General features: G+C 37.5%; 61 protein-coding genes and 2 riboswitches (1 of these 63 running past the window's edge). Of the genes, 58 read left to right on the forward strand and 3 right to left on the reverse strand.

The genetic code is table 11. The annotated features are described in order from the left end of the window. A protein-coding gene (gene hisIE, locus BJL90_RS06405) for a bifunctional phosphoribosyl-AMP cyclohydrolase/phosphoribosyl-ATP diphosphatase HisIE (protein ID WP_070965516.1) crosses the window boundary here: on the forward strand, window positions 1-603 show its 3' portion. 21 nt of this gene lie to the left of the window's left edge; only the last 603 of its 624 coding nucleotides appear in the window; the start codon falls outside the window, past its left edge; its stop codon occupies window positions 601-603. 187 nt (window positions 604-790) lie between these two features. Here the strand turns inward: hisIE and BJL90_RS06410 are convergent, their stop codons facing one another. Beyond that, entirely contained in the window at window positions 791-2176 is a 1386-nt protein-coding gene (locus BJL90_RS06410) for a sodium-dependent transporter (protein ID WP_070965519.1), read from the reverse strand. A gap of 469 nt (window positions 2177-2645) precedes the next feature. Here BJL90_RS06410 and fsa point away from each other — a divergent pair, with 469 nt between their 5' ends. The 6 genes from fsa to BJL90_RS06440 all read left to right on the forward strand — a co-directional run bounded on the left by fsa (window position 2646) and on the right by BJL90_RS06440 (window position 8404). After that, entirely contained in the window at window positions 2646-3290 is a 645-nt protein-coding gene (gene fsa, locus BJL90_RS06415; RefSeq protein WP_070965521.1) for a fructose-6-phosphate aldolase, read from the forward strand. Between the two features lie 209 nt (window positions 3291-3499). Next, complete coding sequence (gene glpX / locus BJL90_RS06420; RefSeq protein WP_070965524.1) at window positions 3500-4510, forward strand: class II fructose-bisphosphatase; 1011 nt, start codon at window positions 3500-3502, stop codon at window positions 4508-4510. Between the two features lie 22 nt (window positions 4511-4532). Beyond that, window positions 4533-5501 (forward strand): class II fructose-bisphosphatase, encoded by a 969-nt coding sequence (glpX, locus tag BJL90_RS06425; protein WP_070965526.1) that lies wholly within the window; start codon window positions 4533-4535, stop codon window positions 5499-5501. 249 nt (window positions 5502-5750) lie between these two features. Then, the gene (rho, locus tag BJL90_RS06430; RefSeq protein ID WP_070965529.1) at window positions 5751-7046 is read left to right on the forward strand and encodes a transcription termination factor Rho; all 1296 of its coding nucleotides are present in this window, start codon (window positions 5751-5753) and stop codon (window positions 7044-7046) included. A 146-nt stretch (window positions 7047-7192) separates the two neighbouring features. Further along, window positions 7193-7390 carry a 50S ribosomal protein L31 gene (gene rpmE, locus BJL90_RS06435; protein WP_070965532.1) on the forward strand — a complete coding sequence of 66 codons (198 nt, stop codon included), beginning with the start codon at window positions 7193-7195 and terminating at the stop codon, window positions 7388-7390. A 426-nt stretch (window positions 7391-7816) separates the two neighbouring features. Then, complete coding sequence (locus BJL90_RS06440; protein ID WP_205684277.1) at window positions 7817-8404, forward strand: thymidine kinase; 588 nt, start codon at window positions 7817-7819, stop codon at window positions 8402-8404. A gap of 521 nt (window positions 8405-8925) precedes the next feature. Here BJL90_RS06440 and BJL90_RS06445 read toward each other — a convergent pair. Beyond that, window positions 8926-9471: a hypothetical protein gene (locus BJL90_RS06445; protein WP_070965537.1), complete on the reverse strand. Its 546-nt coding sequence runs from the start codon at window positions 9469-9471 to the stop codon at window positions 8926-8928. A 363-nt stretch (window positions 9472-9834) separates the two neighbouring features. Between BJL90_RS06445 and BJL90_RS06450 the strand changes: the two genes are divergently transcribed. The 25 genes from BJL90_RS06450 to BJL90_RS06570 all read left to right on the forward strand — a co-directional run bounded on the left by BJL90_RS06450 (window position 9835) and on the right by BJL90_RS06570 (window position 31365). After that, window positions 9835-10770, forward strand: a complete 936-nt coding sequence (locus tag BJL90_RS06450) for a DUF1385 domain-containing protein (RefSeq protein ID WP_070965540.1) — start codon at window positions 9835-9837, stop codon at window positions 10768-10770. Between the two features lie 63 nt (window positions 10771-10833). Continuing rightward, window positions 10834-11712 (forward strand): peptide chain release factor N(5)-glutamine methyltransferase, encoded by an 879-nt coding sequence (gene prmC / locus BJL90_RS06455; RefSeq protein ID WP_081561873.1) that lies wholly within the window; start codon window positions 10834-10836, stop codon window positions 11710-11712. A 108-nt stretch (window positions 11713-11820) separates the two neighbouring features. Then, a complete protein-coding gene (gene prfA / locus BJL90_RS06460) occupies window positions 11821-12894 on the forward strand; it encodes a peptide chain release factor 1 (protein WP_070965543.1) in 1074 nt (357 codons plus the stop codon). Window positions 12895-13064: 170 nt separating this feature from the next. Then, a complete protein-coding gene (locus BJL90_RS06465) occupies window positions 13065-13802 on the forward strand; it encodes a ZIP family metal transporter (protein WP_236905032.1) in 738 nt (245 codons plus the stop codon). A 93-nt stretch (window positions 13803-13895) separates the two neighbouring features. After that, on the forward strand, window positions 13896-14336 hold the full coding sequence (locus tag BJL90_RS06470) for an FHA domain-containing protein (protein WP_070965545.1): 441 nt from the start codon (window positions 13896-13898) through the stop codon (window positions 14334-14336). Then, window positions 14337-15545 carry an FtsW/RodA/SpoVE family cell cycle protein gene (locus BJL90_RS06475; protein WP_070965548.1) on the forward strand — a complete coding sequence of 403 codons (1209 nt, stop codon included), beginning with the start codon at window positions 14337-14339 and terminating at the stop codon, window positions 15543-15545. Further along, window positions 15532-16938, forward strand: coding sequence for a peptidoglycan D,D-transpeptidase FtsI family protein (locus tag BJL90_RS06480; protein WP_070965550.1), 1407 nt, complete (start codon window positions 15532-15534; stop codon window positions 16936-16938). The genes BJL90_RS06475 and BJL90_RS06480 overlap by 14 nt, the downstream gene beginning before the upstream one ends. Before the next feature lie 2 nt (window positions 16939-16940). Continuing rightward, window positions 16941-17987, forward strand: a complete 1047-nt coding sequence (locus tag BJL90_RS06485; protein ID WP_236905033.1) for an L-threonylcarbamoyladenylate synthase — start codon at window positions 16941-16943, stop codon at window positions 17985-17987. Window positions 17988-18002: 15 nt separating this feature from the next. Next, window positions 18003-18701, forward strand: coding sequence for an arsenate reductase/protein-tyrosine-phosphatase family protein (locus BJL90_RS06490; protein WP_236905034.1), 699 nt, complete (start codon window positions 18003-18005; stop codon window positions 18699-18701). A 96-nt stretch (window positions 18702-18797) separates the two neighbouring features. After that, window positions 18798-19247 (forward strand): ribose 5-phosphate isomerase B, encoded by a 450-nt coding sequence (gene rpiB, locus BJL90_RS06495; protein ID WP_070965553.1) that lies wholly within the window; start codon window positions 18798-18800, stop codon window positions 19245-19247. A gap of 156 nt (window positions 19248-19403) precedes the next feature. After that, window positions 19404-20033: a uracil phosphoribosyltransferase gene (gene upp, locus BJL90_RS06500; protein WP_070965556.1), complete on the forward strand. Its 630-nt coding sequence runs from the start codon at window positions 19404-19406 to the stop codon at window positions 20031-20033. A gap of 411 nt (window positions 20034-20444) precedes the next feature. Further along, a complete protein-coding gene (locus BJL90_RS06505) occupies window positions 20445-20900 on the forward strand; it encodes a deoxycytidylate deaminase (RefSeq protein ID WP_070965558.1) in 456 nt (151 codons plus the stop codon). 16 nt (window positions 20901-20916) lie between these two features. Then, entirely contained in the window at window positions 20917-21981 is a 1065-nt protein-coding gene (locus BJL90_RS06510) for a glycosyltransferase family 4 protein (RefSeq protein WP_070965561.1), read from the forward strand. Between the two features lie 183 nt (window positions 21982-22164). After that, window positions 22165-23316, forward strand: a complete 1152-nt coding sequence (wecB, locus tag BJL90_RS06515) for a non-hydrolyzing UDP-N-acetylglucosamine 2-epimerase (protein ID WP_070965564.1) — start codon at window positions 22165-22167, stop codon at window positions 23314-23316. Between the two features lie 276 nt (window positions 23317-23592). Next, the gene (locus tag BJL90_RS06520) at window positions 23593-23829 is read left to right on the forward strand and encodes an AtpZ/AtpI family protein (protein WP_070965567.1); all 237 of its coding nucleotides are present in this window, start codon (window positions 23593-23595) and stop codon (window positions 23827-23829) included. Then, window positions 23804-24241: an ATP synthase subunit I gene (locus BJL90_RS06525; protein ID WP_236905035.1), complete on the forward strand. Its 438-nt coding sequence runs from the start codon at window positions 23804-23806 to the stop codon at window positions 24239-24241. Before BJL90_RS06520 ends, BJL90_RS06525 begins: the two co-directional genes overlap by 26 nt. Beyond that, window positions 24242-24943, forward strand: a complete 702-nt coding sequence (atpB, locus tag BJL90_RS06530) for a F0F1 ATP synthase subunit A (protein WP_070965574.1) — start codon at window positions 24242-24244, stop codon at window positions 24941-24943. A 30-nt stretch (window positions 24944-24973) separates the two neighbouring features. Further along, window positions 24974-25528: an ATP synthase F0 subunit C gene (gene atpE / locus BJL90_RS06535; protein WP_236905036.1), complete on the forward strand. Its 555-nt coding sequence runs from the start codon at window positions 24974-24976 to the stop codon at window positions 25526-25528. Between the two features lie 169 nt (window positions 25529-25697). Further along, the gene (gene atpE, locus BJL90_RS06540; protein ID WP_044826065.1) at window positions 25698-25964 is read left to right on the forward strand and encodes an ATP synthase F0 subunit C; all 267 of its coding nucleotides are present in this window, start codon (window positions 25698-25700) and stop codon (window positions 25962-25964) included. 50 nt (window positions 25965-26014) lie between these two features. Further along, window positions 26015-26521 carry a F0F1 ATP synthase subunit B gene (gene atpF / locus BJL90_RS06545; protein ID WP_070965576.1) on the forward strand — a complete coding sequence of 169 codons (507 nt, stop codon included), beginning with the start codon at window positions 26015-26017 and terminating at the stop codon, window positions 26519-26521. Next, window positions 26509-27051, forward strand: a complete 543-nt coding sequence (locus BJL90_RS06550; protein WP_070965579.1) for a F0F1 ATP synthase subunit delta — start codon at window positions 26509-26511, stop codon at window positions 27049-27051. Before atpF ends, BJL90_RS06550 begins: the two co-directional genes overlap by 13 nt. Before the next feature lie 19 nt (window positions 27052-27070). Further along, window positions 27071-28582, forward strand: coding sequence for a F0F1 ATP synthase subunit alpha (atpA, locus tag BJL90_RS06555; RefSeq protein WP_070965582.1), 1512 nt, complete (start codon window positions 27071-27073; stop codon window positions 28580-28582). A gap of 15 nt (window positions 28583-28597) precedes the next feature. After that, entirely contained in the window at window positions 28598-29470 is an 873-nt protein-coding gene (atpG, locus tag BJL90_RS06560; RefSeq protein WP_070965585.1) for an ATP synthase F1 subunit gamma, read from the forward strand. 66 nt (window positions 29471-29536) lie between these two features. After that, window positions 29537-30934, forward strand: coding sequence for a F0F1 ATP synthase subunit beta (gene atpD / locus BJL90_RS06565; protein ID WP_070965587.1), 1398 nt, complete (start codon window positions 29537-29539; stop codon window positions 30932-30934). Window positions 30935-30951: 17 nt separating this feature from the next. Further along, window positions 30952-31365: a F0F1 ATP synthase subunit epsilon gene (locus tag BJL90_RS06570; protein WP_070965589.1), complete on the forward strand. Its 414-nt coding sequence runs from the start codon at window positions 30952-30954 to the stop codon at window positions 31363-31365. Between the two features lie 32 nt (window positions 31366-31397). On the opposite strand, the gene BJL90_RS06575 is transcribed toward BJL90_RS06570, so the two are convergent. Beyond that, window positions 31398-31805: a NusG domain II-containing protein gene (locus tag BJL90_RS06575; protein WP_236905074.1), complete on the reverse strand. Its 408-nt coding sequence runs from the start codon at window positions 31803-31805 to the stop codon at window positions 31398-31400. 121 nt (window positions 31806-31926) lie between these two features. Here BJL90_RS06575 and BJL90_RS06580 point away from each other — a divergent pair, with 121 nt between their 5' ends. The 26 genes from BJL90_RS06580 to BJL90_RS06705 all read left to right on the forward strand — a co-directional run bounded on the left by BJL90_RS06580 (window position 31927) and on the right by BJL90_RS06705 (window position 57454). Further along, window positions 31927-32478, forward strand: a complete 552-nt coding sequence (locus tag BJL90_RS06580) for a YueI family protein (protein ID WP_070965592.1) — start codon at window positions 31927-31929, stop codon at window positions 32476-32478. Window positions 32479-32648: 170 nt separating this feature from the next. Continuing rightward, on the forward strand, window positions 32649-33473 hold the full coding sequence (locus BJL90_RS06585; RefSeq protein ID WP_070965595.1) for a YwmB family TATA-box binding protein: 825 nt from the start codon (window positions 32649-32651) through the stop codon (window positions 33471-33473). Window positions 33474-33514: 41 nt separating this feature from the next. Beyond that, window positions 33515-34780: a UDP-N-acetylglucosamine 1-carboxyvinyltransferase gene (gene murA, locus BJL90_RS06590; protein ID WP_070965598.1), complete on the forward strand. Its 1266-nt coding sequence runs from the start codon at window positions 33515-33517 to the stop codon at window positions 34778-34780. A gap of 87 nt (window positions 34781-34867) precedes the next feature. Beyond that, window positions 34868-35869, forward strand: a complete 1002-nt coding sequence (spoIID, locus tag BJL90_RS06595) for a stage II sporulation protein D (RefSeq protein ID WP_070965602.1) — start codon at window positions 34868-34870, stop codon at window positions 35867-35869. 238 nt (window positions 35870-36107) lie between these two features. Continuing rightward, window positions 36108-36971, forward strand: coding sequence for a M23 family metallopeptidase (locus BJL90_RS06600; RefSeq protein ID WP_070965605.1), 864 nt, complete (start codon window positions 36108-36110; stop codon window positions 36969-36971). A gap of 118 nt (window positions 36972-37089) precedes the next feature. Continuing rightward, entirely contained in the window at window positions 37090-37359 is a 270-nt protein-coding gene (gene spoIIID / locus BJL90_RS06605) for a sporulation transcriptional regulator SpoIIID (RefSeq protein WP_070965608.1), read from the forward strand. A gap of 155 nt (window positions 37360-37514) precedes the next feature. Continuing rightward, window positions 37515-38537, forward strand: coding sequence for a rod shape-determining protein (gene mreB / locus BJL90_RS06610; RefSeq protein ID WP_070965611.1), 1023 nt, complete (start codon window positions 37515-37517; stop codon window positions 38535-38537). A gap of 86 nt (window positions 38538-38623) precedes the next feature. Next, window positions 38624-39706, forward strand: a complete 1083-nt coding sequence (locus BJL90_RS06615; RefSeq protein WP_070965614.1) for a flagellar hook-basal body protein — start codon at window positions 38624-38626, stop codon at window positions 39704-39706. Between the two features lie 26 nt (window positions 39707-39732). Continuing rightward, window positions 39733-40527, forward strand: coding sequence for a flagellar basal-body rod protein FlgG (gene flgG / locus BJL90_RS06620; protein WP_081561875.1), 795 nt, complete (start codon window positions 39733-39735; stop codon window positions 40525-40527). A 33-nt stretch (window positions 40528-40560) separates the two neighbouring features. Further along, window positions 40561-40872 carry a rod-binding protein gene (locus BJL90_RS06625; RefSeq protein WP_070965617.1) on the forward strand — a complete coding sequence of 104 codons (312 nt, stop codon included), beginning with the start codon at window positions 40561-40563 and terminating at the stop codon, window positions 40870-40872. Between the two features lie 81 nt (window positions 40873-40953). Beyond that, a complete protein-coding gene (gene fabZ, locus BJL90_RS06630) occupies window positions 40954-41391 on the forward strand; it encodes a 3-hydroxyacyl-ACP dehydratase FabZ (protein WP_070965620.1) in 438 nt (145 codons plus the stop codon). 156 nt (window positions 41392-41547) lie between these two features. Continuing rightward, window positions 41548-41631: riboswitch (cyclic di-GMP riboswitch) on the forward strand. 119 nt (window positions 41632-41750) lie between these two features. Beyond that, window positions 41751-41834, forward strand: a riboswitch (cyclic di-GMP riboswitch). Between the two features lie 58 nt (window positions 41835-41892). Then, window positions 41893-42114, forward strand: coding sequence for a hypothetical protein (locus BJL90_RS06635; RefSeq protein ID WP_070965623.1), 222 nt, complete (start codon window positions 41893-41895; stop codon window positions 42112-42114). A gap of 165 nt (window positions 42115-42279) precedes the next feature. Further along, window positions 42280-42978 carry a YveK family protein gene (locus tag BJL90_RS06640; protein WP_205684278.1) on the forward strand — a complete coding sequence of 233 codons (699 nt, stop codon included), beginning with the start codon at window positions 42280-42282 and terminating at the stop codon, window positions 42976-42978. An 18-nt stretch (window positions 42979-42996) separates the two neighbouring features. Next, entirely contained in the window at window positions 42997-43734 is a 738-nt protein-coding gene (locus tag BJL90_RS06645) for a CpsD/CapB family tyrosine-protein kinase (RefSeq protein ID WP_070965624.1), read from the forward strand. Then, window positions 43727-44536, forward strand: a complete 810-nt coding sequence (locus tag BJL90_RS06650; protein ID WP_070965627.1) for a tyrosine-protein phosphatase — start codon at window positions 43727-43729, stop codon at window positions 44534-44536. Before BJL90_RS06645 ends, BJL90_RS06650 begins: the two co-directional genes overlap by 8 nt. 186 nt (window positions 44537-44722) lie before the next feature. Next, window positions 44723-46603 carry a polysaccharide biosynthesis protein gene (locus BJL90_RS06655; RefSeq protein WP_205684279.1) on the forward strand — a complete coding sequence of 627 codons (1881 nt, stop codon included), beginning with the start codon at window positions 44723-44725 and terminating at the stop codon, window positions 46601-46603. A 181-nt stretch (window positions 46604-46784) separates the two neighbouring features. Beyond that, window positions 46785-47381 (forward strand): sugar transferase, encoded by a 597-nt coding sequence (locus tag BJL90_RS06660; RefSeq protein ID WP_472235280.1) that lies wholly within the window; start codon window positions 46785-46787, stop codon window positions 47379-47381. A gap of 10 nt (window positions 47382-47391) precedes the next feature. Beyond that, window positions 47392-48291, forward strand: coding sequence for an SDR family oxidoreductase (locus BJL90_RS21390; protein WP_081561876.1), 900 nt, complete (start codon window positions 47392-47394; stop codon window positions 48289-48291). Next, on the forward strand, window positions 48291-49400 hold the full coding sequence (locus tag BJL90_RS06670) for a glycosyltransferase family 4 protein (protein WP_070965633.1): 1110 nt from the start codon (window positions 48291-48293) through the stop codon (window positions 49398-49400). The genes BJL90_RS21390 and BJL90_RS06670 overlap by 1 nt, the downstream gene beginning before the upstream one ends. A gap of 4 nt (window positions 49401-49404) precedes the next feature. Further along, window positions 49405-50724, forward strand: a complete 1320-nt coding sequence (locus BJL90_RS06675; protein WP_070965635.1) for a nucleotide sugar dehydrogenase — start codon at window positions 49405-49407, stop codon at window positions 50722-50724. Window positions 50725-50745: 21 nt separating this feature from the next. Beyond that, the gene (locus BJL90_RS06680; RefSeq protein ID WP_070965638.1) at window positions 50746-51888 is read left to right on the forward strand and encodes a glycosyltransferase; all 1143 of its coding nucleotides are present in this window, start codon (window positions 50746-50748) and stop codon (window positions 51886-51888) included. A 17-nt stretch (window positions 51889-51905) separates the two neighbouring features. After that, a complete protein-coding gene (locus tag BJL90_RS06685) occupies window positions 51906-52442 on the forward strand; it encodes an acyltransferase (protein WP_070965640.1) in 537 nt (178 codons plus the stop codon). Next, window positions 52432-53511, forward strand: coding sequence for a glycosyltransferase (locus tag BJL90_RS06690; protein WP_081561877.1), 1080 nt, complete (start codon window positions 52432-52434; stop codon window positions 53509-53511). The genes BJL90_RS06685 and BJL90_RS06690 overlap by 11 nt, the downstream gene beginning before the upstream one ends. A 140-nt stretch (window positions 53512-53651) precedes the next feature. After that, the gene (wzy, locus tag BJL90_RS06695) at window positions 53652-55136 is read left to right on the forward strand and encodes an O-antigen polysaccharide polymerase Wzy (RefSeq protein WP_070965646.1); all 1485 of its coding nucleotides are present in this window, start codon (window positions 53652-53654) and stop codon (window positions 55134-55136) included. 151 nt (window positions 55137-55287) lie between these two features. After that, the gene (locus BJL90_RS06700; RefSeq protein ID WP_070965648.1) at window positions 55288-56571 is read left to right on the forward strand and encodes a lipopolysaccharide biosynthesis protein; all 1284 of its coding nucleotides are present in this window, start codon (window positions 55288-55290) and stop codon (window positions 56569-56571) included. Beyond that, on the forward strand, window positions 56546-57454 hold the full coding sequence (locus tag BJL90_RS06705; RefSeq protein WP_070965652.1) for an ATP-grasp fold amidoligase family protein: 909 nt from the start codon (window positions 56546-56548) through the stop codon (window positions 57452-57454). The genes BJL90_RS06700 and BJL90_RS06705 overlap by 26 nt, the downstream gene beginning before the upstream one ends. The last annotated feature ends 217 nt before the right edge of the window (window positions 57455-57671 follow it).

Below are 57671 nucleotides of genomic sequence, written 5' to 3' on the forward strand. Positions count from 1 at the left end.
AAATTTGATGAAAAGGGACTGATTCCAGCCATTGTTCAGGAGGCCAAGACGAAGGAAGTATTAATGATGGCTTATATGAATGAAGAATCATTACAAAAAACCCTTGAAAGCGGGGAGACTTGGTTTTGGAGCCGTAGCCGTAGAGAATTATGGCATAAGGGGGCAACCTCAGGACATACCCAAAGAGTAAAAGAGATAAGCTATGATTGTGATGGGGATACGCTGATAATAAAGGTGGTCCAAAAAGGCTTTGCTTGTCATACTGGGGCCAAAAGTTGTTTTTACAACCCCCTCTATACTACAGAACCAGAAGAAGCTGAAGGACAGGAAATTTTACAAAAACTTTATGAGGTTATTTCTGATCGCAAGGAAAATCCCAAAGAAGGTTCCTACACCAATTACCTTTTCGAAAAAGGTATTGATAAGATATTAAAAAAGGTGGGAGAAGAAACGGCAGAAGTGATTATTGCCGCAAAAAATCCTGAGCAAGGGGAATTGGTATACGAAGCCAGCGATCTGATCTATCATTTATTGGTATTATTGAGGGAAAAAGAAGTTCCTTTAGAGGCTATTTTTGCAGAGCTAAAAAAACGCTCTAAATAACTACACCACGCAAATAAATAAAAAAAGACGCACCTAAAAAGGTACGTCTTTTTTTATTTGACTCCGGCACTCATTAGTCTTGGGGAGTTAAAAATGAGTTAGTTTTTATCCAGAGTCTATAACTCATATTATAGCATAAAATTTCAGAAAACTGTATAATAGCATAAATAAATTTTTATGACATTTATTACTTTGCCATATAGTTCTTGATGATGTCAACCCAACCCATCACCATAACAACTGCGATGCCAAGTGGAACAAGGTACTTAATTAAGCCATCAAACCATTCTCCAAGTTGAATCTTACTCTTGTTTCGTGCAACATCTTCTCTAAGTCTTTTAGCAGTATAGATATGACCTGCATAAATGGCTGTTAAAAGACCACCAAGAGGCAGTAAAATACTTTCTTGGAAGATATCTAATACATCAAAGAAAGGCATGCCAAACATTTGGAAGTTTACTTCATTCATACTGATGGTTGCAGGTATACCAACAATGAAAATTAGAACCCCGATGATGATAGAAGCCTTTTTTCGATTCCATCCTTTTTCATCCACTACCCATGCCACAACAACCTCCAATAGAGAGATGGCAGAGGTTAAAGCTGCCACTGCTAACAATAAGAAGAAGGCTGCACCAAAGATGGTACCTCCAGGCATAGCAGCAAAAACACCAGGCAGAGTAATAAAGGCTAATCCAGCACCAGATCCAGGGTCAAAACCAAGGGCAAATACTGCTGGGAAGATAGCAAAACCAGCTAATAAAGCAACGGCTGTGTCTAAACCAACAACCCAAGCTGCATTGTCAGAAATTTCTTCTTTATCGCCTAAGTAACTTCCATAGGTAATCATACAACCCATACCTAAACTTAGTGTAAAGAAGGCTTGACCTACAGCCCCTAAAATAGATTGGGGTGTAAGTTCTTTAAAGTTTGGTGTCAGATAGAAGGCGATTCCTGCTCCTGCGCCAGGTAATGTCATTGATCGAACCACTAAAGCTAATAATAAAATAAAAAGTGCGGGCATTAAAAATTTAACTGTTCTTTCAATACCTTTCACAACCCCAGCCGCAATAACACCAAGGGTAATAATCATAAAAATACCATGCCACATTACTGTAACACCAGGGTTTGTAATATGACCAACAAAAGTACCTACAAAATCTGTTCCAACGCCAAGAGAACCCCCAAGGGTTTTAAAGAAATAAGCCAATGCCCATCCTGCAACGACAGAATAGAAAGATAAAATAACAAAACCTGCTAATACCCCAAGGGCACCTGTAATCCACCAAGGTGTGCCTGGTGCTAAGTCTTTAAAAGCGCCAATGGCATTTTTATGGGTTTTTTGTCCTAAAGACATTTCAGTAATCATCATAGGATAACCAATTAAAAATATAACGACGAGATAAATAATTACAAAGGCTGCTCCACCGTTTGTACCAACAACATAAGGGAATCTCCAAATATTACCAAGTCCTACAGCCGATCCAGCAGCAGCTAAGATAAAAGCCACACGTGAACCCCACTGTTCTCTTTGCGGGACATCACTTAGTGTTTTACTTTCATTTGAATGCATACAAATTCCTCCTTCTTCTTAATTTTTTTTAACAAGTCCAATGCTTAGATCTATTTTACCACCTCCTAATAGCATTTTTTTATCATAATTTATAATGTCAAAAAATTTTGTTATGGAGATTTTTTGTAGATTTGCTAAGACTTGTTAAAATTTTTAGAAAATTTAAATTAATTATACTCACTAATTATACAATGATAAGGGGGTAGATGCAAGTGTTTTTTAAAAACTATAGGGGGCGAATGGCTTGAAATTTATGGGTTTTGCTGAAAAATTCACAGTTTTTTGGAGGAAGTCCAAAAAAGTAAGGTAGAGGATTTTTCAAATATATGTTATCATAAAAATATTGGAAAAAAGTATACAGAAGCGGGTAAAATCTAACAAAAGGATATGAATTGCCATCAACTACAATGGCTATACTATCAAGGAATCATCCGTGAGTAAAAATTTTCAGAATAGTGAGGGGATAAGAATGAAACTGTTTATTGATACTGCCAATGTCGAGGAGATAAGAGAAATTGCCAGCTGGGGGATATTAGAAGGGGTTACCACGAATCCTTCGCTGATCGCTAAAGAAGGTAGAGTTTTTAAAGAGGTTATAAAAGAAATCACAGAAATCGTAGATGGACCTATTAGTGCAGAGGTTATCAGCTTAAAATCAGAGGAAATGGTGCAAGAGGCAGAGGAATTAGTAAAAATCCATGAAAATATTGTTATTAAGATACCTATGACAGAAGAAGGCTTAAAGGCAGTAAGAATTTTAGCTCAAAAAGGTGTGAAAACCAATGTTACTTTGGTTTTTTCTGCGAATCAAGCCCTTATGGCAGCAAAGGCAGGAGCCACCTATGTGAGTCCTTTTTTAGGAAGGTTAGATGATATTGGACACACAGGTATTGATTTGGTAAAGGAAATTGTTGAAATCTTTGATCTCTATCTTATAGAAACAGAGGTCATAGCCGCTAGTATTCGACATACTACCCATGTTGTCCAGGCAGCCAAGGTAGGTTCCCATATCGCTACAATCCCCTACGGCGTTTTTAAACAGATGGCAAAGCATCCTCTAACGGATAGTGGGATAGAACGATTCTTAAAGGATTGGGAAAAAGCAGCAAAGTAAAAAGCAAAGTACAAAAGGGTGAAAAACCCTTTTTTCTTTGCTTTTTTTTAAATATGGTTGAGAATTTACCTTCATTAGTATATGATATTGATAGTATTACCTTATAAAGTATAACATAATGCTATACTTCAAAACATAATGATATACTTCAAAACATAATAGATGATATAAATGCATACTTTGAAATGATGAGGGAGGAAATAAACGAAATGGATAGGAGCTTATCCTTAGAACTAGTAAGAGTAACAGAAAGCGCAGCTTTAGCTTCTGCTTCCTATATGGGTAGAGGTGACAAGGAGGGGGCAGATCAAGCGGCAGTAGACGGTATGAGGAGTACTTTTGCGGGCCTTTCTATCAAAGGTACGGTTGTGATTGGTGAAGGAGAGCTGGACGAGGCGCCTATGCTGTACATAGGAGAAATCGTAGGTTGTGGAGAAGAGGAAGAAATGGAAGTGGATATTGCAGTAGACCCTTTAGAGGGAACAAATCTTATTGCTAAAGGTTTACCCAATGCCATTGCGGTAGTAGCAATGGCGCCAAAAGGATGCCTTCTTCATGCACCTGATACCTATATGGAAAAAATTGCAGTGGGGCCTAAAGCCAAGGGTGCTGTAAACATTAAGGCTTCTGTTGGAGAAAACCTAAAGGCAGTAGCAAAGGCATTAGACAAAAATGTTGAAGATGTCACTGTTATGATACAGGATCGTGAAAGACATGAAGCTATAATTAAGGAAGTCCGGGAGGCAGGGGCTCGCATTAAGCTCTTTACCGATGGAGATGTGGCGGCAGCCCTAGCTACAGGGTTTGAAGAAACTGGTGTGGATATTATGATGGGCATCGGTGGCGCGCCAGAGGGGGTTATCGCTGCGGTAGCACTAAAATGTCTTGGGGGAGATATGCAGGGTATCCTACATCCCATGAGTGAAGAAGAAACACAGCGATGTAGAGAGCTAGGATTGACGGAAGAAGATGTGAAAAAAGTTCTGACGTTAGAAGACTTAGTCAGCAGTGATGATTGTTTTTTTGCTGCTACGGGTATTACGCAAGGTGACCTATTGAAGGGCGTGCTATACTTAGGTAATAATAGGGCACAAACCCATTCTGTGGTGATGAGAGGGACAACAGGTACCATAAGATTCGTAGAGGCTATTCACCGACTAGACAAAAATGATACTATTGTTGAAATGATGAAAAAGCATGCCAATTTTATAAACAAGTAACAATAAAAAGGGAGGGGAAAGTATGGATCGTAACTTAGCCTTGGATTTAGTTAGAGTTACAGAAGCAGCAGCATTGGGGGCTGCAAAGCACATGGGTAGAGGCGATAAAATTGCGGCGGATCAAGCTGGTGTAGACGGTATGAGAAAGATGTTTGACAATTTAGATATTGATGGTGTGGTGGTGATAGGTGAAGGGGAAATGGATGAAGCTCCTATGCTTTATATCGGTGAGGAAGTAGGGAAGCGAGGCACAGGATGTATTAAGGTGGATATTGCAGTAGATCCGGTAGAGGGGACGAATTCTGTAGCAAAGGGTTTGCCTAATGCGATTGCAGTAGTAGCCATGGGACCAAGAGGCTCTTTGCTAAATGCACCTGATATGTATATGGATAAAATTGCTGTGGGACCTAAAGCTGCTGACAGAGTGCATATTGATGCGCCAATTCACGAAAACCTAAAGGCTACAGCGGAGGCCTTGAACAAAAGTATCACTGACTTAACCGTAACGATGCTGGATCGCCCGAGGCATGAAGAGATCATAAGACAATGCCGGGAAGCAGGGGCCCGTATCAAGCTTTTTCAAGACGGTGATGTGGCAGCTGCGCTGGCAACCTGTTTTGAATATACCGGGGTAGATATTATGCTAGGCAGTGGAGGAGCACCAGAGGGGGTTATTGCTGCTGCTGGAATAAAATGCTTAGGAGGACAGTTTCAAGGAAAACTGTTGGTCTATGAAGAGGAAGAAAGACAGCGATGTATAAAAATGGGTGTAGATGTTAATAAAGTACTATATATGGAGGATTTGGCTAAGGGTGATGAAGTATATTTTGCTGCCACAGGTATTTCCGATGGGGAACTGCTAAAAGGGGTTACCTATAAAGGAAACAATGTAGTAAAAACCCACTCTGTTGTGATGCGGTCAAAGACAGGAACAATACGTTTTATCGAGGCGATTCATAAACTTACGAAAAAACCTAAATATGCTTACTAATAAAAATTCCCGTAAAGTGGCATCCTGAGTACAGCGTAGGATCTTGCAATAACGAAGAATCTTGCTGTCTCTAAACTACGAAATCCTTCAACGATTTTTCACTCTGCTCAAAATCACAAATTATCGCTTAAGTTAACGGGAATCAATTGACAGTTGTCATAAAACGTGGTAGCATATTTTAGAAATGATATGGCATGGGGACAAGGCTTCAATATGTCCCCATTGCATTGATTGGTTGGAGGTGTTATATTGGACAGTACGGAACTACAAGAGATGAAGCTGTCGGAGCTTCGTGAAGAAGCCAAAAAGCTAGGAATAAAAAATTTTGTAAAATACAAAAAGGCGGAACTAATAGACTTGTTAATAGAAGAAAAAGCAAAAAACAAACCCACACAATTACCTCAACATCTTTCTGATGAAATCCCTGAGGGAGAAGAGATGAACATTGCAGAAGGCATACTGGAAATCCATCAAGATGGTTATGGATTTTTACGAAGGGAAAATTACCTCTCCAGTGATAGTGATATATACATATCACCCTCGCAAATTAGAAGATTTAACATGAGAACAGGAGATAAAATCTCTGGTATAACTAGGCCTCCTAAAAGTGGTGAAAAATTTAAAGCTCTTCTTTATGTGAAAAATATTAATGGATTAAATCCAGAATCTGCTATTCAAAGGCCAAACTTTGAAGATCTTACCCCTATTTATCCCCTAGAACGCATTAACTTAGAAAACGATACAAAGGAATTATCTACACGATTAATAGACTTAATTGCCCCCATTGGCAAGGGACAAAGAGGTATCATTGTAGCTCCTCCAAAAGTGGGAAAAACTATTTTGCTACAGAAAATTGCTAATAGCGTTTCTATCAACTATCCACAAATTGAAATTATTGTATTGCTTATTGATGAGCGACCTGAAGAGGTAACAGACATGCAGCGATCTATCAAAGGGGAGGTTGTTTACTCTACCTTTGATGAACTTCCGAGTCATCACATTAAAGTGGCAGAAATGGTATTAAATCGCGCCCAGAGGTTAGTAGAACATGGTAAAGATGTGTTGATTTTATTGGACAGCATTACTAGATTAGCAAGAGCCTATAATCTTACCATTCCTCCCACAGGCAGAACTCTATCAGGGGGCTTAGATCCAGGAGCCCTTCATAAACCCAAAAGGTTTTTTGGTGCGGCAAGGAATTTAGAAGAGGGAGGAAGTCTTACGATTATTGCCACGGCTTTGATCGAAACTGGTAGTAGGATGGATGATGTGATCTTTGAAGAATTCAAGGGAACAGGTAATATGGAACTTCATTTAGATCGTAAACTATCTGAGAAAAGAATATTCCCAGCTGTTGATATTAATAAGTCTGGTACCAGAAGGGAAGAATTACTATTGAGCCAAACAGAGATGGAGGCTATTTGGAGTATTCGACGAGCTATGAGTAATAATCCTGTGCAAGAGGTTACAGAAAAAATTGTAAGTTCTTTGATAGAAACAAAGAAAAACAATGACTTTGTTGAATTAATTCGAAGAAAGATCTAGGGAAATATATCTTGTCACGAAAAAGGTTATATGCTATAATGTAGTAGTTATATTGCTAAAAGTTATCAACCTATTGTTAACTACTTATAATAATAACAAGCTCATAATAATTTTAACATAAGTTTTAACGGAAAGAGGTGAAGGTAATGAAAAAGGATATTCATCCAGAGTACAATGAAGTAGATGTTTTCTGCGCATGTGGAAATACTTTTAAAACAAAATCAACAAAAAAAGAAATCAGAGTTGAAATTTGCTCAGAGTGCCATCCTTTCTACTCAGGAAAGCAAAAATCAGTAGAAAAAGGTGGACGTGTAGAAAAATTCAAGAAAAAATTTGGTATGTAAGTTTCCTAATAAAAGTAATACATCAAGGTTAGAAGAGACCCTTTCTGACCTTGATTTTTTTGCGGAATTTAGCGTAAAAGTTTTAAAAAGTCTCTCAAGTTGTCATTGTTGTTCTTAAATCAGACTGTAGAAGGGTTATTAAATATAGATAACCAATTTTATACCTTAACAAAATACGCCCTCCTGCGGTTTCAGAAATGAACAATGTTAGCAATTCACTCCAGTGAAAAATCCTAAAATTTACAAACTCGCTACCGCTCAAACATGCAAATTTCTTTACGGATTTTTCACTTACATGAATTGAACATTGTAGTCATTTCCTGCAAATGCATACGGTCTGCATTTTGTTAAGCTTTGTAGTTGGTTATCTATAACCTTATGATGGTTTAAGTTGACGCTAATGAAAGAGAATGAGGAGATGAGATGATGGTAGACATTGTAGAGTATTCCAATTGGGGTAGTATAGAAGTGATCGTAGGGCCAATGTATGCTGGAAAAACAGAAGAACTTATTCGAAGGGTTAATAGAGCCCGAATAGCAGACTTAAAGGTACTTGTATTCAAACCAACGATAGACAACCGTTACGCTAGCGATAAGGTTACCTCCCATAACGGTAAACAGTTGGAATGTAGCGTGATCGAAAGTCCTCAAGAAATTTTAGACTGCATCGCTAAGGAAGCGTTTGATGTTTTAGCCATAGACGAAGTGCAATTTTTTGGTGAAGAAATCATAAAGATCTGTCAAGAGGCTGCTCAGCAAGGAAAAAGAGTGATTGTTTCAGGGCTAGATATGGATTTTCGAGGCGAACCCTTTAGCGTCACCCCAAATCTCATGGCCATAGGAGAATATGTCACAAAACTAACGGCTATTTGCAAAGTGTGTAAAATGCCAGCCACCAGAACCCAAAGACTGGTCAATGGTCAACCAGCAAGATATAGTGACCCTATCATCATGGTAGGGGCAAAGGAAAGTTATGAAGCTAGGTGCAGAAAATGTCATGAAGTGATAGAGTAAGGAGGGGTTTTCTATGTCCAACGCTCTAATGATCATAGGGCTATGCGGTATTGTACTGGGATTTATTTCTCCAATATTCCGTGTCCTAAACAAAAAGCCAAGACGATCCAAAGGATGGGTAATCTTTTTTATTCTTTCTTTTTTTATTTTTATTTTAGGAGTTGTTTTGGGGTTATAGCCATTTGACTAGACTTGAATTTTAATAGTTCTTAAATTTAAAACGGGTGCTTGCAGTATATTACTGGAATGCACCCGTTTTATTGATAATAGAACCGGAAGTAACTATGCCAATCCCTCCATAGCTTTGGTGGATCGTTATTTGTCATTTTTCGGTTATCAGCGCCTCTCTACTTTAGTTTTTTAGGTTACCAATAAATTTCTCAATACACAGTAGGAAGAATAGGGTAAATCATTTTATGGACTGGTAGGGAGCTACCGGATTCTATTATATTCTATATATACGTAGAAGAGAGGAAGTTTAAACATATAATTTTAAAATTTTCTAAAAGATTTTATGGATGTTAAAGCATCATAAACTGATTAGCAAAGTTCAAGAAGGTTTCAGGATGTCTTAATTCGGACCTGACGCCGCTGTTTTTGTGGAAATCTGCTTCCCATTTTTCTAAGTTATTTACCAACTTTAAGGCATCTTGAAACACAGGCAAGCTGACTCTGATAGATTTTTTGTTCAGCAGGGGATCTAGTTCAGGGTGAGCTTTAGAGATTCTATATAAAACCAAAACCCCCTGATAAATAACCTTTGGCTCATCCGTAGATTCGATCATTTCCATAATATCTGGTATATATTTCCTGACCACATCTATGTCTTTAGGAATCGTTGACAAGGCCTGTAGACCATATTGACGATAGATACTTTCTTCAGTCTCCTTTAAAACTTCAATGATATAGGGAAAAAAGCCTTCCATCCCTAAGTTTTTGATATTGCGGAAATAGATATTTACTGAAGAACTTTTTTCTTTTATGGCCTTTTTCAATCCTTCCAGCAGTTTTCCAGCAGTTTGATGATCGGGGTGATCAATTTTTGCATTTAAAAAAGTATTTTCCATTTAAAACCCTCCTTCAACTTTATTTTACCCCCACTTGAAGGAAATAATCTTAGAAAAATTTTTAGTTTTTTTAAACTTTTTGTACATAAAGATATATAGATGTGCGTCCCTAAATTTTAATATATTAGGGGCTATATTTGCAGCCCACGGTTTTGGGGCGAAACCGTAGACCGTGTATATTAAAATTTAACTTTAGAAGTGCGCATCTATAGGCATAGTAAATTCTAGACAGATAGTATATAATAAATATAGAGAATAAGATTCTAGTCTATACTAGAATAAAGCATGATAAATTAAAGCTAGACTTGTGCAATCTTTTAGTTACTTCATTGCACAACTCAAGTTAGAAAGGAATTTAAACTTATGGGAGAAGTTCGAAGAACCAGCATAGGTGGCCAGGCCTTAATAGAAGGCGTAATGATGCGAGGGCCTAGGGAAGTAGCCATCGTTGTAAGAAAACCAGACCAGCAATTAACAGTGAAAAAACAGGCTGTTAGTGGCATAGTAGCAAAGTATAAGTTAAACAAAATTCCTCTGCTGCGGGGAGCGGTGGCTTTAATCGACTCCATGGTTTTAGGGATGAGCTCCCTAACCTATTCTGCAGAAATCGTAGAAGCAGGAATAGAAGATGAGGAACCAGGAAAATTTGAAAGGTTTATGGAAAAGGTCTTTAAGGACAAAGCTGGCGATGTATTGCTATACATTTCTGTTGCAATAGCCATCATGGTTTCTGTTGGCGTCTTTATTATAGCACCTACCTTCATTACCAGCTTTTTAGGAAGATATATTACACATAATTTTGCTTTAAATCTAGTAGAGGGACTTCTAAGACTAGGTATGTTTTTAACTTATATTGTGTTAATTTCTAAAATGAAGGACATACAGAGAGTTTTTCAGTATCATGGTGCGGAACACAAAGCGATTTTTTGCTATGAGCATGGAGAAGAATTAACCGTAGAAAATGCACGAAAATATACAACATTGCATCCAAGATGCGGTACCAACTTTTTGTTTATTGTTATGATGGTAAGCATTCTCTTGTTTTCTACAATGGGATGGCCGAATCCAGTGGTTAGAATGGTAACAAGATTAGCTCTGATGCCGGTGGTGGCAGGTGTTTCCTATGAAATCATAAAGCTAGGGGGAAGAAGCAATTCTCCTATCATGAAGCTAGTGAATTATCCAGGTCTGATGTTACAAAAACTTACTACATTGGAGCCAGATGACGGTCAACTAGAGGTAGCAATAGAGGCTTTAAAAAATGTATTGGTAGATAATGAAGAAGAAATAAAGTGGTAAAAACCAAAAGACTTTTTATAGAGAGAAGAACTATCTTGATGGCATATTGGAGGAAAAAAACTAGTGATTACAGCAGTTGAAATTTTAAGAGAAGCAGTAGAAAAATTAAAGGCGGCTGATATTGACACACCTCAGTTGGATGCTGAGGTGATTTTATGTAATTTGTTGGAGGTAGATAGAATCAAAATTCATATCTATCCAGAAATGGAGATTTCCCAGGAAATTTGTCGTAGGTTTTGGATAGATGTTGAAAAAAGACTAAATTATATGCCGGTACAATATATTGTCCATCGACAAGAATTCATGGGACTAGACCTCTGGGTGGAGGAGGGCGTGCTTATACCTAGAGGAGATACGGAAATTTTAGTAGAGAAGGTTTTGGAGCTATATCAGAAACATTTTTCCCTCCAAACCATCAAGGTGGCAGATATAGGGGTGGGAAGTGGTGCTATTTCCTTAGGGATAGGAAGTTATATAGAAAACGCTAAAATCTATGCAGTAGATGTATCTACCAAAGCGCTAGAAGTAGCTAGGAAGAACATCCTTAGACATGCTATGCAAAAAAAGGTATTTTTGCTTGAAGGTAGCTTATTTGAACCACTAAGAGAAAAAAAGCTAGAAGGAAGTTTTGAATTTATCGTATCAAATCCCCCCTATATACCTAAGGATATCATAGCCACCTTGTCGAAAGAAGTAAAGGACTATGAGCCTACGCTAGCCCTAGCAGGTGGAGAGGATGGACTAGACTTTTATCGGAAAATTGTTGAAGAGGCGCCTGATTTTTTAAAAGAAGAGGGGTGGTTGGTCTTTGAAATAGGTTATGACCAAGGAGGAGATTTGAAAAAAATCATGGCAAAAAGAGGGTTTGTGGCTATAGAAGTTATTAAGGATTTAGCTGGACTGGATAGGGTGGTTATCGGCAGAAAACCGAAAAATATATAGTGCTTTTATGAAAAACATGATATAATATACAGTTAGTAGTTTTAGAAGTGGAGATAATTGTACAACCCAAGTCAATAATTTAAGTGAATCAATATACGAGGTGAGAAAATGTTACAGAAGCTAGATTTTTTACAGGAAAAGTATGAAGATTTAAGTGTAAAAATCGGTGATCCAGAGGTAATCAACAACCAAAGTCTATGGAAAAAACTTGTCATGGAACATTCAGAATTAGAGCCTATTGTAGCAAAATATAAGGAACTGACAGCTTCAGAAAAGGCATTAAAGGAAGCAAAGGAGATTCTTTATGATAAGTCGGCGGACGAAGAGCTGAGGGAAATGGCGAAGATGGAGATGGATGAACTAGGAGATAAGATCGAAGAATTAAAAGAAGAATTGAAGATCCTCTTATTGCCAAAGGATCCTAATGACGAAAAAAATGTTATCGTTGAGATCCGCGCAGGTACAGGTGGAGATGAAGCGGGGCTATTTGCTGCAGACTTATTTAGAATGTATACAAGATATAGCGAAAGAATTGGCTGGAAAGTGGAAATGATGAGTTTAAATGAAACTGGTGTAGGGGGTTATAAAGAGGTAATCTTTATGATCAAAGGGAAGGGTGCTTACTCCAAGTTAAAGTATGAGAGTGGTGCCCATAGAGTTCAGAGAATACCAGCCACTGAATCGGGAGGAAGAATTCATACCTCTGCTGCCACTGTAGCGGTTTTGCCAGAGGTAGATGATGTAGAATTTCAAATTAATGCAAATGACTTAAGGGTAGATGTATTCAGATCCTCTGGCTGTGGTGGACAGAGTGTTAATACCACAGACTCTGCTGTAAGAATTACCCATTTGCCTACAGGTTTAGTGGTTTCTTGTCAGGACGAGAAATCTCAGCTAAAAAACAAAGAAAAAGCCTTAAAGATTTTAAAGGCAAGGCTTCAAGATAAAGCAATTCAAGAGCAACAAGACGAAATTGCTCAAAATAGAAAAAGTCAAGTAGGCTCAGGAGATAGAAGTGAACGTATCCGAACCTACAACTTTCCTCAAGGCCGGGTAACGGATCATAGAATCAATGTTACGTTATATAAATTAGACAGCTTTTTAGATGGAGATATCAATGAAATGATTGATGCCTTGGTAACTTCTGATCAAGCAGAAAAATTAAAGGCGGTAGAGCAGTAAATTTCTATAGATTTCCTTTAAGAAAAATTGCAAACGAATAGATAAAAAAGCTGATGGCTGATAAATACCATCGGCTTTTCTATGCTTTGTTATAGGGTCAAGCTATATTTTTCCTCAAGAAAGAATATATATTTAAAAGTAATTTAAAACGGGTTAAGGGGGAAAATATATTGAGTAGTCTAATGCAAACGACTTTGATTGGCTTTATGGTGGGGGTGCTGGGGACTGGAGCAGGAGGTTCTATGGCCTTTTTCTTGAGGAATCCAACAAAGCGTTTTTTAAGCGCTATTATTGGTCTTTCTAGTGGGTTGATGGTGGCTATTGTAACCTTTGAACTAATTCCTGAGGCTTTTGCAATTGGCGGCGTTTTGTTAACCACGGTGGGCATTGCTTTGGGTGCTTTTGCAGCATCCTATATAGATATACTTATTTCTAGTTTGTGGAAAAAGAGTTTTAGCACAAAGCAAGGCTATATAAAAACAGCGATACTTTTGGGGATCGGTATTGCATTACATAATTTTCCAGAAGGTTTGGCGATAGGGTCTGGTTTTTCTGCACAAACTAGGCTAGGAGTAGGCTTGGCAATTGTTATCGCTCTTCATAATATGCCAGAAGGTTTAGCGATGGTAACACCTATGCGGGTAGGAGGATATTCCAGCAAAAAGGCCTTTTTACTGACGCTGTTGGCGGGAGCGCCTATGGGATTAGGGGCTTTTGTGGGGGGCTTGATTGGAGAATTTGCCTACGATTTTATCGGGGTATGTCTTGCCTTTGCGGGGGGAACAATGCTATATATAACCTTTGGCGAGTTGATTCCTAGAGCGAAGGACCTGTACAGTGGAAGAATATCCACGATTTTTTCTATCCTGGGCTTCATTACTGGTATTGCTATTTCGAAAATATTTTAGTTTTAGTTGTTAATTTGTGGTGCTTTGGTATAAAATAAGAAAAAAAGTAACCCTTCATGATGTGAAAGTGGAGGTCTCGGAAGGTGGTTAATCATGTTCCAGATACTTTCTTGGATAGTAAGGTATATATTTATTGTTCTTATCTATTACTTTATTTATCATATTATAAGATTGATTTATCTAGACATTAAACATATCAACAATAAACAAAGAAAACATTTCAATAGTCCTTATTTGAAGCTAGTCAATCGAAAAGAGAGTCTTGAATTTGAGGTTCAAGAGTTTTATGATCTAAAGGATGTTCTCACTATAGGCAGGAGAAAGGACAATGATATCCAGCTTTTGGACAAGTTTGTTTCTTCTCAACATGCAAAGATTACAGCAGATGAAGACGAATATTTTCTAGAGGACTTAGGCAGCATCAATGGAACTTATTTAAATGGAACACAAATACAGGATGCAGTAAAGTTAAAAACCGGTGATCGGATCGGCTTAGGACAGGTTGAATTTTTGTTTGTAAAAGAGGTGGATTAGATGCGACCTATTACGATCTTAATGGCGATGAATGCTTTATTATTTGGGCTCCTTTATTTATTAGTAGAACCTTTGGATACATCGATTCTAATGGCAGGGGCTATGTTGACTTTGCTGATTATCATATCTTATATTATTATCGTAAAAGGGCATATGGGAGATCAGTACTTATTTTTAATTATTTCTACCCTTTCGAGTCTAGGGGTGATTATGATTTATAGGCTAGATCCTGTTTTCGGTTTCAGACAAATTACTTGGTATGCTGTAGGTGTTATTCTCTACTTTCTTAGCTATGTGATTTTCCGATGGATAAAAAGTTGGGATGATTATCTATATTTTTATGTTGGGTTCGGTATTGCTTTATTTATCTTGACCTTTATTTTGGGTACCACAGTAAAGGGAGCTACCAACTGGATACGGATAGGCGGTTTCACACTTCAGCCAGCAGAAGCGATTAAGTTAAGTTTTGTTTTCTTTATGGCTGCCTACTTTACTTATCCAGAAAAGTTGAAAAATGTATACTACTTTTTAGGGATTGTCTATCTTCATATCATTTTTCTGGTGTTGCAACGGGATATGGGGATGGCTATGTTGTTCTATGGGATTTTTATCAGCATCTTTTATGTTTTTTGCAAAGACAATAAGTTACTACTATATAATTTAGCAGCTTCTTTTCTTATCATCATTTTTGGTTATTTTACCATGACCCATGTTCAAGTTCGTTTTGAAGCGTGGTTAAATCCTTGGCGAGATATTGCAGGCAGGGGTTATCAGATCACACAATCCCTTTTTGCGATTGGTACGGGAGGTTTTTTTGGCACAGGCCTAGGCATGGGGAATCCCGACTATATTCCAGAGGTTCACACGGATTTTATTTTTTCTGCTATCTGTGAAGAAATGGGGACTTTTGGGGGCATCGCAGTGGTCTTGCTATACTTTATCTTGATCTATAGGGCTTTTAAAATCACGCTGGTAATCCCCAATGCTTTTAAAAAAATATTAGCGCTAGGGATTACCTTGACCTATAGCTATCAAACCTTTATGATTATTGGTGGTGTTATTAAGTTGATTCCTTTGACAGGCATTACTTTGCCTTTTATCAGCTATGGTGGAAGTGCTTTGATTTCTGCTTTTATCGCCTTTGGCATACTGCAGGCCCTGTCGAAAAGATCCCTTGAGGTAGAGGAGTTGTTAGATGTTGGAGAATAATAAAAAAATTGTACATCTAATCATTATCACCAGTTGCTTATTTTTAAGCATTATTTGTTATTTAACCTATTTTCAAATATTTAGGGCTGCTGATGTCATAGATAATCCCTATAATAAAAGACAGTGGGCAAGGGAAGACAATACCCTTCGTGGTATGATTTATGACAGAAGAGGGGTGGTATTAGCAAAGACAGAGATTATCAATGATAAACCTGTTAGAAGATATCCTTTCGATCATCTCTACAGCCATATCATCGGTTATAGTTATAGGCAATATGGACGCTCCGGTTTAGAAGCCTTCTACAATCAACAGTTAATGGCCCTTACCCATGATAGTCCTGTTAGTCGTATCCGGGAGCAACTGTCTGGAGAAATGATTAAGGGGAATAATCTTCTTCTTACCATTGATCATGAAGTGCAGAAAACTACAGAAGAACTATTGAGGGGGAAAACAGCTTCTGCTGTAGCCATCAACCCCGTTACTGGTGAAATACTGGCAATGGTTAGTAAGCCTGACTTCAATCCCAACACCCTTGTCGACGATTGGGGTAGCTTGGTAAATAATGAGGCAAGTCCCCTTTTGAACAGAAGCACTGGAGGGTTATATCCTCCAGGTTCCACCTATAAGACGGTGATTACGGCAGCTATCTTAGAAAATCCCTATATCATAGATGAAAACTATGATTGTACTGGAAGTATTACAATAGATGGCTATACTTTATCAGATTACGGGAATACAGCCCATGGACGCCTGAATTTAACAGAATCTTTGGTGGTTTCCTGTAATACCAATTTTGCCCGGATGACAGTAGATCTAGGAGAAGAAAAAATAAGAGAAATATCAAGAAGATTTTTTATGGAAAAGGCTATCCCAAGTGACATCCCCATCCAGCAAAGTAGATTCCCTTACGGGGAAGGAATACCTCAGACTGACCTAGCAGCCATAGGAATTGGGCAGGGGAAGCTTTTGGTGACACCACTGCATATGGCCCTTATTGCAGGTGCCTTTGCCAATAACGGTGTGATGATGGAGCCTTATATGATAGAAGAAATACAGTCTGCTGAAGGTAGAGTTATAGAAAGAAAAAATCGTCAACAGCATAATTTGGTTTCACATGAAATCGCTGAAGAGGTAAAAAATATGATGATTGCTGTTGTTGACAGAGGCACTGGAAAAAGGGCAGCTATTTCAGGGGTGACGGTGGGGGGAAAGACGGGAACCGCCGAAAATGCTACTGGAAGGAGTCATGCTTGGTTCATAGGTTTTGCCACCACAGGAGAAAAACAAGTGGCGGTGGCGGTAATTTTGGAAAGTGCGGGGGAGACTGGGGGAACAGCAGCAGCTCCTATTGCTAGAGAAATTATGCAAAAGGCTTTGAGAAGGAGTGATTAGGTTTGAAGGATACCATCATCATAGAAATAGATCATGAGGATCTATTGATGGAGGAATTAAAAAAGGCAGCACAGATTTTAAAAGAAGGCGGTACTGTTGCATTTCCAACAGAAACGGTTTATGGTTTGGGAGCAAATGCTTTAAGCGAAAAAGCAATAAAAAAAATATTTCAGGCAAAAGGGAGACCTTCTGACAATCCCTTGATTGTGCATATAGCAAAGATGGAGGATATCAAGCCCCTGGTAAGAGAGATTCCTTTGGAGGCTGCAGCGGTTATGGAGGCTTTCTGGCCAGGGCCTCTTACTGTTGTGCTAGAAAAAACAGGCATCATACCAGAAGGTATTACAGGAGGGTTGTCTACTGTAGCCATAAGAATGCCAGCGCATCCTATAGCAGCAAAACTGATAGCGTTAGCGGGGGTACCGGTGGCGGCTCCCAGCGCCAATATTTCTGGCAGGCCCAGTCCTACCACTGGGGCTCATGTAGTAGAGGATTTAAAGGGAAAGGTAGATGCTATTGTTATAGGAGGAAGTTGTGAAGTAGGGGTGGAGTCCACTGTGCTGGATATGACAGGGAAAACCCCTATGATCCTTCGACCAGGAGGAGTCACGAGAGAAATGCTTCTGAAAGTGCTGCATAGCGTAGAGATAGATGCCGCCCTAAAAGGAGAAGATGTGGTTCCTAAATCTCCCGGTATGAAATACACCCACTATGCCCCTAAAGCACAAGTCTACATTGTAAAGGGAGAAGAAGAAAAAGTTCCTGTGAAAATAAGAGAACTGGTGGAGCAATACAGAAGGCAAAAAAAAGAGGTAGGAATCATTTGCTTTGACGAGACTTATAACCATTATGATCAAGGAATGGTAAAGTCCATGGGAAGTCGTACAGATTTTAAAAGCGTAGCGGCGAATCTATTTAAAATATTGCGGGAGTTTGATGAAACAAAGGTAGAAATTATTTTAGCAGAGGCGGTGGAAGAAGTAGAACTGGGACAAGCCATCATGAACCGCCTTACGAAGGCTGCAGGCTATAGGATAATTCATGTGTAGGGGAGGTCAAAGAAAGTGAAAACAATTTTACTTGTTTGTACTGGCAACACCTGCCGCAGCAGCATGGCAGAGGCGTTGTTGAAAGAACTGCTGAAAGAAGAAAAGCATGATTTAGAAAATACAAAGATTTTATCTGCTGGAATCATTGCTATGAAGGGAGATAGGGCTTCTGCTGCATCTGTAGAGGTGATGAAGGAAAAAGGTATATGTCTTCGGGAACACAGGGCAAAGCCATTGACAAAAGAACTGATTAAAGAAGCAGATTTGATTTTAACCATGACCACCAATCATAAAAAAGCTGTAGTAGAGATGATGCCAGAAGCAAAGGAAAAGGTGTATACATTGAAGGAATATGTTAACGATGGAGAAAGTATAGATAAAGTACTGGATGAAATTGATGAAGTTTATAAAAAAATAGAACAAAAAAAGCAGCGATTTTTACAAGAGCATCAGAAGCGATTAAAGGAACTGAAGGAAAAGCACGAAGGACTTTTGCGGGAACTGAGAATCGTTGAGCAGCAAGTGACAAAAATTGAAGAAGCCTTTCAAGAAGAAATCTCAGAGCAAGAAGATCAGTTAATCCGATTAAAGGGAAAAATACCAGACTTAGATATTTTAGATCCTTTCGGGCAGCCTATGGATGTTTACCGCAGTAGTGCTGTAGAAATTGAAGGGAACTTGAAGAAATTAGTAAAAAAGCTAAAAAATAAATAAAGGAGATTTCGGAAACATAGCGAATAGTATACTGGTTAAACTATTATATAAACCTAGATAAATCTTATTGGTTTGAATATAGACGGGGGTGAAAATATGAAAATAGCCATCGGTAGTGATCATGGAGGATTTCCTTTAAAGGAAATGATTAAAGAACATTTACAACAAAAAGATATAGAAATCAAAGACTTTGGTACTGACTCAGAGGCCTCCTGCAATTATGCTGACTTTGCTGAAGCTGTGGGAGAAGCAGTAGTTTCAGGAACCTATGATAAAGGCATATTAATATGTGGGACAGGCATTGGTATCTCTATTGCCGCTAATAAAATTCCAGGCATTCGCTGTGCCTTAGTAGGAGATTGCTTTTCTGCTAAAGCTACAAGACAGCATAATGATACAAATGTTTTGGCCCTTGGTGCAAGAGTGATTGGTTCTGGTTTAGCATTGGAAATTGTCGATGCGTGGTTAGGAACGGAGTTTGAGGGCGGAAGACACCAACTGAGAATTGATAAAATTACAGAGATTGAAAAAAAATACTGCAGATAAATAGAGAGGCCACTGAAAAAGTATCTTTGTCATCCTGAGCACTAGCGAAGGATCTTGAAAGCTTAGATTCTTCACTGCCTTCAGAATGAAAAATTATGGTAATGGCATAGATAGGAGATTTTTTTCAGTGCTCACGTAAATAGAGGAGGAATTTTGATGAGTAAGGTAATTACAATAGATCATCCACTAATTCAACATAAATTGACTTTAATAAGAGATAAAAGTACTGGATCTAAGGACTTTCGAGACTTAGTAAAGGAAGTATCCCTGTTGATGGGCTATGAAGTTACTAGGGATCTTCCGCTACAGGAAATAGAAATAGAAACACCGGTTTGTACCACGAAATCCAAAGTGATTTCAGGTAAAAAATTAGGCATTATCCCTATTTTAAGAGCAGGACTTGGCATGGTAGATGGCATATTACAACTCATACCAGCGGCAAAGGTGGGCCATGTAGGACTATATAGAGATCCGGAAACCCTAGAACCAGTGGAATACTACTGCAAGCTCCCCTCTGATGTAGAGGAGAGAGATCTTATTGTGCTGGACCCAATGTTGGCTACTGGAGGTTCTGCTAATGCAGCGATTCAGTTTCTAAAGAACAGAGGAGCTACCAATATTAAACTCGTATGCTTAATTGCTTCTCCAGAAGGAATTAAAGTTATACAAAAACATCATGATGATGTGGATATTTATGTAGCAGCTATAGATGAGAAGTTAAACGATCATGCCTACATCGTACCAGGATTAGGAGATGCAGGGGATCGATTATTTGGAACAAAATAAGGAGAAAACGGACGACCATAGGTCGCCCGTATTTTTTTGTTTAAAAAACACTTTGCACTAAAGTTGCACGAAAGGCTATAGCAAAACAGTAGGAGTCGCCCGTGGTCAGCAGCATGAGGATTTTTCTCTATTTTTTTCAAAAAATATGAAACAAAATTAAACTAATGCCGTCTAATCTATTAAGAAAAAAAGTGGAGATCTCTGTTGGTCTGTTGGCAAGACCAATTTCCCCCCAAATTTGCCACTACCAGTATAATATGTTATTTGACACAATCTCTTGTATTAAACAGAAAAAAGTATTATAATGTGAAGTTGTGTGACAAATATTACATTTTCATTACATTTAATTTCAAGAGAACAGATTTGTGATATGATAGAAGCAATGATGATATGAAAAAGGAGTTGTAAAAAATGCGTCCGTCTTGGGATGAATATTATATGGAGATGGCGGAGGTAGCCAAAAAACGTTCTACCTGCAATCGCAGACAAGTGGGAGCTGTGATTGTGAAGGATCAAAGAATGTTAGCAAGTGGCTATAACGGAGCCCCTAGCGGTCTGCCTCACTGCAGTGAAACTGGGTGTATTCGGGAAAAATTAAAAGTCCCCTCCGGCGAAAGACACGAGCTTTGTAGGGGATTACACGCAGAACAAAACGCAATTATTCAAGCTGCCCTACATGGTGTGCCCATCGAAGGAAGTACGATTTACGTAACCCATAAGCCTTGTATCATTTGCACGAAAATGATGATCAATGCCGGCATTAAAAAGTTAATCTATCAAGGGGATTATCCTGATGCTTTAGCAGAAGGAATGTTGAAGGAAGCCGGCATTCTTGTAGAGAAGTACACGAAAGATAAAGAAAGCTAAAGAATGGAGTGAAAAAATGGATAGTTACATTTTGGCATTTCTTATGGCGGGGTTTATTTCTTATGTGCTGACCCCCTATGCAAAAAAGTTTGCTCATAAAATAGGCGCTATTGACGTTCCCAAGGACAACAGAAGAGTGCATAAAAAACCCATTCCTAGATTAGGGGGACTAGCTATCTATATTGCCTTTATAGCTTCTGCTTTAATGATGACAATAATGAAAAGCGATCTTCTACATATGGATCGTCAGTTTATAGGGATTATGGTGGGTGCTACAATTATTGTATTGATAGGAATCATAGATGATTCTAAACAAATTTCAGCAAAATACAAACTCTTAGGACAAATTGTAGCTGCCTTGGTTGTTGTTTACAGCGGTGTACGCATAGAGTTTATTACAAATATATTAAATAAACCGACAGGTATGATGTGGCTAGAAAAATCTATTATTCCAGTAACGGTTTTTTGGATTGTAGGTATTACCAATACCGTAAACCTGATTGACGGTTTAGATGGCTTAGCGGCGGGAGTTTCCTCTATTGCAGCTCTTTCTTTAGCTTTTGTAGCTTACTTAACTGGACAAACTGAAGTGATGATGCTATTGATTATTTTAGCCGGATCTCTTTTAGGTTTTTTACCTTATAATTTTAATCCAGCGCAAATTTTCATGGGAGACACAGGATCTCTTCTGGTGGGCTTCATTTTAGCCACGATTTCTATCGAGGGTTTGATCAAAAGTGCCACCACCATTGCTGTAGCCATTCCTGTGCTGGCTTTAGGGGTTCCGATTTTTGATACAACCTTTGCCATCATAAGAAGGCTGATGAATGGTAGGCCCATCATGGAGGCGGATAAAGGACATCTTCATCATAGACTACTGGATCAGGGCTTAAGCCAAAAACAAACGGTATTAGTATTATACTTTATCAGTATTTTATTAGGGGCTAGTGCTATTGTAATTTCTGATACAAGTAAAGTGACAGCTTACTTTATTCTAGCCAGCATTTCTTTAGCAATCTTTTTAGGGGCGCTTCGCATAGGCTTGATCAAGAAGCCTCAGGCACGAAAGGCCAACTCGTAGAAACTTAAAATTTGTGATAAAAGTTAGAGGGCACATAAGAGAGAAGGTGTCCTCTTTTTGCATCTACAGGAAAACCAGGATACCTTCTTAAGAAATTTTTATCTTTACCTTGAAAAATCAAGGGATTGGGGTATACTTATATAGAGAAAAGGCAATACAATTCTACTGGAAAGGAAGAAAAGAATGGATAAATTAAAGGTAATGACAATCTTTGGTACACGACCAGAGGCCATAAAAATGGCCCCCTTGGTAAAAAAATTACAGGAGACAGAGGAAATCCAATCTGTACTTTGTGTTACAGCGCAGCATAGAGAAATGCTGGATATGGTGTTGGATTTGTTTGAATTAAAACCAGACTATGATCTAAATATTATGCAACATGGTCAGACCATATCAGATATTACTGTGAAGGTACTGAAGGGTGTGGAAGAGATTCTACAGGAAGTGAAACCCGACATTGTGTTGGTCCATGGGGATACTACGACAACCTTTGTAGGAAGTTTAGCAGCTTTTTATCAACAGGTTGCAGTAGGCCATGTAGAAGCAGGCTTGAGAAGCGGCAACATTTACTCTCCTTATCCAGAGGAAATGAATAGAAGACTTACAGGACATCTAGCTAACTTGCATTTTGCTCCTACAGAGGGAAATTATAAGAACCTTGTGAAGGAAGGCATAGGAGAAGAAAAGATTTTTGTTACAGGCAACACCGTGATAGATGCCTTACTACAGGTAGTAAAAGAGGACTATCTATTTGATAATCCCCTACTGAACCAAATTGATTATGTCAACAAAAAAGTCCTGGTGATGACATGCCACCGCAGAGAAAATTGGGGAGAACCTATGGAAAATATCTTCAAGGCAGTGGTGGAGATTGCTGAAAAGCATAAGGATGTGGAAGTGATTTTTCCAGTACATTTAAATCCCAACATAAGAAATCTAGCAAAACAGATCATGGGGGAAGCAGGGAACATACATCTTATCGAACCCCTTGACTATGAACCCTTTGCTAATCTTCTTAGCAAAGCTCATCTTATCCTGACTGATTCTGGAGGGATTCAAGAAGAAGCACCTGCTTTGGGAAAACCCATTTTAGTTTTAAGGACAGAAACAGAAAGGCCGGAGGCGGTGGAGGCAGGTACTGTGAAGGTAGTAGGAGTAGAGAAGCAGAAAATTGTCGAAGAAGTAGATAAGCTATTAAAAAGTCCCTCGCATTATTTAGAGATGGCAACTGCTATAAATCCCTATGGAGACGGCAGAGCCTGTGAAAGAATTGTTGGGGCATTAAAGTATCACTTTAAGCTTTCCAAAGAAAAGCCTGAAGTCTTTAAGCGGTAAAAATTTCCGAAAGAATCTCAATAAATAAAGAGGATTTTTCAAGGGTTATATAGAATTAAATCTTGTACTAAAAAAAAACTTACATGCCTTTTGTTAAGCATTTATCATAAAAACATGCACTGCATTGAAAAAATATGCAAGTTTTTTAAAACAACACCTTTTCATGCGAAAAGTTTGTGATATAATAAGTAATTATATCCATGCATAAATTTTTCAAAGCAAAGGATTTTGTCGAAAGCTTAACGGATAAAGTCGAAAAATTATGAGGAGAAAACGATGTCGACACAAAAAGGAAAAGGAAATCTACTAGAAAATCTTGCGCTCATAAGTCAGATAGGTATCTCCATGATTATACCTATTATTGGAGGCCTTTATATAGGTAGATGGTTAGACACGAAGGTAGGGACGCAGCCGATATTTTTATTTGTTTTCATTGTGATGGGGGTAGGGGCTGCTTTTGTCAACCTCTTTAAAATCACAACAAAGGATGTTCAAAAGAACAAAAGGAAGTGATGGCATGGATGGTATATGGGATACACAATTGAAAATTATGAAAGGTGTTCTGATCGTAAACGGGATCATAGGGGTGCTAGCGGTTTTTATAGCAAAACCTCCAATGCCTTTTTTGACGGGGTTGCTGTTTGGCACCATGATAGCCCTGCTTAATTTTAGACTGCTTTCTCTTACCCTGAACAAAGCAGTACAGCTACAGCCTCATCAGGCTAGGGTTTATGCTGCATCCAGGTATATTTTACGCTATATCATCATAGGAATAGTGCTATACATTTCAGTAAAGGCAGAACATATTCACGCACTGGGGACGATTATTGGTGTGATTACATTGAAGTTTGTTGTGCTGCAAAAAGAATTGTTTAATAATAAACAATATTTTAAAAATATATTCAAAAGAAAGGAGGCAGAATAAATGGAGTTTGGCCCAAAAGTCATATTTGAACTTCCTTTTTTAGGGGGCATTCCTATCACAGAAACTGTAGTCAACACATGGATTATCATGATTGTTCTAACAGTGTTTGCCATCATTAGTGGCAAAGGTTTTAAGAAGGTACCTAGAGGGAAGCAAAATGTAGTAGAAGTCATTGTAGATGCTATGAACAATCTAACAGTGCAGACGATGGGGAAAGATAAAAAAGCTTTTGCCAGTTATATGGGAAGTCTTTTCTTTCTATTATTGTTTGCCAACCTATTTGGTCTTTTAGGACTTAGACCCCCGACAGCGGATATGAATACAACCTTTGCTTTAGCTATTTTAACATTCATCCTCATCCACGGTTCTGGGGTAAAAAGAAAGGGACTTGGTACCTACCTCAAGGGATTTTTAGAACCTTTTCCTTTGTTGTTACCAATGAACATTATTGGAGAGCTGGCTACACCAATATCTCTTTCCTTCCGTCTATTTGGTAACATCATAGGTGGAGTGATTATTATGTCCTTGCTGTATGGCGGCTTAATAGGTTTTAGCAGCATGGTGGGATTAGGCGTGTTCCCAATCTTTCAGGCTGGAATTCCAGTAGTGTTTCACCTGTACTTTGATGTTTTTGCAGGTGTATTACAAACATTTATCTTCATGATGTTATCAATGGTATTTATTTCAATCGCAATGGATTAATGTGCTTTGCCACCCAAGGGAGGTGAAACTTTGGAAAACACGAACTTTATTATGATGTTTTTGGAATGGCTAATGTCCTTTGATCGAAGAGCTGTCATCCTAGCAGCCTCTGCTATAGGTGCAGGTCTTACAATGATTGCAGGTATTGGGCCGGGGGTAGGTCAAGGCTATGCTGCCGGTAAGGGAGCAGAGGCTGTAAGCTATAACCCCAAAAGTGGAAAACAAGCTACTATGATCATGCTGCTGGGGGCAGCGGTGGCAGAAACCTCCGGGATTTTATCCCTGGTTATTGCCTTAATTATGCTGTTTGCTAACCCGCTAGTGAATCTACAGGGAGCAACCATTATTGTTGCAGCTTCAGCCATAGGAGCAGGTCTTTCCATGATTGCTGGTATTGGCCCTGGAATAGGTCAAGGCTATGCTGCTGGTAAAGGAACTGAAATGGTAGGAAAAAGACCTAAGCATCAATCAGCTATTGTAAGAGCCATGTTTTTAGGTCAAGCGGTAGCTCAAACTACCGGTATTTATGCTATGATTATCGCGCTAGTATTGATGTTTGCGAATCCGCTTATTGGATTGCTTTAAATTGCAACAGGGGCTTGACATAATTCATATTGTATACTGTATAGTAAATTATTAGATAAGGGTTGGAGAACAAAAGCTTTGAGGGTTTATTTATTTGACGGGTTATTTAAGTTTTAAGTCTAAAAATTAAGTCTAAAAAATTATTATTTTTGAAGGAGGAATTTACATTATGGAACCAATTACAGGTAGAGCATTAGTATTAGCAGCTTCAGCTATAGGAGCAGGATTAGCAATGATCGCAGGTATCGGACCTGGTATAGGTCAGGGATATGCCGCTGGTAAAGGTGCAGAAGGGGTAGGAAGACAACCAGAAGCGCAGGCAGATATCGTAAGAACGATGTTACTAGGTGCAGCGGTTGCGGAAACAACAGGTATCTACGGATTAATTATTGCTTTAATCCTATTATTTGCAAATCCACTGATCAACCTATTGTAGTGAAAAGAGGCCTGAATACCTCTCAAGCCATAGAAAGGAGGCAATAAACGATGCAACAAGGATTGGTGGAATTTGGATGGACCTTTGTATTTCAGATTGTGAATACACTGATTATATTTTTAGTCCTTAGACGTTTCTTATTTAAGCCTACAACGGAATTTATGGAAAATAGAACAAAAGGTATAGAAGATGCCATTGAAGAGGCAGCGACAAAAAATAAAGAAGCAGAAGAGCTAAAAACACAATATGAAGCAAAATTAGACAATATCAAAGATGAAAGAAATCAAATCATCAAAGAAGCTACAAAGCGTGCTGAAGAAAGAAGCGAAGAGATTATCAAGGCTGCGCAAGCAGAAGCTGAAAAAATCATAGAAAAAGGGCAACAGGACATTCAAAGAGAAAGACAGAAAACAGTAAACGAATTAAAGGATCAAATCTCTACATTGGCGATTATGGCAGCTTCTAAGGTTATCGAAGAGGAGTTAAATGAAAAAGCTCACAAGAAGATGATCGAACAATTTATTAAAGAGGTAGGGGAAACACAATGGCAGAATTAATAGCAAGAAAATATGCCAAGGCCCTATTTGAAGTTGCTCAAGAAGATAATAATCTTCAGCCTATTAGAGAAGAATTGAACTTTATTAAAGAAGCATTAGGAGAAAATGAGAATTTTAAAAAATTGTTGCATACCCCACTGATTACTTCAAATGAAAAGAAGGACATTGTTAAAAACGTTTTCAAAGATACATTGACCAATGAAGTGATGAACTTCTTGTATATTCTTGTAGATAAAGGAAGAGTCAATCATATCGAAGAGATTGTAAAAGAATTTAACGTGATGGCAGATGCTTCTAAAAACATGGTAGAGGCTGTTGCAATAACAGCAATTCCTCTAAACAAGGAAAGATTACAAAAACTACAGGTGCAGCTTTCCATGGCTTCTGGTAAAAATGTTAAGTTGAACAATGAAGTAGATGAAAGTGTGATCGGTGGCGTCCTCATAAAGATGGGGGACAAGGTAATTGATGGAACATTAAAAAGTCGACTTGGACATTTGAAGCAGCAGTTGTCGCAAGTTATATTATAGGAATAGGGGTGATAGTCAGATGAATCTCAGACCTGAAGAGATAAGCTCGGTAATCAAAGAGCAAATTAAAAGATATGAAAACAAACTTGAGATGAAGGACGTTGGAACTGTTATTCAGGTTGGTGATGGGATAGCAAGGATTCATGGTCTAGAAAAGTGTATGGCTGGAGAACTTTTACAGTTTCCTGGTGAAGTTTACGGTATGACATTAAACCTAGAAGAAGATAACGTAGGATGTGTACTTTTGGGTTCAGATGATAATATCAAAGAAGGTGACATTGTAAAGCGTACTGAAAGAATCGTAGAGGTACCAGTAGGCGAGGCCCTTCTAGGTCGTGTTGTAAATGCTTTAGGTCAGCCAATAGATGGAAAAGGTCCTATCAACACCGATAAGTATAGAGAAGTTGAAAGAGTAGCTCCTGGTATCATTGCCAGAAAATCTGTACATGAACCATTACAAACAGGAATCAAAGCGATAGACTCTATGATTCCTATTGGTAGAGGTCAGAGGGAGTTAATCATCGGCGATAGACAGACAGGTAAAACTGCTATTGCTATTGATACCATTATCAATCAAAAAAATACTGACGTAATCTGTATCTATGTAGCTATTGGTCAGAAGAAATCTACCGTAGCACAAATTCAAGATACATTAGAAAAGAACGGTGCAATGGATTATACCATTATCGTATCAGCTACCGCCAGTGAATTGGCACCGTTACAATATCTTGCTCCTTACGCTGGGTGTGCAATGGGAGAAGAGTTTATGGAAAATGGCAAGCATGTATTGATTATCTATGATGATTTATCAAAACATGCGGTGGCTTATCGTGCCATGTCTCTGTTATTAAGACGTCCTCCAGGTCGTGAGGCTTACCCTGGAGATGTATTCTATCTACACAGTAGATTGTTGGAAAGAGCAGCAAAGTTGAGTGACGAAAGAGGCGCTGGTTCTTTAACAGCCTTACCATTGATTGAAACACAGGCAGGAGACGTTTCTGCTTATATTCCAACCAACGTTATCTCTATTACAGATGGACAAATCTTCCTAGAGTCTGAATTATTCTACTCCGGCGTTCGTCCTGCGGTTAATGCTGGTATCTCTGTATCCAGGGTTGGTGGTAATGCGCAAATTAAAGCCATGAAGAAGGTTGCAGGAAAGCTTCGTCTTGAGCTGGCACAGTACAGAGAATTGGCGGCTTTTGCACAGTTTGGTTCTGAGTTAGATAAAGAAACCCAAGCAAGACTTGCGCAAGGGGAAAGGATTGTTGAAGTACTAAAACAACCACAGTACCGTCCAGTGCCAGTAGAAAATCAAGTTATGATGATTTACGCTGTAACCAACAAATATCTTGCTGATATCGAGGTAGACCAGGTAGGCGAGTTTGAAAAACAATTCCTAGAGTTTGTCAATGGCCAGTATGCGGAAATCGGTAAAACCATTGTAGAAACTGGTAAATTAGAAGGTGATATAGAAGAGAAGTTAAAGGCAGCGCTAGAGGAGTTCAAGAAGAAGTTTAAGGCCCAATAGTCGGGAGGTGATACATTGGCTGGACTAGGAATGCGGGATATTAAAAGACGTATTAAAAGTGTTAACAGTACAAAGCAGATTACAAAGGCGATGGAACTAGTTTCTTCGGCAAAGTTAAGAAAAGCTAGAGAGGGTTTAGAAAAAACAAAACCTTACTTTAGTACCATAGGAAGAACGGTTGAAGAAATTATCTCCTCCACAAAAGGAATACAACATGCGTTTTTGAAGCAAAGAGAAGTGAAAAAGACAGGTTATATCGTCATCACTGCCGATAGAGGCTTGTGTGGTGGATACAATACAAATGTTATCAAAACCACAGTAAATCATATGGAGACAAAAGGTAAGACATCTGTTATTGTCATCGGCCAAAAAGGGAGAGACTTCTTCAAGAAGCGTGGATATGACTTAGACGGAGAATTTACCCATATCTCAGAGAGTCCTACCTTTGCAGATGCTCAAAGTATAGGAAATCTAGCCACAGAGCTATATAAACAGGAATTGGTAGATGAAGTGTACTTAGTATACACGGAGTTTTTAAGTACGATTAATCAAAAGCCAAAAGTCACAAAGCTTCTGCCTATAGAATTATCAGAAGAAAGTGCTAAAAATGTCAAGCCTAAAGAGGATGAAGAGTTCATGTCTTATGAACCATCTCCTGAGGCAGTACTGAGCTACTTAATTCCTAAGTATATCGAGAGTATGATTTATGGTGCTTTGGTGGAGTCTGCTACCAGTGAGCAGGGCGCTAGAAGGGTAGCGATGGAAAGTGCTACGGATAATGCTACGGAAATGATTGGAGATTTACAACTACAATACAACCGTGCAAGACAAGCCTCCATCACACAAGAAATTGCAGAAATTGTTGGGGGAGCAGAGGCACTAAAATAAAGAAAAGATGCAGGATCGAATAGAAGAAGGGTAGTATTTAATTTCTTATGACAGGGAGGTAACAGAATGCCTGAAGCAAATGTAGGTAAATTGGTACAAATCATTGGACCAGTTGTAGATATAAAATTCAGCAGTGACAACCTACCGGCCCTATTGAACGCTATTGTAATAGAGGGTAAAGACCACAAGGTTACAGTAGAAGTAGCACAACATATTGGGGATGATACTGTAAGATGCGTTGCCATGAGTTCTACTGAAGGATTGGTAAGAGGTATGGATGCGACAGATACAGGGGCTCCAATTACTGTGCCGGTAGGAAAGGCAACATTAGGTAGAATATTTAATGTATTGGGAGAAGTAGTGGATGAAAAGGAAGATGTGAAATCTAAGTTCCATTCTCCAATTCACCGTGCGGCTCCTAGTTTTGAAGAGCAGGAAGCATCAACTGAGATTCTTGAAACAGGAATCAAGGTTGTTGACTTAATCGCTCCTTATGCAAAGGGTGGAAAAATCGGTCTTTTTGGCGGTGCTGGGGTTGGTAAAACAGTATTGATTATGGAATTAATCAACAACATCGCAAAAGAACACGGTGGACTTTCTGTATTTGCAGGGGTTGGTGAGAGAACAAGAGAAGGAAACGACCTTTATCATGAAATGATTGAATCTGGCGTTATTGATAAGACAACACTTGTATATGGTCAGATGAATGAACCGCCAGGAGCTAGAATGAGGGTTGGACTTACAGGACTTACTATGGCAGAATACTTCAGAGATCAAGAAGGCCAAGACGTACTTTTATTTATAGACAATATCTTCCGATTTACACAAGCCGGTAGTGAGGTTTCAGCGCTGTTGGGTCGTATGCCAAGTGCCGTTGGTTATCAGCCTACACTGGCAACGGAGATGGGAGCATTACAGGAACGTATTACTTCTACAAAGAAGGGATCTATTACCTCGGTACAAGCAGTATATGTACCTGCCGATGACTTAACAGACCCTGCTCCAGCTACAACCTTTGCCCACTTGGATGCAACAACCGTACTTTCTCGACAGATTTCTGAGTTGGGTATCTATCCAGCGGTGGATCCATTGGACTCCAACTCAAGAATCCTTGACCCTGCTGTTGTAGGACAAGAACATTACGAGGTTGCCCGTGGGGTACAGGCAGTATTACAAAGATATAAAGAACTTCAAGATATTATTGCAATCCTTGGTATGGATGAGCTTTCTGATGAGGATAAACTTACAGTTGCTCGTGCCAGAAAAATTCAGCGTTTCCTATCACAGCCTTTCCATGTTGCAGAACAGTTTACAGGAATGGCTGGAAAGTATGTTCCAATTAAAGAAAGCATCAGAGGATTTAAAGAAATTTTGGAAGGTAAGCATGATGACTTACCAGAATCAGCTTTTCTATTTGTAGGAACCATAGAGGAAGCAAGAGAGAACGCAAAAAGAAGCGAATAAGGGAAGTAGGTGATAAAATGGCTTCCAAGTTTCATCTAGATATCGTGACCCCCGATAGAACCTTCTACAACGATGAAGTAGAAATGACAGTGGTACGAACCTCTGAAGGAGATCTAGGAATTATGAATGATCATATTTCTATGGTGGCACCTATAAAAATCGGGAAGATGAAAATAAAAGTAGACGGTAACACCAAGGAGGCTGCTATTGCTGCTGGTTTTGTAAAGATAGAACAAGGCAAAACCACCATCATTGTGGATGCAGCAGAATGGCCGGAGGAAATTGATGTAAGAAGGGCAGAAGAAGCGAAACAAAGGGCTGAAAAACGATTGGGAGACAGTCGTGAAAATATCGACCTTGTAAGAGCAGAAATTGCTTTAAGAAAAGCCATCAATAGACTAGAAGTGGTACAAAGTTCAAAAAGTAGATAAAAACAAAGCAGGGATTTTCCTGCTTTGTTTTTTTACTGTACAATGATATCAAAAGGTAGTTCCTCTTCTTCTGTTTCTTCAATAGCAATATACATTTTGATGGGAAGACTAACAATCATTTGATAAGGTTCTCGAATCCAACCCATATCTGCATGAATCGATAGTGGAGAAATCTCATCTGGTAATCTATGAAGTCTTACATAACCATCCTTTGTTTCCAGCCTACCGGTATATTCTACATTATTTACTGTAAAAGGAAACTCAATAAATTCCGATTCCTCATGTTCCTCTAAGGGAAAGCGATGAATCACTTCTCCGTCTAAATAAACAACAATCATTTTTCCGTTTTCACCAGAGGTCAAAAGCTTTGGTATGGTGAAAATAGAAACGATGCTTAATATAAAAACCATAATAATCAATACAACGTCTGCTTTTGTCATGATTTTCACAGTAAAAACCTCCATTCAATCGGGGTCTACATAATTCCATAAATTTTATTATATACTATTTTATATAGCTTTACAAACCCAATTAAATGAAGCGAATAGGATGTGAAAAAGTATGTCAGAAAAAAATGAATTAGAAAGAACCATAGAATATGCTTTAAATGGTGTGCCAGAAATTAAAATCAAAGAAAAAAGAAAATGGTTAGGAGAATTCAGGGAAAGAGTTGTTTTAGGTTTAACCATGCAGCAAGCACAAAAAATGGAGGCCCTCAATACCGTCAAAGAAGGCTTAAGGGATCCTATGGCAGAAATGTTGATTGTCAATAATAATATGCCTATAGAAACTACTGCTAAATATATGAAGATAGCAAAGGAAATGAACAAAGAATACAAATCTGTGGCTACAGAGCATGAAGAAGCGATGGGGGTGGTGTTGGCAAGTCGTAGTGCCGTAGATAGAGAGGACGTCACGCCAGAAATTAAAGAACTGCCAGAAAAGTTTCATCATGTTAAACATAAGGAACTATGCAGTAAATGTTATGAAGAGCTACAACGCTTGTCTCCAGAGGCAGCAAAGGAATTTAAAAAGCTTTCTTTTGTAGATAAGGTGATCGGCCTTTACTGCGGTGCTTGTGGCTGGCAGGAGGATGGCGGGCCCCTTATGTAAAGAAAAAATATAGAAAAACTGTATATCCCCTTTTTTTTCTGTCAATAATGAAACTACAAAGGGAAGAGATAAAGTTGTAGTAAAGATGTTTTTCGTCCCCCTTTAACATCATACTTACATACTTACATCTCTTCTCTTTTCTTATGAATTTTTAGAAGGGAAAGAAACCTATGAAAAAATTTTATAAAACAGCACTTATCCTTACGTTTTTTCTAAGCTTTTTTTATATAGCCTCTGCTTTTACAGCGACAGAAAAAAAACATGCACCTTCTGAGGATGTCATCATAACATTTATTAAGAATACTGGTGCAGATATTATAGAATCCAATGTCACTACAACTTTAGAAGTACTAGATACATTTTGGACAGAAGAAGAAGTCATGAGGATCAAAGAAGAGCTAAAAAAGGCGTTAGCACTTCAAGAAAAAACAGAAGAACTTCTACCACAGGGAGATCAACTGCTTTCTGATGACCAGCCTGCTGGGACCAACAGCCTATTTATATATCAACAACTGGATGCTGAGGTTAATGAAATGATTGGCGCTACTAGAAATGAAGAGGGAGATATGATTACATTTAAAATTTACTCGACAAAGGCTTCTGAAGAAAAATCCTCGTATATTATTATTGACATCATACAAAATAAAAGGTATAAAGATATAGTGGAGAAAAGTAATCAAAGTCAAGCAATACTACGAAAATATGGGGAAACAATAGAAACTACCATGAATTTTGTGGGAACCTATGATAAAAAGTTGTCGAAGATAGAAGGAAAAAGCAAAATAGATGCCATGATCCATTCCGTAAAGGGTAGAAAAGTTGAAGAAGTTATAGAGGAATCCTATATAAGTACTACGATATACACCCCCCTGATCCCGCAAACAATACAGTACGGCGACAAAATGGTAAACCTTCATTTAGCAATGCGATACAACGATTACGAAGGAAAAACTTATTTATATGTTGCGAATCCTTTGATTACCCTGACCTACTAACCAAATTGTATTTTGGCAGCTATGGAAAGTGAGGAGTAAAATTGGCAAAAATAGTCGTTGAAAAAAGTCAACCATTAAAAGGTACAGTCCGAGTCAGTGGAGCAAAAAATTCTGTACTACCTATTTTAGCAGCATCGTTGCTGGCTACAGAAAAATGTTTATTAGAGGATGTACCTCCTTTAAGAGATGTAGACGTTATTTGTGAAGTATTAGCTACCTTGGGGGCTGATATAAAAAGATTAAATAGAGAACAAATCGAAATAAGAGCCCATAAAATTGATGATTTCGAAGCCCCTTATGAGCTGATTAGAAAAATGAGGGCTTCCTTCCTTGTAATGGGACCGCTTTTGGCCCGAATGGGTAAGGCAAGGATTTCTATGCCAGGAGGTTGTGCTATTGGAACCAGACCCATTGACTTGCACTTAAAGGGTTTCAAAGCGTTAGGAGCTACAATTACACTAGGTCATGGCTTTGTGGAAGCAAAGGCAGACAAATTAATAGGCAACAAAATTTATTTGGATTTTCCTAGTGTAGGCGCTACAGAAAACATTATGATGGCAGCAGTTTTGGCTGAAGGACAAACCATTATTGAAAATGCTGCAGAAGAGCCAGAAATAACGGATCTTGCAAACTTTTTGAACAAAATGGGCGCTCAAATCAAAGGTGCAGGCACTGATACCATAAAGATCACAGGGGTAGAAAAATTAACCGGCACCACCCACACTGTCATCCCTGACAGAATTGAAGCTGGGACCTATATGGTGGCAGCAGCGATGACGGGAGGAAATGTCCTTGTGGATAATGCAGAGGCGGATCATTTAAAACCGATTATTGCCAAATTAAGAGAAAGCGATGTAGAGATTTATGAAGAGGGAAATGGTTTAAGAGTGATCGGTCCTAAACGATTGAAACCAGTAGATATCAAGACATTGCCTTATCCAGGCTTTCCTACAGATATGCAGGCACAGTTTATGGCATTGTTAAGTGTAGCGGAGGGCACCAGTGTTATTATTGAAACAGTATTTGAAAATCGATTCATGCATGTCAGTGAACTAAAACGAATGGGTGCTGACGTAAAAATAGAGGGTCGCAGCGCCATTATAGAAGGGCAAAAAGTTTTAACCGGAGCGCCGGTGAAGGCCACAGACCTTAGGGCAGGAGCAGCTTTGATTTTAGCTGGTTTAGTATCAGAAGGAAGAACCGAAATCACCAACATTGAACATATCCAACGGGGTTATGTGGATGTAGAAAAAAAATTCAGAGGCTTAGGCGCCAATGTATATAGAGTAGAAGAAGAGACAAAGTAGTTCTAAAACCTTCATTTTCAGCATATACCTTATTGATGATAAAGATCATTGAAGGATGATCAAACTTACAATAAGGGGAAATGCCGAATGAAGGGTATTTTTTTTGCCTGTATCATGTTTTTAGCCACCACCCTTTTTTTACCGATGTTTATTTTAAATAGCTGCGATATGGAGGTGCCTTTGAGGAAAACCCCTATTGTAGAAGAAATACGAGAATCCGATATGAAAATCCATGTTTATAACCATGAGACAAAGGAAATCATGGAGCTATATTTAGAAGAATACATTACACAGGTGGTGGCAGCAGAAATGCCAGGTAGCTTTGAACTGGAGGCATTGAAGGCGCAAGCGGTGGCGGCTAGAACCTATGCTATTTGGCGCCAAAGCATTTACGGAGAAGAGGGACATCCCTCCCATCCGGGAGCCAGTATTTGTACCAGTCATGCCCACTGTCAGGAATGGTTGTCGATGGAAGAACTGACAAATCGACACGGTAGAAAGTGGAAAAATGAGTATCTGCCTAAAATACAAGAGGCGGTTTTCTCCACAGCAGGCGTTATCATGACCTATAACATGCAGCCTATTGAGCCCCTGTATCACTCCACCAGTGGAGGAAAAACAGAGAACTCTGAAGATGTATTTGCCTCAGCATTGCCCTATTTAAGGAGTGTTTCCAGCCCTTATGAAGAGAGATCCCCCGTATTGGTGGATCAAAAAGAGGTCTCTATAGATGCCTTTATAAATAGTATGAAGAGCAAAGATAGGGATATTCAGATCAATACAAACAATATTGCTTCTCAAATAAAGATTTTAGAAAGAAACCAGGGTGGAAGCATAAAAACCATCCAAATCGGTAACAAAATCTTCACAGGGTCTGAAATACGACAGTTGTTTGATTTGAGATCAGCGGATTTTTCCGTAGATGTTGATAGAAATCATATTACCTTTACCACAAGGGGTTATGGTCACGGAGTAGGTATGAGCCAGTGGGGAGCAAATGGCATGGCGGAAGAAGGCAAAACCTACAAGGAAATACTAAAACACTATTATCAAGGGGTCACTCTAAGCAAACTCACCAGCTATCAGTAACATAGCGACATGGGCATGGTTAGCGAAGTCATGGGGACAGTTCGAGGGTTTTGAGGCATAGCGAAGTCATGGGGACGGTTCGAGCGTTTCCGAAGCGTAGCGAAGGACCGAAGGGAAAACGATGGAACTGTCCCCGTGGCGTAGCGATGTTATAGCACAAAAAAATTACAATTCCATCCCCAACTGTATGTATAAATTGCTACAAACAGGCGATAATTACAGGTGGAGGTGGAATTGTATGTCTTTTCAAAATAATAATAATAACAATGGAAAAAAAGAAAAAAAATCCCTTGATAAGTTTTTAGACAAGCAAGGGTTTTACCTTATCTTGTTACTGTGCGTTTCACTAGTTTTAGTAACAGCAGTTTGGGTATCAAGACAGGAAAATGATTTTCTTGCAGAGAAGACACCGGAGAATTTAGAAGAAGATTTTAATAGGGTAGAAGTAACCTTGGTAGAGGATGATACAGAAGCTGATGAAGATGTTCAAGAAACAGCACTACAACAAAAACCTAATGAGGAAGCAGAATTAAAGGAAAGTCCTAAGAAGATGCCACAGAAAGAAAATGAGGCAGAACCAGAAGAAGCAAGGGTAAAAGAGATAAAGGTAGAGGAACCAAAATCACAAGAAGTAAAGCCAGAAGAAGCAAAACCAGAGGAAGTCAAACCAAATCCTGCGTCAACTTCTACGATTATGATTCAACCAGTAATCGGCAAGTTAGGCTTGCCTTATGCGATGGATCATTTGGTATATCATGAAACTTTAGCCCACTGGAGTACCCATGATGGCATAGATATCCATGCAGAGGAGGGAGCCCCTGTAAGAGCTGTGCTAGATGGGGAAGTTGTAGAAGTCCTCAATGATACGATTATGGGTATCACCATTACCCTTTTACATGATGAAGATTTGCTTACCAGATATAGTAATCTATCCACAGATGCTATGGTGAAGGTAGGACAGACGGTGACAAAAGGGCAGGTCATTAGCGGCGTAGGCAGAACTGCTGCTTTAAAGACGGCAGAAGGTCCTTTGTTACATTTCCAAGTACTAGAAGATGGTAGAGCAGTAGATCCCCAAAGTTATTTACCAAAAATGAACTAATTTTCGATGAGGAGCAAAAATTCTTTGCTCCTTTTAAATATTGATAAAATAGCAATTCTAAACCTTCACTTTCCCTCATATTATAAAATAAGACGCAAAGCAGAGGGGGGTCACAAAGTTGAAGGACTATATAGAAAAACGAGTAATAGAAATAGCTCGTTACATCATCGAAGAAGAATCTACCGTTAGACAAACCGCTCGTGTATTTGGAGTTAGTAAAAGTACTGTCCATAAAGATGTTACAGAAAGACTTCCGAAGATAAACCCTCTAGTGGCAAATCAAGTAAAAAATATACTTGAAGTAAACAAAGCCGAACGACATATAAGGGGCGGTAGAGCCACAAAGATAAAATATAAGGGCGATAGAACTGCTGAAGCCAAAGGTTAAAGTCTCCTGTGATCACAGGAGATTTTTTGTGTGAATTGTGAATAAAGAAAAAAATAGGGAAAAAAGTCAAAAATAAAAAAGGGTTTTTCTAAACCCTTATAGAACTAATAAAGTTGAGTATCATAACTAAAACAAAAAGTGAAGGTGGGGGAAAAATGTTCGGATTCAGTTCAGATATAGGCATTGACTTGGGAACCGCCAGCGTACTGGTTTTTGTAAAGGGTAGAGGTATTGTTTTGCAAGAACCATCGGTGGTAGCTATTGATAAAAATACAAATAGTATCTTAGCAGTAGGACAAGATGCTAGAAAAATGTTAGGAAGAACACCAGGAAATATCGTAGCTATACGGCCCCTAAAGGACGGTGTTATTTCTGATTACAACGTTACAGAAAAAATGTTGAAATACTTTATAAATAAAACAGTGGGAAAAAAATGGATATTTAAACCAAAAATCATTGTATGCGTCCCTAGCGGCGTAACAGAAGTAGAAAAAAGAGCAGTTATTGATGCCACAAATGAAGCTGGTGCGAGAGCAACCTACCTTATTGAGGAACCCATTGCAGCTGCTATAGGGGCAGGTTTGGACATTGCCCAAGCCAATGGGCATATGATTGTAGATATTGGTGGGGGGACCACAGATGTTGCTGTAATTTCTCTTGGAGGGATTGTTGTCAGCAATTCCATCAAAGTAGCCGGCGACAAATTCGACGAAGCAATTATTCGCTATATGAGAAAGAAACACAATATTATGATTGGTGAGAGAACAGCAGAAGAGATGAAAATCAACATCGGAGGAGCTAACAAAAGGGATGAAGAGATCAAGATGAATGTAAGAGGAAGAAATCTTGTCTCTGGTTTACCTGTGAATATAGAAGTAGGCAGCCACGAAATGGCAGAGGCGTTGGAGGAAAGTGTTATGGCTATCGCTGATACTGTCCATTCCGTTTTAGAAAAAACACCACCGGAGCTGGCTTCAGATATTGCAGACCAGGGAATTGTGATGACTGGTGGTGGGGCTCTGTTGTGGGGCTTCGATAAACTCATCTCAGATCGAACAGGGATTGCTGTAAGGGTGGCGGAGGATGCTATTTCCTGCGTGGCAAAGGGAACAGGACAAGCACTGGATTCCTTGCAAATCCTAGAAGGTGATATGAGGATGAAAAGATCTAGAAGATAAAAACTGAAGAAAACCTAAAGATTTCATCAAAGATAGCCGATAAATACAGAAGTAGGATATGACCTTAAAAAGTGGAGTGAAGGAATATGCTAAGAGGACTTTATACAGCTGTATCAGCCATGCAAACAACACAAAAAAAATTAGACGTAGCTTCTAATAATATGGCCAATGTCAATACTACCGGGTTTAAAAAGGATGTTTTAATCTCAGAATCCTTTCCAGAAGTGTTGATAAAGAAAATCAATGGAGACTTACCGGCAGAACCTTATATAAGGACACTGCAGGTAGAGGTAGAGAAGGATGGAGAAGGTTTTCTTTTGTCTACAGAGGGGGGCTACTTTATGGCGGAGGGTCCTTTAGGAACGAGTCACAGCTCCTTTACTAGCTTTGCAGTAGATGAAGAGGGTTATTTAAAAACCTTTACCAGGGACGTTCATGGGAAAATAGATACGACAGAGGGCAATTACATATTAGATGCCGGAGGCAATAGAATTTTGGTGGAGGGAAATGACATAGAAATTAGCCAACAGGGACAAGTCGTAACCAATGGACAGGTGGTGGCCAACCTAGTTACTCGACCTGGCTTCAATACAATAGGAACCATCAACAGCGGTCTGAGGATGGAGAAGATTCAAACCTATTTTACGCAGGGGGCTATGGAGGAGACGGGTAATTCTCTGGATCTGGCCATAGAAGGCAACGGTTTTTTTAAAGTGAACACGCCTATGGGGGAAATGTATACCCGAAATGGTAACTTCAGCTTAAATAATAATGGAGAAATCATCACAAAAGAAGGCTACTATCTCATGGGACAATTTGGTTCGATTCTTCTAGCGGAGGACTTTGATATAAAAGACTTCAGAATAGGAGAAGATGGGGCGGTTATTTTAAATGATCAAGTGATTGATATGATCGAGACCGTCAACATTACCAATGTAAATGCATTAAGAAAATATGGAGAAGGCTATTATACAGTAGCAGCAGAAGTGGAGGCGGAGCCTTTTGAAGGAAGAATCCTGCAAGGTTATTTAGAGGCTTCTAATATTAATCCTGTGGCAGAGATGGTGAACATGATTACGGTATTAAGACTTTATGAGTCCAACCAAAAAGTAGTACAGGCCTATGATGAAATTTTACAAAAGGCGGCAAATGAGATAGGAAGAGTTTAGAGGATAAGACTAGGAGGGATGTATAAGTGCGTGCTTTATGGACAGCGGCTTCAGGTATGAAATCACAGCAATTAAGCGTAGATACAATTGCCAACAACCTGGCAAATGTGAATACCACCGGCTACAAAAGACAAAAGGTAGAGTTTAAAGATCTATTGTATGCCACCATAAGAAAAAGTGACTTAAATGAAGGTGTAGGTAGCCCAGTGAATCTACAGGTTGGGCATGGGGTTATGCCGATGGCAACCTCCAGAGTCTTTACCACTGGTAATTTAGAAGCTACAGCAAATCCATTTGACTTAGCGATAGAAGGAGAAGGATTTTTTGTTGTAGAAACTCCTACAGGAGAATTGCGCTACACAAGAGATGGTAATTTTAAGCTTAGCGTAGATTTTGATGAAACACGATTGGTTACTGCCGATGGCTATACCGTATTATCAGAATTTGATGATGAGATTGTCTTTATGGAGGGAATCAGCAATATTAATATTTCTGAAACAGGATTAATTACTGGAGAAAATGAAGATGGAGAGATCGAAGAAATCACTACCATTAAACTGGTGAAGTTTCTAAACCCTGAAGGCTTAGAGGCTGTAGGAAAAAACCTATATAAAGCTACTGTTGCATCAGGCGAAGAAATCCCTATGGAGGATGAAAATCGAACCAGCACCATCAGACAAGGTTACCTTGAAACCTCAAATGTTCAGATTGTCGATGAAATGGTACGAATGATTACTGCGCAAAGAGCTTATGAAATCAACTCTAAGGCAATACAAACCTCAGACGATATGTTGAGTATGGCAAATAATCTTAAGCGATAGTAGAGAAAGGGCCTTTTAGGGAGGAAAACTTTTATGAAGATCAATGATCACATGCTGCAAATCACTAACCCTCAAAAAATTGAAAATAAAAACCTTACAGAAGATCCTAAAAAACTCATGGAGGCATGCAAAGAATTTGAAGCTATCTTCTTGAATATGATGATGCAACAGATGAGAAGAACTGTCACGGAGGATAGCTTTATAGAAAAAAGCTATGGACGAGAAATTTACGAAGGAATGCAGGATGAAGAGATCGCCAAGGAGATGGCAAGAGGTGAAGGAATTGGTCTTGCCAAGCAACTCTATCAACAGCTATCTAGAAATATCAAAACCTCCCCTGAGTAGATTTTGAAAAATATTTTTTGCTTAGATTTCATATACTATGTAGCGTGGAACCGTCCCCGTGGCGTAGAAAGGAGGAAACATATGGAATTAAATATCACAGAAATCCAAAAAAGGATTCCTCACCGATATCCTTTTTTATTAGTAGATAAGATTATAGAAATAGAAGAGGGGAAATCAGCCGTAGGCATAAAAAACGTCACCATGAACGAACCCTTTTTCCAAGGGCACTTTCCTCAGATGCCTCTCATGCCGGGGGTATTGATGGTGGAGGCTTTAGCTCAGGTGGCAGGTATCATCTGTGGCGGTTTAGAGGAAAACCAGGGGAAAATAGGGGTTTTTACCGGGATAGATAACTGTAAAATTAGAAGGCAAGTAGTACCAGGGGATGTTTTAAGGCTGGAAGTGAATATTACAGCTTTTAGAAGAGGCATCGTTAAAGCAGAAGGAAAAGCCTATGTAGGAGAAGAATTAGCTTGTTCTGCAAATTTGAGTTTTGCTATGATTGCTGAAAATCAATAGGATAAATACCGTAATCAACGGTATTTTTTTTTGCAAAATAACAAATGTCTAAAAATGTCGAAAAAAGATAAAAAAAAGCATATGATTTTTATAGCAAAAATAAAATGATGATGGTATAATATGGTTAAATAATGTTAAGCAAGACAAATTAAAAGCGATAGCGTTGGAGGCAATGAAAAATTCTCTTCATGTGGGCACCTTGAGAATTTTGAGCCAGTGGTGCACCCGACCAGCAATTAATTCAGTTAATTGGTGGTTTTTTTATGTTTATATCAAAAGAAGGGGAAGTAAGTCTCGTGGTTCTTAAAACCAGGGCAAAACTAATCTGATGTAATAGGGTAATTTCATAAGAAAAACTTAATAAAGTTGGAGGCAATGAAAAATTCTCTTCATGTGGGCACCTTGAGAATTTTGAGCCAGTGGTGCACCCGGCCGGCAATTAATTGAATGAATTGGTGGTTTTTGTTTTGCAAAAAAAGATGAATGAGAGGAGATGAAATTATGGTACAAAGAAAAAAGTTTAAAAAAACTGGCTGGAACTGGTATGCATGTATCTTCAATATGTTTTGGTATTACAAGCAAGGGATTATTGACAAAGCCATTATTATGACCATTATTGTCCTGCTTTCCTTTGGAACTGGAATCATCCCTATAGCATTCTATTGTGGCACAAAAGGCAATGAAGATCGATACAGACAAATGCAAAAGCAAATCACTGTATAACTGCCTCGTTAAAGAGATTACAGCCCGTGGCGTAGAAAAAACAAATTGGATACAAATGGAAAAATGTTCTTTGAAAATTTTATAATAAAAAAGAGGAAATTCCCTACTTATGTAGAAAATATTTAAGGAATGCAAAAGTGAAAGAGCGAAAGGATGAAGCAGAATATGAAGGACCAAGAAATGGAGTTGGAACTGGACTTAAGGGAATATATTCATATTATTCAAAAACGTTTTTGGCTTATTGTCATTATCACTGTATTAGCTATGTTGACCAGTGGTGTCATAAGCTATTATGTTTTAGATCCCATCTATCAAGCTTCTACCACCATCATGGTAGGGAAACCTCAAAGTGAATCAGAGCTAGGGCAGTTGCAGCTTCAAGATTTGAATTTAAACCTGCGCCTAGCAAAAACCTATGGAGAGATTGTTAAGAGCAGAAGTGTGTCTCAAGAAGTAATACGGGAAATGAACTTAGACCTGACACCAGAGCAGCTTACAAGTAAAACTACTGTAGACCTGGTAAGGGATACAGAGTTTATTACCATCAAGGTAACAGATACAGATCCTCAGTTGGCAGCAGATATCGCTAACAACTTGTCAAAAACCTTCAAAAAATACGTTATGCAGATTATGAGGGTAGACAACGTACAAGTGTTGGATGCAGCAGTAGTACCAATGTCGCCTATCAAGCCAAGAAAACAACTAAACATAGCGATTGCCGGGGTACTGGGTTTGATGTTTAGCTTGTTTTTAGTGTTTTTAATGGAATACTTAGATAATACGATTAAAACTCCTGAAGATATACAAAGACACTTAAACCTAAATATCATAGGAGCAATACCCGCCATGAGGGAAGAGGACTAGAGGAGGAACTAGCATATTATGAAAGAGAGAAAGATTATTACCCATAGCAATCCTAAATCTCCTATATCAGAAGCATATAGAACCTTGCGGACAAATATACAATTTGCTAGTTTGGACAACCCCATAAAGGTTTTAATGGTCACCAGCTCAGGGCCGGGGGAAGGAAAAACCACTACTACTGCTAATCTTGCAGTAACCATGGCACAATTGGGGGCAAAGGTTTTAGTCATGGATGCAGACTTAAGAAAGCCTGCTGTTCATAAAGCCTTTCAATTAAGCAATAGTGAGGGTGTCACCAATATACTAGTAAAGGATTTAAACTATAAAGAATTTTTATTAAAAACGGAGGTGGAGGGCTTAGAGGTCTTACCTTCTGGCGCTATCCCACCCAATCCATCGGAACTTTTAGCCTCTCAAAAAATGAAAAACTTTATTCACTCCTTAAGGGAGGATTATGACTACATATTAATCGACACTCCCCCTGCTGCTATTGTCACGGATGCCGCCCTATTATCTACCGCGGTGGATGGTGTGATTTTAGTCTGCGCTGCTGGGGAAGTAGCAATACAGGGGGCACAGAGGGCAAAGGAACTGCTGGATAATGTAAATGCCAATATCATCGGTGTTGTGCTAAACAAGATTCCTATAGGGAAAAAGGGTTCTTCCTATTATTCCTATTACTATTACTCCTCCTATTATGGAGAAGAAGAACCTGTAAAAAATAAGAAAAACAAAAGGATGAAGCAACATGGTTGATTTACATAGCCACATACTACCAGAAATAGATGACGGAGCGAAAAACCTGGAGGAAGCTTTAAAAATGGCGGAAATTGCTGTGAAGGAAGGAATCACCCAAATGGTGGCAACCCCGCACTATATTCCCGAAGTATTTACAACAGATGCTAAAACCTTACTTATGAAGATTGAAGAGATCAATGCTTTTTTAAAGGAAAAAGGCTTGGCCTTAGAGATATTGTCAGGAAACGAAGCTTATCTGAGTTTGGACCTACCACAGCGATTAAAAAATCAGGAAATTTTATCTATCAATAAGGGGCCTTATGTTTTATTAGAGCTGCCTATGGCGGATATACCTAACTACACAGAGGATGTACTATACGAAATGAGATTATTAGGATATAAGCCCATCATTGCTCATCCAGAGAGGTATGGCAAAATCATAGAAAACCCTAACCTCCTTAAGGAATGGATAGAACAGGGGAACTATGCTCAGATAAATACCATGAGTATTACCGGAGCTTTAGGAAAAGAGATACAGGAGACAGCAAAAATCCTCTTGAAACACGGTATGATTCACTGTATAGGAACAGATGCCCATTCCCCTAGAGGAAGGGCGCCTAAAATAAAGAAGGCGCTGCACATCATGGAGGGATGGATCGGGAAGGATAAGACGGATATGCTGCTGGAGAATAACGAAAAAATCATCAAGGGACAAGAGATCATCATAACACAACCAAAAGCCTACAGAGAAAAAAAAGGCATGTTTTATTATATCTATCGATGGTTCTTTCATCGGTACAAAAAAGCTTATCAAAAGTAGGACCTGGGGTAGGTCCTACTTCTTATCTATAAGAATTTTCTAAATATATGTAAAATTATACCTTTTAAAAACTTGGCAAAACTGGGAGGAATATTTTGATAAATGTAGAAATATATTACTTATCGTCAATAGGTATAGAGTCGGGTTATTTATAGGATGAAAGTTCTATAAAAAAGGGGGGTAAACATGATAAAAGATTTAAGAGCACAGCAAGTATCGAATAGCCAAAGTGGATTTAATATAAAGCATAGAAGAATTTGCTTAGCGATCATGGATGTCTTTTTGATCAATAGTTCAATACTAGCTGCATTGTGGTTGAGATTTGATTTTACGATACCTCAACTTCAGCTGCAAAATTATTATACCACAGCGGTTTTAACAACAGTTATTATGCTGATGGTATTTTATATGAGCAATTTATATAACAGTGTATGGCGCTATGCCAGCATCGATGAACTCATATCGATTGTGGCTGCTTCTTTTGTAGGCAGTAGTATTTTATTTATAGTTTATTTTCATTTGCTGAGGATTAATTTTCCTCGCAGTATGTATCCAATAGCGATGCTTCTACTGACAGCTTCAGTAGGAGGAAGCCGATTTGCTTATCGGTTTTTGCGAAGAGTCAAGAGGATATCTCTAGGCTGCAGTATGCAGAATAAGAGGGTATTAATCATAGGGGGAGGAACAGCTGGTTCCTTGGTGATTAAAGAAATTTATGACAATCCTCAAATCTGTAAAACACCTGTAGCGGTGATCGATGACGACGCTGTAAAATATAGAAGAAAAATTCATGGGGTTTCTATTCTAGGAAACAGGGGAGATATTGAAAAAGTGGTAAAGGAAGAAAAAATACAGGAAATCATTATAGCGATGCCTTCTGCCACAAAGACGGAGATAAGAAAAATCGTAGATATATGCACAAAAACAAAATGTGATCTAAAGATTCTCCCAGGGGTTTACGAGATATTAGACGGCAAAGTGGATATTAAAAAAATAAGAGATGTACAGATTGAGGACCTATTGGGCAGAGAGGCTGTAAAGGTAAATCTAGAGGAAATCAGCGATTATTTACATAATGAAGTTATCTTAGTAACTGGCGGAGGAGGTTCCATCGGTTCAGAACTTTGCCGGCAGATTGCAAGATTTGATCCCAGGGAGTTAATTATCTTAGATATTTATGAAAACAACGCTTACGAAATTCAACAGGAGCTTTTAAGAAAACATAAGAAGATAAACCTAGAGGTGATTATCGCCTCTATAAGAGATAAAAAAAGAATAGAACAGATCTTTGAAAAACATCAACCCAAGGTTATCTTTCATGCTGCTGCCCATAAACATGTACCTTTGATGGAGAACAATCCTATGGAGGCCATCAAGAACAACATCTTTGGTACCATGAATGTAGCAGAATGTGCTCATCAGTATGGGGCAAAACGCTTTGTCCTTATCTCCACCGATAAGGCGGTGAATCCCACAAATATTATGGGAGCAACCAAACGGGTAGCAGAGATGACAATCCAAGCCATGAACCATCAGAGTGAAACAGAGTTTGTAGCAGTAAGGTTCGGCAATGTATTAGGCAGTAATGGCAGTGTGATCCCTCACTTTAAAAAGCAAATCGCCGAAGGTGGGCCTGTCACTGTCACCCATCCTGATATCATCCGATACTTTATGACCATACCGGAAGCCGTTCAGCTGGTGATCCAGGCTGGTGCTATGGCCCAAGGAGGAGAAATCTTTGTACTGGACATGGGAGATCCAGTAAAGATCGCAGACCTTGCAAGAGATCTCATACGCTTATCTGGCTTTGAACCAGATACAGATATCAAAATAGAATTCACTGGTCTAAGACCAGGGGAAAAACTATACGAAGAACTCCTGCTGAAGGAGGAGGGCCTACAGGGAACAAAACACGAAAAAATCTTTGTAGGAAAACCCATCGTTTCCGACTTTAAGAAGCTGCAGAGGGAATTGATGATCCTGAGAACCGTTCTAGCAAGTGAAGATAGTGCGTTGGCGGATGGGATTGTTAGGAAAGTGGTGCCGGAGTATCGGTGTGTGGGGTGAGGAGATGAGTGAGGAGAAAGTTGAAAAGTTGGAGAAGAAAAGGGTTTAAAGCTTTTTCTAACTTTTCAACATTCTACGTTTTACTTTAAATGATTGAATGCTAATGCGCAGACATTATGAAGTAAAGATAAAATGTTAAAGGGGATTAACTATCATGATATATTTAAAAATTAAGAGACTTATGGATATCATATTGTCGTTACTTGGACTCATTATATTATCTCCTATATTTTTAATTCTTATAATTGCCATTAAGATTGACTCAAAAGGTCCAGTCCTCTTTAAACAGAAAAGAGTAGGAATACATAAGCGTCACTTCAATATTTTAAAATTCCGCACCATGCGGATTGATACACCGAAAGATACGCCAACACATCTTTTAGAGAATCCTGAGCAATGGATTACAAAGGTTGGTAAGTTCTTAAGAAAGACTTCATTAGATGAATTGCCTCAGATTTGGAACATCTTCGTGGGAGAGATGAGCATTATTGGGCCAAGACCAGCGTTGTGGAATCAGTATGATCTTATTGAGGAAAGAGATAAGTACGGAGCAAATGACATACCGCCAGGACTTACTGGTTGGGCACAGATTAATGGTAGGGACGAGCTTCCTATTGAGGTTAAGGCTGAGTTGGATGGAGAGTATGTTGATAGGATGGGGCTTATGATGGATGTTAAATGTTTTTTTGGAACAATCGTGTCTGTACTTAAAAGTGATGGGGTTGTTGAAGGTGGGACTGGTGTTAAACAAGAAACAGAGAAATCCATAGGACAATAGAGGTGAGGAGATGCTACTAGTTACGGGGATTACAGGACACACAGGAAGATATTTTTTACAAGAGCTTATAAATAATAAATATGAAGGACCTATCCGCTGCATTGTTAGAGAAACATCTAACACCTCATTACTGGATAACAGTGGATTAAATATTGAGAAGGTTGTTGGAGACCTTAATGATAAAACCTTCATAGAGAATGCCATGGAAGGTATTGATACTATCATGCATATCTATAACATTCATCATTCACCTACAATTCTACAAGTAGCAATTGAGGACAATGTAAAGAGAGCAATTTTAGTACATACAACTGGTATCTATTCAAACTTCAAATATGCATCACAAGGTTACAGGGATATTGAAAGCAAAGTTTCAGAGATGACATCAAATCTGGACTGCTCAACAAAGGTTACGATTTTAAGACCAACGATGATCTATGGAGACCTTTGCGATAGCAATATGAGTAAGTTCATTAAGATGATAGATAAATTTAGAATAATGCCAGTTATCAATGGTGGAAAAAGCTTGATTCAACCAGTGAATGCAAGAGACCTAGGGAAGGCATTTTATACAGTACTGATGTCTTCTGATAAAACATCAGGTAAAGCATATGACTTATCCGGTGAAAAACCTCTGCAGATGATAGAAGTTTTTAAGTTGATAAGAGATAACCTTAATAAGAAAACAATTTTTGTTAGCGTTCCTATTGGGTTCGGAGTATTTTTAGCAAGAGTAGTTAAGGTGTTTTCTTTAGGAAGAGTTGATTATGTGGAGAAAGTTCAGAGGATGGCTGAGGATAGAAGTTATTCTCACGAAGAGGCAAAAAGTGATTTTAATTATAAACCGATGAGCTTTGAAGATGGTATACAGATTGAAGTTAAACAGTATTTGAAGAAAAGAGGGGAATAATGAAAAAAGTTCTTGTTTTAGCCAATCACTTTATTACTATATATGCTTTCAGACGAGAATTGATAGAAAAGCTCTTAGATTCCGGTTATAAAGTAACTCTAGCATTACCATATAGTGATGATGTCTCATATTTTTCGGATATGGGATGTGAGATTATTGATACACCTCTAGAAAGAAGAAAAACTAACCCTCTTAATGATCTAAAGTTGTTATTTCAATATTTAAGGATTATTAAAAATGTAAAACCTGATGTTTTATTAACTTATACAATAAAACCAAATACGTATGGTGGCTTGGCAGCAAGAATTTGCAGGGCAAAAGCTATACATACGGTAACTGGATTAGGATCAGTCTATATTCAAGATATGTGGCAGAAAAAAATAGCTGCATTTTTAAATAAAATAGCTTTTAAAAACTCAGAAGCAATTTTCTTTTTAAATGATGATAATAAAGAGTTCTATAAGAGAATTGGAATAATTGATTCGGTACAAAGGACATTTATGGTTCCAGGTTCAGGAGTTAATTTAGAGAAATTTAAATACCAAGAACTTGAATTAAATAATGATATTACTTTTACACTTGTTGGGAGAGTGTTAAAAGATAAAGGTATTGAAGAATTTTTATCTGCAGCAAAGAGAATCAAGACCAAATATCCAAATACACATTTTGAAGTTGTCGGATTTGTTGACGAAGAAAAGTATGTTCAGATGCTAAATGACTATGAGAAAGAAGGGATAATTCATTACCTAGGTAAGCGAAATGATATCCCAGAGATAATGTCGAAATCAACTTGTATCGTACTACCTTCATATGGTGAAGGTAGAGGAACAGTATTACAAGAGGGAGCGGCTATTGGACGTCCTCTTATAACATGTGATATCTATGGCTGTAGAGATAATGTAGAAGAAAATAAGAATGGATACTTATGTAAAGTAGCGGATGAAGAGTCATTAGTAAAGTGTTTGGATAAATTTATAAACATTTCAAGTGATGAAAAGCTATTGATGGGACGATACAGTAGAAAAAAAGCTGAAAAAGAGTTTGATAGGAATATTGTTTTAAATGCTTATCTAAATGAAATCGAGAAAATCACAGATAAGAAGGAGTAATCTTATGAGTTTATATAATGAAATTATTAATGGCAAAGAAAAAATTTCAGTTATTGGGCTTGGTTATGTTGGTATGCCTATAGCGGTTGCTTTTGCTAAGAAGGTTGATGTTATAGGCTTTGATCTCAATAAAAAGAAAATTGAATTATATAAAGCAGGTATCGATCCAACTAATGAAGTTGGTAATAACGAGATTAAAAAAACATCGGTTGAGTTCACATCAGATGAAACGAAGTTAAAGAATGCTAAATTTCATATTGTTGCAGTTCCTACGCCAATCAATTCAGACAAAACGCCAGATCTATCACCAGTTGAAGGAGCTAGTAGAATCGTAGGACGCAATTTAATAAAAGGCTCTATTGTAGTTTACGAGTCAACAGTTTATCCAGGTGTAACAGAAGATATTTGTGTTCCAATTTTAGAAGAGGAGTCTGGATTGAAATGTGGTATTGATTTTAAAGTTGGATATTCACCTGAACGTATTAATCCTGGCGATAAGGTACATAGATTAGAAAATATCATTAAGATAGTTTCAGGTATCGATGAAGAAAGCCTTGAAGAAATTGCCAAAATTTATGAATTAGTTATTGAAGTTGGCGTCCATAGAGCAGGTTCAGTAAAAGTTGCTGAAGCGGCAAAAGTAGTTGAAAATAGCCAGCGAGACATTAACATTGCATTTATGAATGAACTTGCTATGGTTTTTGATCGAATGGGAATTGACACTAAAGAAGTTATCGACGCGATGAATACAAAATGGAATGCACTTGGGTTTACACCTGGTCTAGTTGGAGGTCACTGCATTGGAGTTGATCCATACTATTTTGTTTATGAAGCCGAAAAATTAGGATATCACAGCCAGATTATTCTTTCAGGTAGAAAGATCAATGATGGTATGGGTAAATTTGTTGCTGATGCAATAATTAAAAAACTTATCTTAGCAAATAAAGTAGTAAGACAAGCTAGAGTTGTTATTTTGGGCATAACCTTTAAAGAAAATACACCAGATACGAGAAACTCAAAAGTAGTAGATATTATTGATAACCTTATAGAATATGGTATTGAACCGATTGTAGTCGATCCAGAAGCTGATGCTGAAGAGGCTAAGCATGAATACGGTATCGATTTAGTAGATATTAAAGATATAAATTACGCAGATTGCTTAGTGCTTGCAGTAGCGCATGATATTTTTAAACAAATGACATGGAATGATTTAGATTCACTATATGGAGATTTTGACAACAAAGATAAAGTGTTTATTGATGTAAAGAGCATGCTAGATAGACGTGAGATTGAAGATAAAGGGTATAGTTATTGGAGATTATAATAAACAGCAAGGAGAGTTCCCATGGTAGGATTATTTGTGCATGATCATAGATTTCCAAAGATTGGCGATGATTATTATTTCTCGTACGGGTTTGATGAAGAATTTTTTAATAGATATGTTTCAATTTTTGGATCTATTGAAATAATTGGACGAGAGACTATCGTTGATAATGGGAAATATGATAGGAATAATTTAGTTGATAAAAGAATCAAGCTTACAACTATTAAAAATCTGAAAGAATTAAAAGAAAAAGACATAAGAGAAAAGATAAAAGAACGAATCCAACAAAGTGACTACATTGTTATAAGGATGCCCAGTATTTTAGGCATATATGCGGCTAAGTGGGCAAAAAAGTATAGGAAACCATATTTAACTGAAGTTGTTGGATGTGCATGGGATGCTATTGCTAATAAAGGCATAAGACATTTTCCAGAGGCGTTAGTGGTAATGTATTTAATGAAAAAAATAGTAGCGGATTCCAAATATGTAGTTTATGTAACAGAAGAATTTTTACAGAGACGTTATCCTACCAAAGGAAAAACAATAGCTTGTTCAAATGTCACTTTAGAGAGTGTTGCCCAGGATGATCTAATAGAGAGATTAAAAAAAATCGAAAATATTGATTTTAGAAATAAGATTGTTTTGGGTACATGTGCAACAATTGACGTGGTATATAAAGGCCAAGAAGATGTAATAAAAGCAATTGCTATTCTAAAGCGAGAGGGATATGATATTAAGTACCAACTTGTTGGTGGTGGAAGTAAGGAGTATCTTAAAAAAAACGCTATAGAAAATGGAGTATTAGATCAAATTGAATTTATAGGTTCATTAAAGCATGAAGACGTGTTTAAGTGGCTAGATAATATTGATATTTATGTTCACCCAAGTAAGCAAGAAGGTCTATCTAGAGCAATTATTGAAGCTATGAGTAAAGGATGTCCGATTTTTGGAGCAGATGCTGGTGGAATACATGAACAAATTGATGATCAATTCATATTTGAAAAAGGAAATGTTAATGATATTTGTAGTATTTTCAAACAATTCAATATAGATATTATGAAAGAACAAGCTATTAAAAATCACGAAAAATCAAAACAGTATTTAAAGAAAATACTATATTCACGAAGAGAATCATTCTTTAAAAATTTTATTGAAGAAAATTAACGAGGCTAGGTGAGAATATGAGGTATGTCAAAATATTATTCAATTATGTCTTAAGGGATATTCCTATTCATTTCATAAACATATTAACTGCATTACTTCCTAATCATCTAGTAACAAACAGGCTCAAAGGTCTCTTAATGGAACCCTTTTTCGGCAAATGTGGAAAAAGACTTCAAATAGGTAGAGGTGTAATTATAAATAATCCCCAGAATCTTTATATTGGAAATGATTGCTATATTTCTCACTATTGTTATATTCAAGCAAAAGGTAATGTAACATTAGAAGATAATGTCATAATCGGACCTATGTCAGTGATAGCAAGTAGCAATCATATAATTGAAAATGGAATAGTTACAAACAAAGGAGAAAGTAAACCCATTAGTATTGGTAAAGGGACTTGGTGTGGAGGGCATGTAGTAATTTCAGCTGGGATTACGATTGGTAAGAGTGTTGTTGTCGGTGCTGGGGCAGTTGTTACAAGAGATATTAATGATAATGAAATGGTTATAGGAGTGCCTGCAAAACCTAAAGTGAGGAAATTTAATGATGAGTAGAGATAAAATTGCAATTATTGCTAATTCCTTATCACTAGGTGGAGCTGAAAGAGTATCTTTAATTTTAGCTGAATGGATGATAAGTCAAGGTGTTGATGCTTTTCTGTTTACATTAAACAAAGATAGAGAAGAAGGTTATGTATTGGGTCCATCAATAAATCGAGTAGCAATAAACAATAAATCCAATCCATCCAAAGTTAAACTTATAAGAGAGCTTCGAAAGAATTTGAGAAAATATGGGATAAATAAAGTATTGGTAATGGGGGTACCTTTGGCTGTTTATGCTATACCTGCATCAGCTGGATTAAATATTTCTGTTGTGGTTTCTGAACGAAATGATCCTGCAAATTTTAAAGGAAGAACAATAACAAAACTATTATCGAGAAGTCTAATGTTACTTGCTGATGGCTTTATATTTCAAACTGAAAGGGCTAAAAACTATTATTCTAATGTAGTACAAAGTAAGTCAACAGTAATCCCAAATCCACTATTAGTGGATACTTTGCCAGCACCTTTCAATGGAGTCAGGTCAAAGAGAATAGTTACAGCCGGCCGATTGGTACCTCAAAAGAATCATGAGTTGCTGATAAGAGTTTTTAAAGGGATAGAAGAAGCATATCCTGAATACACACTAACTATATATGGTAACGGCAGTGAAAGAGGTAGGCTAGAAAAATTGATTGAGGGTCTTAATTTAGAAAATAAAGTTTTTTTGCCTGGAGCGACAAAGAAATTATTTAAAGAAATAATCGATGCTGAAGTATTTATTTTGTCTTCTGATTTCGAAGGAATGCCTAACGCGTTGATAGAAGCTATGGCTTTAGGAATTCCATGTATATCAACGGATTGTCCTAGTGGTGGACCTAGAGAATTAATAAAGAATATGAAAAACGGTGTGCTTGTTCCTGTAAGAAATGTTAAAGCAATGGAAGATGCAATTAAAATGCTCATATCAGATAATGCATTGTCTAAAATGATAGGAAATAATGCTGTGAGTATACGAAGTGATTTGAATATAGATACAATTTGTCAAGAGTGGTTAGAGTATTTGTTGAAAGTTGGAAATTAGATATTTGTATAACTAATTCACATTAACAGTATTTTGAATTAACATAGAGATTATGGATCTCTATTTGGTAGACAGTATTCAAATTACTTATAGACTTGTTATATAAATACTATTAGATAAATAGACAGGGGTATAAAGAAATGCTAAATAGCAAACGGTATTCTAAGGTGGCTATACTCATCTTAGTGATTAATGTAACAATACTTAGCTTTTTAAGTTACTTAGTTTTTACTGCGAATTTTAGTGCATATAAAGACTATAGTAGTACCAATTTTGTTTTATCTTGGTTAGGTATAATTTTAGGGATATATGTGATTTTAACATGGTATAAACTTACTGATAGAATATTTTCCTTATATACAATTTTCATGTTGTTTTTTTTCTTATTTAATTACGGGCAAAGCTTAATGTGGGCATTTGGAATTCATCATCCACGAGAGCTTGGACAAACAATGTTATTTGCTTTTCCCGCACCAAACTCTGCTGATATTGCTTATACTCAAGTCTTCATTCTAATAAGTATAGCAACATTTCATTTAGGTGCTATAATTTTTGCATATAATGAGAAAAGAAAATACACTCCTAACATTAGTGAGCTAAATAAACAGATTAATTCTAATGACACAACTCTAAAGTCAATATATTATGGATGTTTATTAGTTAGTCTAATTGTCGTTCCAATAACATTATATAATTCAATTAGTAATCTTATGCTTGCAAGGGTGTATGGTTATAATGCTATATATTATGGTGAAAATATTGGTGGCAATTTAATTTTTAATTTATTAGAGCATATGTTTTTCCCAAGTTTGATTGGGTTACTGCTTGGGAGTAAATACAAAATAAATGTTAAAAGAATTGTTTATTTAATATTTTCTATATACGTGTTGATTTTAGTTTTTTCTGGTGATAGAGGAGGTTGGCTCTACAAGTTTATTATATTGATATGGATGAGTCATATATTTTATAAACCCATAAATGTTAAACACTTTTTAAAGTACGGAGTATTTTCCATAGTTGGAGTGTACATTTTAAATGCCATTACTGCGGTAAGAAATATTGGGATTAATCTTGATAATATCAAAAATTCTTTCCTTGCGGAAAATTCACCTATTATTTCTGCGATTTTTGAAATGGGTGTAACTATGAGACCGACTACTATCTTACTAAAAAAAGGATGGGACGTTTATCCATATGGAAATACTTATGTTAACGCAATGCTTGGGATCGTTTCAAGCAGAATATTTTCACTGATAGGTAAGCCGTTTTCGCCCCTAAGCACATGGTTTTCACAAGAGTATTTAGGGATTTCTTATGGAGCAGGATTTTCAATTGTAGCGGAAGCACTATTGAATTTTGGTCCGATATTTGCACCTGTTTTTATGATCTTTTTAGGCTATATCATTGTATCTATTACAATGGTTAATAATAAAAAGATGTTGGATCAATATCCGATGAAAACTTTTATGGCTATCTCAACAATGTCAATTATAATTCATGTTGTGCGTAACCATTTTCAATGGTTTGTAAAGGTATGGTTTTATGGTGTATTTGTATTAGTAATTATTATTGTGTTTATCAAAGAATTTTTAAAGAGGAAAATAATTATTAACCCCCAGAAATAAATAAAATACATTTTCTGTGGAATTAGTAGTACGCGGAATAAATTAAGTATTATTTAGCCTTTTTATAGTAATCATTAGTTTTTTACTGAAATTAAATTACAATAAACTAGATATTATTAGTTGTTAGTGTTGAAGAGAGGCAGATTAAATAATGAATGGTATATTATCCTTAATAGTTTCAAAAAAAAACTTTATCATATATGCCTTATTAAAAGTACTAATTATGGTATTAAGTCTTGTTACCAATATATTCATTGTTAGAAAGCTAACAGTGAGTGACTTTGGTGTATTTTCAGTTGCTCTGATGTTCATTGGATTAATTACCACATTTGGCTTCAGTTGGAGCTCATCATCTATTCTTTACTACGGTAGTCGTGAGAAAGCAAAAACAGGATCAATTAATAAAACTTTTTGGGCAAGAAATATTATCATCGAGGTTAGTCTTGTAATAACTACGATACTATTTGCTTTACTTAGGCATCAAATAAATGAGTATATAGGCTTGGATGTAGCTTTCTTAATATTAATATGGCTTTACATTAGTGTAGCTGAAGATTATTTAAGCCACTACTTTCTAGCAGTCAAGAAGCAACTGATGTCAAGTATGCTATCGGTAACTGCAAAAGTCATTTACTTATTGATGATTCTTATTTTTTCATTCGATGTAAAAACACTAATTGTATTAAATATTGTTAGCCATACAACAGTCTTATTGTATATTGCAGGAATGGACAAGAAAGATATTGGAAAATTTGAATTCGATAGCGATTGGTTTAGAGAAGTACTGAATTTTTCACTTTGGCAGCTGTTTGGTTTTTCTGGTTTATATCTAATTAATTTTGGGGATACGGCTGTTATTAAGCATTTTATGACAACGGAAGATGTAGGTATCTACAATGCGGCATATAAATTATTCAATTCGGTAGCAAATCTTGCATTTGTTATAAGTAGTTATTACGCTGGTAGTGTTACACAATATTTTGCAAATAATGAAAGTGAAAAAATTAAAAGGTTTTTCTACAGGGAACGCTTTATTATATTTGGTTTGAGTACTATTGCGCATATTGTTGTTATGGTTTTCTCAAAACCGATTATCACGGTATTATATGGTGACAGATATGTTCAATCTGTTATAATTTTCAATATTTTAATGATAGGGAGCATTTTTAGATATTTAGCAGTGTTCTATACACTATACTATAATACTAATAAAAAACATAAGGTGCTTCAATACATTAATATAGTTAGAGCTGTGCTAAATCTAGTTTTGGATATTGTGTTTATTCAATTGTTTGGCTTGATCGGACCTGCTATTGCTACAGCAGTGGCTTTAATAGTAACATTCCTCTATTCTGTTTTTTATTGTGAGAAGAGAATTAAGATAATGTCTAAAGAGGGGAGGATGAATGATGTTACAACTGAAAAACAATCTTGAAAACAATGAACTGTTTGTAGCTATACTTGATAAATTAAAGGAGTATTATTACAAGTATTTGATTTCAGATGTAAGTATAATTAAGAAGCGGTTTAAAGAAAGGCTTGGACGTGAAGTTGAACTAAATAATCCAATTAAATATAATGACAAACTTCAATGGCTTAAATTGAATTGGCACGATCCGATAGCAACGAAATGTGCAGACAAATATGAAGTAAGAGAAATTATAGAAGAAAGAATCGGATCTGAATACCTGAATGAACTGATTGCAGTCTATGAATCTATAGATGATATTGACATAGATAAATTACCAGAGAAATTTGTACTAAAAGGAACTCATGGATCCGGATTTAATATGATATGTGCAGATAAATCTAATATTAATTGGCATGATAAGTTTAAAGTGATGAGCAGATGGTTCCGTAAAAATTACTATTGGCAAAATAGAGAGCCGGTGTATAAAAATATTAAACCACGTATCATTTGTGAGAAATTCTTAGTCCAGAATGGTGGGGATGAATTAAGAGATTATCGTTTTTTCTGTTTTAATGGTGAACCCAAATTTATCACAGTTGATTTTAGCATTACAGATAAGAAGAAAACAAGAAGAAATTTATATGACTTACAGTGGAATTTAATGGATGCAGAGATATCATATCCAAAAGAAATGAATATAAAAGTAGATAAACCAGAAAAATTTGAAGAGATGATAGAACTTAGTAGAAAATTATCTTCCGGATTCTCACACGCAAGAGTAGATTTTTATTACATAGATAATAAAATTATTTTTGGTGAAATCACATTTTTCCACCAAAGTGGTATGGGAAAAATCTCACCGGAAGAATTTGAAATAACAATGGGCAATTGGCTAGAACTCCCTTAAAAAGAAAAAATGCAGGTAATCTAGAAATAAAAATACTAATAACAGCTTCAGCCGAATTCATTGACTTTCGCCTTTCTCAAAAACTATTGGAAGAAAATTAGACTTAAGGGAGACGTAAGGGAGGCACAAGAGGACGGACGTTTTGTGTCATTTTCACCCCCCAGTTTATATTAATCCTAAAAACCAGTAACAGTGAAAGCTTTGAAATAACACTCGA

The sequence above is a fragment of the Clostridium formicaceticum genome (genome assembly GCF_001854185.1).
Classification (GTDB): Bacteria; Bacillota; Clostridia; order Peptostreptococcales; family Natronincolaceae; genus Andreesenella; species Andreesenella formicacetica.

Coding starts and splice junctions, on each gene's coding strand:
- atpB (WP_070965574.1), top strand. CDS start 24,242: ATGGAGTTTGGCCCAAAAGTCATATTTGAACTTCCTTTTTTAGGGGGC.
- BJL90_RS06585 (WP_070965595.1), top strand. CDS start 32,649: ATGAAAAAATTTTATAAAACAGCACTTATCCTTACGTTTTTTCTAAGC.
- glpX (WP_070965524.1), top strand. CDS start 3,500: ATGGATAGGAGCTTATCCTTAGAACTAGTAAGAGTAACAGAAAGCGCA.
- BJL90_RS06475 (WP_070965548.1), top strand. CDS start 14,337: ATGCGACCTATTACGATCTTAATGGCGATGAATGCTTTATTATTTGGG.
- upp (WP_070965556.1), top strand. CDS start 19,404: ATGAGTAAGGTAATTACAATAGATCATCCACTAATTCAACATAAATTG.
- BJL90_RS06640 (WP_205684278.1), top strand. CDS start 42,280: ATGAAGGACCAAGAAATGGAGTTGGAACTGGACTTAAGGGAATATATT.
- BJL90_RS06445 (WP_070965537.1), bottom strand. CDS start 9,471: ATGGAAAATACTTTTTTAAATGCAAAAATTGATCACCCCGATCATCAA.
- mreB (WP_070965611.1), top strand. CDS start 37,515: ATGTTCGGATTCAGTTCAGATATAGGCATTGACTTGGGAACCGCCAGC.
- BJL90_RS06635 (WP_070965623.1), top strand. CDS start 41,893: ATGGTACAAAGAAAAAAGTTTAAAAAAACTGGCTGGAACTGGTATGCA.
- BJL90_RS06650 (WP_070965627.1), top strand. CDS start 43,727: ATGGTTGATTTACATAGCCACATACTACCAGAAATAGATGACGGAGCG.
- BJL90_RS21390 (WP_081561876.1), top strand. CDS start 47,392: ATGCTACTAGTTACGGGGATTACAGGACACACAGGAAGATATTTTTTA.
- BJL90_RS06505 (WP_070965558.1), top strand. CDS start 20,445: ATGCGTCCGTCTTGGGATGAATATTATATGGAGATGGCGGAGGTAGCC.
- BJL90_RS06450 (WP_070965540.1), top strand. CDS start 9,835: ATGGGAGAAGTTCGAAGAACCAGCATAGGTGGCCAGGCCTTAATAGAA.
- atpE (WP_044826065.1), top strand. CDS start 25,698: ATGGAACCAATTACAGGTAGAGCATTAGTATTAGCAGCTTCAGCTATA.
- BJL90_RS06660 (WP_472235280.1), top strand. CDS start 46,785: ATGGATATCATATTGTCGTTACTTGGACTCATTATATTATCTCCTATA.
- BJL90_RS06510 (WP_070965561.1), top strand. CDS start 20,917: ATGGATAGTTACATTTTGGCATTTCTTATGGCGGGGTTTATTTCTTAT.
- atpD (WP_070965587.1), top strand. CDS start 29,537: ATGCCTGAAGCAAATGTAGGTAAATTGGTACAAATCATTGGACCAGTT.
- BJL90_RS06480 (WP_070965550.1), top strand. CDS start 15,532: ATGTTGGAGAATAATAAAAAAATTGTACATCTAATCATTATCACCAGT.
- BJL90_RS06680 (WP_070965638.1), top strand. CDS start 50,746: ATGGTAGGATTATTTGTGCATGATCATAGATTTCCAAAGATTGGCGAT.
- BJL90_RS06600 (WP_070965605.1), top strand. CDS start 36,108: ATGTCTTTTCAAAATAATAATAATAACAATGGAAAAAAAGAAAAAAAA.
- BJL90_RS06685 (WP_070965640.1), top strand. CDS start 51,906: ATGAGGTATGTCAAAATATTATTCAATTATGTCTTAAGGGATATTCCT.
- spoIID (WP_070965602.1), top strand. CDS start 34,868: ATGAAGGGTATTTTTTTTGCCTGTATCATGTTTTTAGCCACCACCCTT.
- BJL90_RS06580 (WP_070965592.1), top strand. CDS start 31,927: ATGTCAGAAAAAAATGAATTAGAAAGAACCATAGAATATGCTTTAAAT.
- BJL90_RS06570 (WP_070965589.1), top strand. CDS start 30,952: ATGGCTTCCAAGTTTCATCTAGATATCGTGACCCCCGATAGAACCTTC.
- wzy (WP_070965646.1), top strand. CDS start 53,652: ATGCTAAATAGCAAACGGTATTCTAAGGTGGCTATACTCATCTTAGTG.
- BJL90_RS06700 (WP_070965648.1), top strand. CDS start 55,288: ATGAATGGTATATTATCCTTAATAGTTTCAAAAAAAAACTTTATCATA.
- prfA (WP_070965543.1), top strand. CDS start 11,821: ATGTTACAGAAGCTAGATTTTTTACAGGAAAAGTATGAAGATTTAAGT.
- atpA (WP_070965582.1), top strand. CDS start 27,071: ATGAATCTCAGACCTGAAGAGATAAGCTCGGTAATCAAAGAGCAAATT.
- BJL90_RS06690 (WP_081561877.1), top strand. CDS start 52,432: ATGATGAGTAGAGATAAAATTGCAATTATTGCTAATTCCTTATCACTA.
- rpiB (WP_070965553.1), top strand. CDS start 18,798: ATGAAAATAGCCATCGGTAGTGATCATGGAGGATTTCCTTTAAAGGAA.
- BJL90_RS06470 (WP_070965545.1), top strand. CDS start 13,896: ATGTTCCAGATACTTTCTTGGATAGTAAGGTATATATTTATTGTTCTT.
- BJL90_RS06520 (WP_070965567.1), top strand. CDS start 23,593: ATGTCGACACAAAAAGGAAAAGGAAATCTACTAGAAAATCTTGCGCTC.
- BJL90_RS06670 (WP_070965633.1), top strand. CDS start 48,291: ATGAAAAAAGTTCTTGTTTTAGCCAATCACTTTATTACTATATATGCT.
- BJL90_RS06625 (WP_070965617.1), top strand. CDS start 40,561: ATGAAGATCAATGATCACATGCTGCAAATCACTAACCCTCAAAAAATT.
- BJL90_RS06675 (WP_070965635.1), top strand. CDS start 49,405: ATGAGTTTATATAATGAAATTATTAATGGCAAAGAAAAAATTTCAGTT.
- BJL90_RS06615 (WP_070965614.1), top strand. CDS start 38,624: ATGCTAAGAGGACTTTATACAGCTGTATCAGCCATGCAAACAACACAA.
- fabZ (WP_070965620.1), top strand. CDS start 40,954: ATGGAATTAAATATCACAGAAATCCAAAAAAGGATTCCTCACCGATAT.
- rpmE (WP_070965532.1), top strand. CDS start 7,193: ATGAAAAAGGATATTCATCCAGAGTACAATGAAGTAGATGTTTTCTGC.
- BJL90_RS06525 (WP_236905035.1), top strand. CDS start 23,804: ATGTTCAAAAGAACAAAAGGAAGTGATGGCATGGATGGTATATGGGAT.
- BJL90_RS06410 (WP_070965519.1), bottom strand. CDS start 2,176: ATGCATTCAAATGAAAGTAAAACACTAAGTGATGTCCCGCAAAGAGAA.
- BJL90_RS06575 (WP_236905074.1), bottom strand. CDS start 31,805: ATGACAAAAGCAGACGTTGTATTGATTATTATGGTTTTTATATTAAGC.
- fsa (WP_070965521.1), top strand. CDS start 2,646: ATGAAACTGTTTATTGATACTGCCAATGTCGAGGAGATAAGAGAAATT.
- glpX (WP_070965526.1), top strand. CDS start 4,533: ATGGATCGTAACTTAGCCTTGGATTTAGTTAGAGTTACAGAAGCAGCA.
- atpF (WP_070965576.1), top strand. CDS start 26,015: ATGCAACAAGGATTGGTGGAATTTGGATGGACCTTTGTATTTCAGATT.
- BJL90_RS06550 (WP_070965579.1), top strand. CDS start 26,509: ATGGCAGAATTAATAGCAAGAAAATATGCCAAGGCCCTATTTGAAGTT.
- wecB (WP_070965564.1), top strand. CDS start 22,165: ATGGATAAATTAAAGGTAATGACAATCTTTGGTACACGACCAGAGGCC.
- BJL90_RS06705 (WP_070965652.1), top strand. CDS start 56,546: ATGTTACAACTGAAAAACAATCTTGAAAACAATGAACTGTTTGTAGCT.
- BJL90_RS06440 (WP_205684277.1), top strand. CDS start 7,817: ATGGTAGACATTGTAGAGTATTCCAATTGGGGTAGTATAGAAGTGATC.
- BJL90_RS06645 (WP_070965624.1), top strand. CDS start 42,997: ATGAAAGAGAGAAAGATTATTACCCATAGCAATCCTAAATCTCCTATA.
- BJL90_RS06655 (WP_205684279.1), top strand. CDS start 44,723: ATGATAAAAGATTTAAGAGCACAGCAAGTATCGAATAGCCAAAGTGGA.